Genomic DNA, 57671 nt, shown 5'->3' with positions numbered 1-57671 from the left:
GTTAGCTTAAAATAAAAAAAGACTTTCAAATTAATGAAAGTCTTTTTTATTTGAACCATTAAAATCAAAGACAAAAAAGCTGGTCTATTAAATTACCATTTTGATGCCAATACCGATTAATACTAGCCCACCAAAAATTTCAGCTTTACTCTCTAGCCACGTGCCTGATTGCTTGCCCATAAATACGCCTATAAAGCTAAAAATGCCTGTTACCACGGCAATTACTGCACAGGATACATAAGGATTGACTGGGATTAAATTTAAGGTAAATCCGGCTGCCATTGCATCAATACTGGTTGCAATCGCTAAAGTAGTCATGGTTTTATGGGTGATGACAACATTGGCATCATTGGCGATATCTAAAGCAATATTGTGCGGGGTGGAATCTTGTGATGCAGCATCTTCATCATCGCCAGATAAGGCTTCATACAGCATTTTTCCACCAAGCCCCACCAAAATAATGCACGCTATCCAAGGCGCCCAATTTGCGATAAATCCTAAGATTGAACGTCCACCGAGATAACCAATCAAAGGCATCAAACCTTGAAACACGCCAAAATATACGCCTGCCATGACCGCAATTTTGGTCGTATCTTGGCGGTGTTTGGCACCGAGTCCAATCGCTACAGCAAAGGCATCCATCGATAAGGCTATCGCTAGCAGTAATAAGGCAATCATGTGATATCTCTTCTAAAAATTCAAGCTGAAATAAAACCACCTTATTACAACATAAGGTGGTTTCCATTGTATTAAAACACGACCCTAAAATTGGGTTAAATATCCAAGTTGGTCACTGTTAACGCATTCTCCTCAATAAAGGCACGACGCGGTTCTACATCATCCCCCATCAGACACGAGAACAAATGATCAGCAGCAATCGCATCTTCAATGGTGACTTTTAGCATATGGCGATTTTCTGGATCCATCGTGGTTTCCCATAATTGATCAGCGTTCATCTCGCCCAACCCTTTGTAACGCTGAATCGCTAAACCACGGCGCGCATCACTCATAATAAATTGCCATAGATAACCCATGTCTTTGATCGGCAGTTTTTTATCGCCTTTAGCGACATAAGCGGTATCTGATAACATGTCTTTCCATTGGCTGGTTAAGCGATGCAAACGGCTATACTCACCTGAACCAATAAATGCGGTATCTAATAAGTACGCGTGTGGCAACTGATGGATAAAAATCGTCACGCGCGGTAGATAATAGGTTTTTTGATGATCGCCTTCTTGTTTGCTAAAGGACTCTAATTCAATTTGTGGGTCTAATCCGTCTGCCGTCACTGCTAGATTCTGCGCTAACGCTTCTACCCAATTTCGCATTTGCCCTTCATCTTCAATCATTGGCATGCTAAGTTTGCTGGTGATTGCCAACGCATCCAATACGGCGCTTGGATATTTAATTTGCAAACGGTTTTTGATGGTTTGAGTTTGGTTATAATCATTAAGCAAGGTTTCTAGCGCTTGCCCTGTTATCGCAGGCGTACCTTCACTCAAATGCAGCTGGGTATCATCAATGGTTGACGACAATAAATAGGCCTTTAACGCTTCATCATCTTTGAGGTACAATTCTTGACGACCTTTTTTCACTTTATACAGCGGTGGCTGCGCAATATAAATATGACCACGTTCTAATAGCTCCGGGGTTTGACGGAAAAAGAATGTCAGGAGCAAGGTGCGAATATGTGAACCATCCACGTCCGCATCGGTCATGATGATAATTTTGTGATAGCGTAATTTGTCAGGATTGTACTCATCAGGTCCGATGCCTGTACCCAATGCGGTAATCAAGGTGCCCACTTCCTGCGACGATAGCATCTTATCAAAACGCGCACGTTCTACGTTTAGAATTTTACCTTTCAGCGGTAAAATCGCCTGCATCTTACGGTTACGCCCTTGTTTGGCAGAACCGCCTGCGGAGTCCCCTTCCACAATGTACAGCTCTGACATCGCAGGGTCTTTTTCTTGGCAATCAGCAAGTTTGCCGGGCAGACCTGCGATATCCAGGGTGGTTTTACGGCGGGTCATTTCACGAGCTTTACGCGCAGCTTCTCGCGCACGAGCGGCATCGATGATTTTACCAGCAATCCCTTTGGCAGCATTGGGATTTTCAAGCAAGTAAGCGCTAAACTTATCGTGCATGGCTGATTCAACCGCTGGTTTGACTTCACTTGATACCAGTTTGTCTTTGGTTTGGCTTGAGAATTTTGGGTCAGGTACTTTGACAGAAATAATCGCGGTTAAACCTTCCCGCGCATCGTCACCTGTTACCGCAACTTTTTCTTTTTTCATCAAGTTTTCGCTATCCATATAGCTATTTAGGCAGCGCGTTAATGCCGAACGAAAACCAGAAAGATGGGTACCGCCATCTTTTTGCGGGATATTGTTGGTAAAGCATAATACTTTTTCGTTGTAGCTATCTGTCCATTGCAATGCTACTTCGACGCTGATACCGTCATTTTCTTCGCTGGTAAAATGAAACACCTCATTTAATCCAGTTTTGCCCGCATTGATGTAATGGACGAACTCAGATAGACCGCCAACGTGTTCAAACTCATGGCGTTTGTCATCGCGCTCATCCGTCAATACGATGCGTACACCCGAGTTTAAAAACGACAATTCGCGTAAGCGCTTGGCGAGAATTTCAAAATCAAAAATCGTGCCTGTAAAAATATCATCGCTTGGATAAAAGCGCACTTGTGTGCCTGTTTGCTGGGTGGCTTCAAGCTGCTCAATAGGCGCTACGGGCTCACCGTCGGCATAGGTTTGGCTATAGTGGTAACCATCACGCCAAATATCGAGCACCAGTTTTTTTGATAACGCATTAACCACTGACACACCGACACCGTGCAAACCACCTGAGACTTTATAGCTGTTGTCGTCAAATTTACCGCCCGCATGCAGGACTGTCATGATAACCTGCGCGGCCGACACCCCTTCTTCTGGGTGAATATCGACAGGTATACCGCGTCCATTGTCTTTGACGCTGACCGATTCATCTTCGTGGATGATGATGTCAATTTGATCACAGTGACCCGCCAAAGCTTCATCAATGGCGTTATCTACTACTTCAAACACCATATGATGCAAACCTGTGCCATCGTCGGTATCGCCAATGTACATACCAGGGCGTACACGCACGGCTTCTAAGCCACGAAGTACGCGGATACTGTCAGAACCATAAGCTTTATTTTGTTGATGACTTGATTGGGTAGTAGATTGTTGTGTCTGATCGGCTACATTCGCAGATGTATCAGTCATGATGACTCCATAAGTTTTGCATGGCAAAAACGTCAGAACATATTCGATTTTATGGTCAAAATCGTTGATTTTTTTCTTAGTTTTTTGGTGAAAAATAAAGGGTTTATTGTAGCAAATTTTAGGGGAAAAGTCACTGAATATCCCTGCTTATGACAGGCAAAATAGTGATTTAGCTGAGCTAGAAAAGAGAGGGTTTAAGTTACATCAGTTTGAAAAAATACTTAATCATCTAACCTTAGTCACCTAAAAATGTTACTTGTTTTTATAGGTCGTTTTTAATAGCTTGTACTTCAAGCGGTAATTGTCTAACACTTCCCTGTTCCACGTGAAACAGTTTTATATTATCCCGCCAAATCTTTTGAATACTCTCAACGATATCTTGGGTGAGACTGGTGATAAACAGCTGTGAATTAACTTGTTTTAAGCCAGTTAATAACAACATAAGCGCGTCACTATCCAATTCCGCTGTGATATCGTCCACTAATACCAAAGGTACTTTATCAACCTGATTGAGTAACGGCAACTGCGATAAGCGAAGCGCCATGACCAATAATTTTTTTTCACCCCGTGACAGCATATCGGTGGCAAGCAATGTCTGCTTGTGTTTATGCCCTGCTGCATCAGTATGCACTAAATCTAGCACAACATTGATATCAGCCCGATGGCATCCCATACGCGTATAGCCAAGCTCAATGTCAGACGCTAAACGATTGGCTAAAGTAATGGCTAACCCAGCTTCAGTATCAAACCCCGGTGTATAACGCAATCGTAATTTTTCGGCATATTGGGGTAAAAATTTTTGCACTTGCGCCAAAAAATGGGGCTGCCATTGTTCAATGATGCGGGTCCTGGCTTGGTGAATTTTTTCTGCATGTTGGCTTAGCTGGTAATCCCAAGCTGACAGTTCTTGCTGTTGCAGGCTAGTTAATAAGACGTTGCCAACATTTTGCTTTAATAAGCTGTTGCGCTGTTTTAATAGACGCTGATAAGACAGCCAATTGGGATGAAATGACTGTTCCACGTGAAACCCTAACCAATCTAACATTTCACGCCTTGCTTGACTACCATCCTCTAGCTGTGCAAGGCTCACAGGCTCAAGCAATAGGGTGGGTAGCAGCTGGGCAAGTGGGCTTTGGGTGACAAGTGACTGCCCATTGAGTCGCAATTGCGTGGTAGCGTCTTGGGATTTGGCAATAGCGACCGTTTGCTCATGATTGAGCCTAGCAAAAACCGTGGTATCGCTAAAACCATGCTCAATATAATGCCTCGGTTGATGATGGCGAAAACTTTTGCCGCGCGATAATAAATAGATGCTTTCTAATAGCGACGTTTTTCCGCTGCCATTTTGACCCAAGAACACATTACAACTGCTGGGTTGTAATTCAATCGTGTGAAGATTGCGAAAATGATGAATAGCTAATTCAATAATTTGCATGATTTATCTACGTCACTACTCATCACTGGATTTAAAAAAATATGCCCGCTGACTAAATACGCATTGGCATAACCACAAATTCGTGTTTGCTATCGTTGACTTGTTGTACCAATACCGAAGCATTGGCTTGGCTCATATTAAAGTCAATTTCGCCTTGCAGTACATTCAGCACATCTAGCAAATAAGCCACATTGAATGATATCTCTAATGGCTCGCCTTGATATTTAACCTCAAGCTGCTCACTGGCTTCATCTTGCTCAGCATTGCTAGCACGTACTATCAAATTGTTATCACCTGAAAAATCAAAAATCACGCCACGCGATTTCTCGTTACTCAAAATAGCCACGCGGCGAAGCACGTTCGCCAGCTGCTCTTGGCTGATACGGGCAATTTTGTTGGTTAATGATGGCATAACGCGGCGATAATCAGGGAACTTACCATCAATCAAACGGGCAGTAAAAGCCACCATGATGGCATTTTTTAGCTGACCTGTGCTATCGACTTCCCCAAAAGGGAGTAAAACTTGTAAAAATTCACGACCAACATTGAGGGTGATTTTATTATCTTGATTCGGTAGCATGCGTTTAAGCTCTGCTAATAAACGTTGTAATTCAAGTACCGCTTTTCTTGGTAAAATTGCAGCCAGTGCCACGCTATCATCACACGCTATCACCGTACGAGCCAATGCCAAGCGATGCCCATCGGTTGATACCGTCGCCAATTGCCGCTCTTTGACTTCAAACAGCATACCGGTAAGATAATAACGCACATCTTGCACCGCCATCGCAAAATGCGTTTTATCCAGCAAATCGACGAGGTCTTCACGGCCCAATTGAATAGGCGTAACTTGTTCTGGTTCACCCAACAGGGGAAAGTCTTGGGCAGGTAAAGTGCTGAGTTTAAAACGACTACTACCGCACACAATTAGACACTGATTGTCGTCACCTACACTGATAGATACGGGTAAACCGTCGGGCAATAATTTTACGATATCTTTGAATTTGTTGGCAGGAACGGTGATTTCACCTGGTTGTTTGCACGCCGATTCTGGCAAATTGAGGGTGGCTTTTAATTCAAGCTCTAAATCTGACGCTACCATCACCAATTGAGAGTCGGTTAACGCCAATTTCATATTACCCAAAATCACCATGTTATGGCGTTTGTCAGCGGCTTTTGAAATTAAATTAATCGCTTGTAGTAAAAAATCGCGAGAGATTACTAATTGCATGGCACCGCCTCAAATCAAAATGAATGGTTATAACAAATGGAAAAATTAAAACTTATTATACGGGGTAATTGAGTAAAAATCTTTTTAATCGAGCTAACAAAATACTAAATACTAAGTCTGTAACATTAATTTTAATGATCGATAATCCTTGTCAAACATCAGATCACTGCCACAAAGTTCTTGTACTTTCTCGCAGGCGTGCATGACCGTGGTATGGTCGCGACCGCCAAATGATTGACCAATTTCTGTAAAGCTGTTATTGGTTAGTTCACGGGCTAAACTCATAGCCACCTGACGCGGGCGAGCGATATGACGTAAACGCTTTTTACCCATCAGGTCTTTAACCGATATATCATAAAACTCAGCAACGACTTTGCGAATATTATCCATACTGACCGCTTGTACGCGAATGGCAATCAAATCTTTTAACGCCATTTGTACCAGTTCTAAATGGATAGGCTGATTGAGCAGACGGGAAATGGCTAAAACTTTGTTCAGCGCACCTTCTAACTCTCGCACATTGGCGATGATATGCTGAGCAATAAAAATAGCGCACTCTTTTGGCAAATTCACCTCTTGCGCTTTGGATTTTTTTTGCAAAATTTGAATACGGGTTTCTAGCTCTGGCGGCTCTAGCGCTACTGCTACCCCCCAAGCCAAACGTGACTTTAAACGTTCGTCAAAATCAGTCAGTGCGCTCGGGTGTTTATCAGATGCCAAAATCACTTGTTTATTTTTGCTCATAAAATCATTGAGCAATAGCAAAAACTGCTCGCTACTTTTTTGCTTGCCCGCAATCACATGAATATCATCAATAATCAATAAATCGGCTTTTTTTATTTTATCTTTAAACTCATCGATTTTTTGTTTTCTTAATGAATTCACCAGCTGGTTAACAAATTTATCGGACGTGAAGTAATAAAAACTTTTGCCTTGCTTTAAAATCTCGTGGGCAATTGCTTGCATCAAATGGGTTTTTCCCAAACCTGTCGCGCCATAAATAAACAGCGGATTATTTTTTGATTGACCCAAATTGTTGGCAGTCTCTCGGCAAATACTATAAGCGATTTGATTGGATTTTGCGGTTACAAATTGGTCAAACGTAAAATGCGGATCGATATACTGAAAAGAGCGTTGCTGCTCATTTTTTACCAGCGTCACTTTTTGCTCACCAAGGTCTTGTGTACCGACAGCATCAGTGATTGCGTTACCCTTATCAATTTGAATCTGCACATGAATTGGTAGGGTTGGCTCAAGCTGGTGTAAAATCGTTTGAATTTGACTTAAATGATTTTTTTCAACATAGCTGGCAAAGTATTGATTAGGTACATTGACGACCATCGTGTTGTCATGCATTGAGGCGGATAATGGGCGAATCCACATGGTAAAAATATTATCAGGTACTTGATATTTTAATTCGTCAACGCACTTAAGCCATAATGCATCCGCCATAACTTCACTTTCCTAATTCAAGCATCTTCAAAATTGGTGTAATGTATCATAAAACCGCTATTTTACAAATAAAATTATTGTGGATAATAATGTGGATATAATTGTTGATAAGTTAAAAATGGAAGTTAATAACAAACTATCAACTATTTATATACAGGTTTATCAACATTATAAATAATTGTTTTTTATTATCATTTTACTATATATCCACTGAAATAGATGTGCTTAATAATAATAAATAATACTTATTTAATATATAATAATAAAAAAATTTTTTGTGGATAACTTTTTACTAAGTTGTATTTGTTATACAAAAATTTTATTTTAGATAAGCAAAATAATTGGTTGTACCAGTAATTTTAAGAAAGAAATTAATCGGTAAGCTTAGTTATCCTTGACCTATTGGTTAAAATTAAGGATAATACGAGATTAACTGTTTTGAAATTTTGTATTTTAACCGCTATCGGTTAAATGTCACGTAAATTTAGCCAAGGTGAATCGCATGAAACGCACTTTCCAACCAAGCGTAATCAAACGTAAACGTACTCACGGTTTCCGTGCTCGTATGGCTACTAAAAATGGCCGTCAAGTTTTAGCTCGTCGTCGTGCTAAAGGCCGTCATCGTTTAACGGTGTAATGTCTATTTTGTTAACTTGATTTAATGTTGATATTAAAACAGGTTATAGTAAAAAGCGATATACTTCTTATATCGCTTTTTTTATTGTTGTACTAATCGTTATGCTAGAAGTCCGTTCGTAACTAAGGATTAGCATACTCCCCTACTCTATTATTTCAGCCTGTTTTTACCCTATCTATAAAATATTTATAGCTTTGGCTTTTATTTTAATGGTGCTTTGGTATTGATTTGGACTTATCCTCATGACGGCAGACAAACCTTTTAAATTTGATAAATCACAGCGGCTGCTAACGCCTAAAGATTTTAAAGCGATGTCGGGTCGCCATACCAAAACTGGTGAAAATCAGTCACAGCCTGTTGTGATGTTTAAAATTCATCAGCCTAACTTATTGTTCTTTGTCAAAGTGGTTTTAGCCGATACCCAAAGACAAGCTGCAGTAAATCGGTTGGGTCTTGCGATCACTAAAAAGAAAGTCAAACGTGCCCATGAGCGTAATCGTATTAAGCGATTAACGCGAGAGCATTTTCGGTTGCATCAGCACCAGCTAAATGGTCAAGTTGATATTTTGTTAACTATCAAGCAGTTTTCCGATGACATGCCAAATGAAGCAATTGCGCAGCAATTAGCGATGGGCTTTAACTTAATCAACGATAAGATTAGAAAGTTGAAACGGAGTTAATTTTTTGGGCAGTTCGTAATATCTTTACTCAAATGAAGGTGATAAAAAATCTGGTCTTAATCCATGGATAAATTATTAGCAAAATTTTTGCTGGGTATGATTATATTTTATCAGCGTTTGATTAGCCCATGGTTTGCACCTCGTTGCCGGTTTTATCCAACGTGCTCTAGCTATGGTTTAGAGGCGGTAAGATTGCATGGGGGGTACCGGGGTGGGATATTGACAGTCAAGCGTATCGCGCGCTGCCATCCTTGGGGTGGGCATGGGATTGATTTTGTCCCTAAGCCATTATATCGCTACCGCTATCATTATATTAACACACGCCCGTCTTACTTTTTTGTATATGCTTACCACTATCATTAATTGATGTAGATAATTAAATTATAAAAATTTGTCGCCAGTCTCAAATAGCGTAATCGAGTCAACTATTTATAGAATATCTTTTTTAACTTTTTTTTAGTAGAATGTCTTCTATTTTTTAATTGTTTTTACTTTATTAGCAACTAGTGATTTTAAGCAATATCATTAGATAGGATAGCTATATATGCAAAAAATTTTACGGACATTGATTATTATCGCAATGTTGATTACGGGTTATTTGCTGATTCTGGCATGGCGGGATGATTATACCAATGTAAATAAACCCGTGGCGATAACCCCAACAACCACAGCCGTGAGTAGCAATGATGTGCCAGTGGCGGGGGCTTCAGGTACGCCAACGGGTGATATTCCCGCGGCAACGGCAACCACGCCAACTGCTGCTCCCACTACCCAGAAAACGGGCGCACAGCTCATTAGCGTGATGACGGACAAATATGATCTTCGTATTAATCCAGTGGGTGGCGATGTGGTATACGCGGCGCTTCGAGAGCAGACCCAGACATTAAATAGCAACCAACCGTTTGTACTCCTTGAAGAAGATAGTAATCGCGTATATGTGGCTCAGTCAGGGTTAATTGGTGCCAATGGTATTGATAATAGCAATGGCCGTGCGACTTTTACCGCGCCTAGTAACCAATTTGTCATGCAACCTAATCAAGCCGAATTGGTCGTGCCTTTAACTTATCAAAAAGATGGTGTAACTATCATCAAATCCTATAAGTTTACCAAAGGTCAATATCCTATCAACGTTAGCTATAACATCACCAATAACGGCACGCAGCCTTGGCAAGGACAAATGTATGCGCAGTTAAAACGTGATAATAGCGAAGACCCAGGTAAAGGTGACAAAGGCGCAATTAGCCTATCGACTTACCTAGGGGGCGCATGGGGTACACCAGATCAGCCTTATAACAAACTCAAGTTTGGTAATTTCAATGAGGGTTTAAAAGCCAGCAGTGATAAAGGCTGGATTGGCATGGTACAGCACTATTTTGTCACCGCTTGGATGCCAAAGGATTACACAGCAAATTTTTATAGCCGTGAAGTTGGCAAAGATCACATCATCGGGTTTACCAGTAACCCTGTGTCAGTTGCTCCCAACAAGCAAGTGACGTTAACGTCTGCCTTGTATGCCGGTCCAAAAATTCAAACCAACTTAAAACCTTTGGCAGAGGGGTTAGATAAAACTGTTGATTACGGTATTTTATGGCCGATTTCAAAAGTGCTATTTTGGATTTTGGATAATGTACATAAAGTGTTGGGTAACTGGGGTTGGTCAATTATTGTACTTACTTTATTGGTCAAAATCGCGTTAATGCCAATCGCCAATAAAAGCTATCACTCGATGGCAAAAATGCGCGCAGTTGCCCCAAGGTTGCAAGCCTTAAAAGAAGAATATGGTGATGACCGTATGCGTATGTCACAAGAGATGATGCGCATCTACAAAGAAGAAAAAGTCAACCCAATGGCAGGTTGTTTACCAGTATTGCTGCAAATGCCGATTTTCTTGGCGTTGTATTGGGTACTGGTTGAATCAGTACAATTACGCCATGCCCCTTGGATTGGTTGGATTCGTGACTTATCATCCATGGATCCATTGTTTATCTTGCCACTGATTATGGGCGCTGCGATGTTTTTTCAGCAGATGCTAAACCCGCAGCCGCAAGATCCTATGCAGGCTCGTGTGATGAAATTTATGCCGATTATTTTCACCGTGTTTATGCTATTCTTCCCAGCGGGTCTAGTGCTGTATTGGACGGTCAACAATTTGTTTAGTATGGCGCAGCAATACTTTATCAATAAAAAAGTTGAGCGTGAGCAAGCAGCAAAAGCGGCAGCACGCAACGTGGTTTAAATCCATCGAACCGTAATTTGATACTTTAATCGCCCTTTAAACCGTTGTTTAAAGGGTTTTTTATTGGCAAAAAATAATCATGTTGTAATCAGTGAGTGGATGTTAAAATATCAGTATTAAGTCAATGCTGACTACCCGAAATGTTAGATTGTAAAAAATTATGTTAAATAACTCTCAGACCGCGCTTACTTCAACCATTGCCGCCATTGCAACACCAATGGGTCGTGGCGGGGTTGGTGTGATACGCTTATCAGGTCCAAACAGTTACCAAATTGCCTTGGCGTTGACAGGTCGTCAAGCTTTCAAACCGCGATTTGCCTATTTTTGCCGATTTTATGATAGTGATAATACGGTGATTGATGAGGGATTGGTGTTATATTTCCCTGCCCCCCATTCTTTTACAGGTGAAGATGTGATTGAGTTGCAAGGTCACGGTGGTATGATTTTGCAGCAGCAACTTTTGACCCGTGTATTTGAATTGGGTGCAAATCAAGCGGTAGCGGGTGAGTTTTCGGCGCGGGCTTTTGATAATGATAAGCTTGATTTGGTACAAGCAGAAGCGATTGCTGATGCCATTGATGCCACCAGTGTGGCTGCCGCAAAAAGTGCCATGCGCTCGTTGACTGGTGAGTTTTCACAAAAAATTAATGCGCTGCTTGAGCAGTTAATTCAGCTACGGCTGTATGTTGAAGCCGCTATTGATTTCCCCGATGAAGAAGGGGTTGATTTTTTGGCAGATGAGCATATCGCCAAGCAATTACGCCAAGTTTGTGAGCAATTAAACAATGTGTTAGCCACTGCCAAACAAGGGCAGCTGCTGCGAGATGGTGTCTCAGTTGTGATTGCAGGGCGACCCAATGCGGGAAAATCTAGCTTGCTCAATCGGCTTGCAGGGCAAGAGCGGGCCATTGTGACCGATATTGCCGGGACAACCCGTGATATCCTACAAGAAACCATTGTGTTAAATGGTCTAACGCTAAATTTGACCGATACCGCTGGGCTGCGCCAAACCGATGATATTGTCGAACAGGCAGGCATTGAGCGAGCACGACAAGCCATCACCCAAGCTGATTTACTGCTTATGGTGTATGATGCACACCGTGAGCATGAGCCGTTACGATTGGCGAGCGAATTATTTGGTAGCCTACCCAATGCCAATTCGATATTAATGATTGCCAACAAAATTGATTTATCCGACAATCATCAAAATTTGCCCAAGCAACTTTCATCACAAGAGCAGATTTATCACCCCGTCTATGTGTCTTGTAAATATGGTACAGGGCTTGAAGAATTGGTCAATCAAATCTGTGATAAAGTCGGTTTTCATCCCCCTGAAAATAGCTTAATTGCACGAACCCGCCATCTTGATGCGCTGCGCCGTACCCAAATGGCGCTACGAGAAGCCGATGAGCAATTGCATTTGTTTCATGCCGGTGAATTGGTGGCGGAAAGCCTACGCCAAGCGCAGATTAGCCTCAACGAAATCACTGGTGAATTTACCGCCGATGATTTATTGGGTAAGATTTTTGGCAGTTTTTGTATTGGCAAATAAATTAAAAGCTTTAAACTTAGCTAGGAAATCGCATGCACTGTCCATTTTGTAATGCTGAAGATACCAAAGTCATTGATTCAAGACTCGCGGCAGAAGGTGCGCAGGTACGTCGTCGTCGTCAGTGTACCGCGTGCCAAGAGCGATTTACTACCTTTGAAATCATTGAGGCAGTAATGCCCCGTATCATCAAATCCAATGGTCGTATCGAGCCGTATGATGGACAAAAACTGCGTCGCTCAGTGCAGCTACCGTTACAAAAACGTCCGATATCGACCGACAACATTGAAGCCATGATTAGCCGCATTGAAAAACAGCTCAGACAGCTCGGTGAGCGTGAGGTGCCAAGTAAAATTTTAGGTGAAATCGTCATGAAAGAGCTGAGCCAAATTGACGATGTTGCCTACGTTCGATTTGCTAGCGTGTATCGTGATTTTCAAGATATTGAAGCCTTCAAACACATGGTGTCAAACCTCACCACTGACGCCAATAAACAAGAAATCAATCAACGTATCGAAGATTTGACTCACCCACACAAGCTCAAACATCTACAATCCTAAGTTTTATTATGATGGCAACTTTATCACCTGCTGAGCGCTATCAGCACCAATACTACATGTCACGCGCCATTGAGCTGGCTAAAAAAGGACGTTTCACCACCCGTCCCAATCCTAATGTCGGCTGCGTCATTGTCAAAGATAATCAAATCATTGGCGAAGGTTTTCACTATCAAGCAGGACAACCCCACGCCGAAGTGTTTGCCCTTCGCCAAGCACATGAGCATTATGCCAAGCAATTGCAAGGCGCAACAGCGTATGTTACGCTTGAGCCTTGTAGCCATCATGGACGTACCCCGCCCTGTGCGGATGCGCTAATCAAAGCGGGTATTAGCCGTGTTGTGATTGCTGTTGTCGATCCTAATCCTAAAGTCGATGGTGGTGGTATTGCCAAACTGCATCAGGCAGGTATCGAAGTCATTACCGGTATTTGTGAGCAAGCGGCTTATCAATTAAATGAAGGCTTTTTTAAAGTCATGCGTGGCGGCTTGCCTTTTGTGCGCTTAAAGATAGCGACAAGTTTGGATGGACGCACCGCGATGGCAAATGGCGAGTCAAAATGGATAACCAGCGACCAATCACGCGAGGATGTACAGCGTTTACGAGCGCAGGCAGGGGCGATTATTACGGGGAGCGAAACCATCCTACAAGACCATCCTGCGCTAAATATCCGTAGTCAGCAATTAGGGGTAAATTTAGACGACATACCCCAGCCGCTATTGGTAGTGCTTGACCGTCGTCAACGCATCCAAATGACGGATGCATGGTACCAAAGTCAAATCAACAAGCGTCCCGTTTTGCTTATCCAAGACGCAACTATGAGCTTAACCCAACTACTCACTATTTTAAAAGATAATTACCAAATCAATGATGTGTTGGTTGAAGCGGGTGCGACGGTCGCTGCTAGTTTTTTACAACAAGGTTTGGTAGATGAATTAGTCGTGTATCAAGCGCCATGCATTTTGGGTAACAATGCTAAGCCCATGATTAACTTTACGGCACAGCATATGTACCAACAAATGGTCGCTTCACTGGTTTCACATGAAACAATGGGCAATGATATCAAACTAATCTATCGCTTTGATAAGTAAATCCACACAATCTGCTAGTTAAATCTTGCTAAAAAAATTGGTTAAACTGTTATATTGTTTGCTTTTTAAAACTTATCCACATTGTTAGCTAAATTTAATGAAAGCGTTAAAACCAGCATTTCTTTTGTGGATAAGTGTTTCACATGAAACAATGATTAGAGTCGGATTTTACTGTAATGCTAGACTATAAGCGGTGTTTCACATGAAACATCCGACAAAATACCCGTTACCTATCACAATTATGACCAGTGGATAAGTAGATAAATAAGGTCATAAGTAGTCTGTGAGGTTAAATTATCCACCAAAAGCTAGCTCTATCATTTTAATTTTTTGAACGCTTGATGCCCAATTTAAATTACAGCTGATTTTTGATTATAATTTAACTATTCTAAATAATATTTTATGTTTGTGATAGTTGTAAAAGTACATTAAAATGCATTGTTATGATAAAAAATTAGGATAAACAATGTTCACAGGTATTATTGAAGCCACTGGAAAAATCGTTGCGATTACGCCAACACAGGGTGATGTACGCTTAAAAGTTCAATCTGACTATTTGGACTTTGCTGATGTCAAATTGGGTGACTCGATTGCAAGTAACGGGATTTGTCTCACTGTTATAGAACAAGGTAAAGACTGGTACGCCGTTGATGTTTCACGTGAAACACTCAATAGAACAGCGATGCAACAATGGCAAGTTGGCGATGTATTAAACCTTGAAAAAGCCATGTTGCCTACTACACGATTTGGCGGACACATTGTCACCGGTCATGTTGATACCACGGGTACGGTTAAACTTATAAAAAATGATTCGCGCTCGATTTATATAGAGATTGAGATTCCAAGCGAGTTTACCAAATATGTCGCTACCAAGGGTTCTGTAACGATCGATGGTATTAGCCTGACCAGTAATTTGGTGGAAGGTAATGTGATTAGTTTAAATATCATCCCGCATACAGCGCACGTCACCAACATAGCCAGACATTGGAAAGTGGCAACAAAAGTTAACATCGAGGTGGATGTGGTAGCCAGATATTTAGAAAAACTTCTTGTGTCAACACCAGACACCATGTCAAATTCTAATCATGAAGGCATTACCTTAAATTTCCTACAACAAAATGGATTTAGCAAATAACACCGATATATCCCCTGCCAAACTTTTAGCTGAACAAAAATTGTCAAATTTGGGGGTTTAGGGACTAAACAGGGTGTGATTACTGTAACGGCTACAAAGGTCGCCCATTAAGGGATATTGGTGGCTAAATGATATTGGTAGTTAAAAATAACAAATAGCCAGTTGCTAATCGCAAAGCATAAATTTGTCAGCAATTGACGAAAAATTTTGAGTATGGTGAAAAATTGAACTTCTTTTTTCTCGAAAAAAGTGTAACAATAACTCAATCAAATCAATCTGTCATGATACATATTGAAACGTGAGGTTAAGGTTATAGGGAGTTTAAATGGACATGCTGCTATCAAATAATTTCTTCAACCGTGCTATTATGTTAACATTGTTAGCGACTTTATTAACCGCTTGTGGCGGCGGGGGAAGCGGTAACAGCGATAGCTCATTAACCCCATCATCAACCACTTCCCCAACCCCTATTCCTACCCCTACCACTAATAGCACAGTAGAATTGGCTGCGATAAAGTTATTGAATGAAAATCGCAGTCAGTGTGGCTTTGGTAGTCTAACAGCCAATCAGAATCTTAACCTTACAGCAATGAATCATGCTAGCTATATGGCATCGGTAACTGAAACAAATAAACAGCCATTTGCAAGTCATGAAGAGCGAGTTGAAACGGGTTTATTAGATACAGGGATTACCAACCCCTATTATTCAGGTATTGATTTAGCCACTAGACTAAATCCCTCTACCTTGGGTAAAAAAGCAGTTAGCACTCATTACGATTATCAAGCGCAAGGTGAGAATATTTCGTTATCAAACTTCTCCACTAAGGATAGTAGTTATACGATAGATGACACTGCCAAAGTCGAAGCCATGTTATATCATTTATTTGCTGCACCTTATCACCTGCGCAGTTTAGTTTATCCGCAATTTACTGAGGTAGGATTAAGCTATCAATTAGTCAAATGGACCGCCAATAATGAAATTAATCATACAAGTCTATTAGAAATCGTATCTGCGTTACCTTTCAGCCAAAAATATATAGAAAATACCAAGCTTTTGAATTTCCCTTGTGATGGGGTTACTACTGACTATGAACTCAGAGATGAAACCCCGAACCCATTTGGTACAACCCGAGATTTAAAAGACCATCCGACTGGACAACCTGTATATGTGTTAGCACCTTTTGATAAAACTATCGCTGAGGCGACAGCCGCAATAACGCAAAATGGTACGTCGATAGGCATGATACATACGCTCACAAGCCTCTCTGACCCCAATAAACTATTAAGTAAAAATGAAGTCATCTTCATCCCAGATTTACCGCTTAAACCCAATACTGGCTACCAAGTCAGTTACCAACTGGTTTATAATGATGGGCAAAAAACCACCAACCAATTTACTTTTAAAACTCGACCCTAATAACGTTTTACTTCAAACAAAAAAAGACCAAGTTAATTTGGTCTTTTTTTATTGTCTCAGACCATGTAATGATTGATGGCTTCGATGAGTTTTTGCTTATTGATAGGTTTGGTCAAAAAACTGTCCATGCCCGCTTCTAAACAGATATTTCTATCATCATCAGAATCGTTGGCGGTTAGGGCAACAATAGGCACACTATCTTTATTGAGACGAATAATACGTGTGGCTTCAATACCATCTAAGATTGGCATACGACAGTCCATCAACACAAGTCCGATTCGCTGACGATTTTCACTGAGTAACTTAACCGCTTGCTCGCCATCATCGGCTACAAGATAGCGATAACCCAAGGTTTCCAAATGTTTTTTGGCAATTTTTTGGTTAACGGGGTTGTCTTCTGCTATTAGTATCAATTTTTGACTAGAGTGATGCGCATCGGTTGGGCTATCAACACTCGTTTGCCCATTATCAAATAATTGAATTGGTGTATCCAATAAAACATTATAGTTATTAACGGGTGGTGGTGCGGATGCTACGGTAACGCTAGAATGAGAGAGATTAGGGTACTGCTGCAAAAATTGCTTAAATGCCAGTTGTACAGGGAGATGGGTGTTGGTTTTTTCTTTTTTGATTTTTAACGCATATAGATGATTCACCTCCGCAATCAAGTGGCTTAAAGACGCAGGTTTTTGCAAATACCCATCAAATTGTAATTGGTGTTCGGGTGGCAAAGTTTTGGGGGATTCAATACTTAAAATAATTTTAATCGCATCAGCATAAAAATGAATATTATCTAATAAGTGGTTATTGGCTTTAAGTGCTACATCATCAATCACAAACACCGGCATCAAGCCTTGCAAATCAAGGTTATTAATCGTATCGATAACGGCTTCATCAATAGCTGTGAAGATATGGTGCGGCAATTCCACATAATTTAGCACTTTATTCACTCGCTCAAAGATAGAAAATGGCGAGATAATAATCAGTGTTACCCTTAAATTACCAGTTTTATATTGGTAAGCAGACTGCAGACTAAACTTTGGAATCGGTAAAAATAGTTGGAATTCACTGCCTTCACCAAATTGACTTTCTAAATGAATAAACCCGCCCAATAAATGTGAAAAACTATTGGAAATAGCTAAACCAAGCCCCGTACCGCCAAATTGCCGACTAATGGAATCATTGGCTTGACCAAAGTAGGAAAATAACTTTTGTTGGTCTTTTTCTGTAATGCCTAAGCCGGTATCTTTTACTGATATTTTTAACCAATCTTTGCTGACAGCGGCATTTTGGCTAGTTTTAGCCTTGATTAATGGGTGATGGCTATCGATTTTATCAACCGTGATAGCCACGTAGCCCTCTCGGGTGAATTTCACCGCATTGGTCAATAAGTTTAAAATAATTTGGCGTAATTTACCTTCATCACAATCAATAAAACGGGGGGTAAGGGGATCCACAAAAATATACAGACTAATTTTTTGACGTCGGGCATTACCAAGCATCAGCTCAGTGGTTTGGCGTAGTAACTTCAAGAGATCAATAGACGTGACATTGGTTTGTAGCTTGCCTGCGTCTAATTTGGCAACATCTAGCATATCATTGAGCAGTTGAATCATGGTCTGGCTAGATTGTTGCAGGGTTGCGATGGTTTCTTGTTGCTCGCTATTAAACTGCGCTTTATCTTCAGCAAGTAAATCTATCATGCCGACTAGACCACTCAGTGGGGTACGCAATTCATGTCCCACTACTGCCCACATTTTATTAAAACTGGTTAATTTATCGGCAGTAAATTTATCTTCGACCCACGCTTTTTGCAGCTTATCGTGATAATCGGTGGTATCTTGTAAGCCACAGCTATAACCTTGTAATTGACCAAAACGGTTATAATACGGGGTAATGCGTAAATCAAAATACAGATTTCGCTGTAGATTGGTCACGGGTAAGGTCGCATAAGTCTGAATATTCTCGAGCGAATTTAGTAACTGCTGCGTGGTTTTATTGGCACCGGTGATAAAGTCGCTGAGAATATACATCGACCCCGGTTGAAACGGGGTATAAAACACTTGTGAAAATTTATGATTAAAGTACACAATCCGACCATTTCTGCTCATGATAAATAGCAAAATTGGTGAAGTATCAATCAAAATATTTTGTCGATAGGTTAACTCGCGAACCTTATCATAATATTGCCCCATCTTATAAGCATGACGATTAAACAGCTGAGATAAATAGCGTAATTCAGGGTGGTCACGAAACTCATGAAGCTTGGCAGGCTGATAACCTTGACTAATTTGCAATTGCAAATTTTGGGCATAATCGAGAAATTTATACCAAACCTCGTAAGTCTTTCGCAGCTGAATCATCACATATAAAAATAGGCAAAGCGCTAGTAGCAGCGGCAGCAAATAGATAGGGTTGGCAAAATTACTCCAAAGTGGGAAGTATTGTACTTTAACGTATAGGCGGTAACCCTCTGCCAGATTCTGCCAAACTTCAAAGCCACGATCATCATAAAATATTTTATTGCTTTGTTTGGCGGATAGCGTCCAATTGGGTAAGGCGTCAGAGAAATCGTTATGGTTGTTTTTGACGACGGTAGTATCACCCGTTGGCTCAAAGACAATCAACTGATAATTTTCAATCACTTCATGTTGGTCTAAATTAACCTGACTCCAATCGTGCTCACCGTGGGTAATTTTATGATTGAGTTTATCAACCAGTTCAACGAGGTAGCTTTTGCCAAGCTGCTGTTGCTGCTGCAACGCATAAAGCCAAAGCAGTCCATAACCTGCCACTATTAGTATCAGCTCGATAGCCACCAAGGTTATGATGAGTCGCCGAGCTGCTGGGCGATTGTAGAGAGAAAACTGGTTTGACACAGCGTGATATACCCAATAAAGAAAACGGTCAATGAAGGTAAAAGAAAAAAACCCATCATCACAATGCTAGATTTAAGTATTGTGCCAATTCATATTATAATAGCAGAAATTTATTGTATTTAAGACGAAATTTATCATGTCTCAAACCCCGCTTAGGGTTGTATTTGCTGGTACACCCGAATTTGCTAAAGTTGCCTTACAAGCACTCATCAGTCACCAAAAAGCCCTTAATATTGACATTGTGGCAGTCTATACACAACCTGACCGCAAATCTGGTCGTGGGCAAAAAATTAGCACATCCCCCGTGAAAGCACTTGCCTTAGCAAATAACATTGCGGTAGAACAACCTGAAAGCTTTAGCTTAAAATCAGCCAATGGGAGTGTTTCACGTGAAACACTTAAACACTATCGCCCCGATATTATGGTGGTGGCTGCGTACGGATTGATTTTACCACTTGGCGTACTACATACCCCAAAATTTGGCTGCATCAATATTCATGGCTCATTATTGCCACGCTGGCGTGGTGCAGCGCCCATTCAGCGTGCGATTTTAGCGGGTGACGATACTACAGGCATTACCATTATGCAAATGGCGCAGGGACTTGATACGGGCGATATGCTGTATAAAATAGAATGCCCGATCACTGACACAGATACCACCCAACTATTGCATGATAAATTAGCCAAATTAGGCGGTGAAGCCATTGTGACGGTGCTGTCTGATGTAGAAAACTATCAACAAAACGCGCAAAAACAAGACGACGCTTTGGCTAATTATGCCGAGAAAATCACCACGGCAGAGGGTGAGATTAACTGGCAAAATGATGCCATCAGTATTCAGCGTCAAATCCGTGCGTTAAATGCCTTTACCTATCTTGATGAACATAAAGACCCCAATCAGCGTATCAAAATAATAGAAGCAGCACCCATTAAACTTGACCAACAAACCCATGAACCTGCAGGTAAAATCGTCAGTGTGGGTCGTAATGCAATTTTGGTCGCCTGTGGCAAAAACGCGACCAACCACCAACATCAGAGTGTGCAACATCTGATTAATATCACCCAAATGCAGTGGCCAGGGGGTAAGCCGTTAACCGCTGAGCAAATTGCCAATGGAGATAAACTCAACGATGGTGATATTTTTCACTCATAACCAATTAGGCACATCATGACCCAATTACATTCTCAGCTTAACACTCGCGCCAAAGTTGTCGCCACCCTTGAGCGTATCCAACAAGGTGAGTCATTGGCTAGCTTGCTTGACCCACTACTCAACCAAGTGAGCGAAAAAGACAAAGGCTTTGCCCATGAATTATTGCTTGGCACGCTGCGTCAATGGTGGGCACTCGCTCGTATTGGTGAAAGCTTGATTGAGCATGAAGTCACTGACAAAGGCGTATGGGCAGCCCTCAATATCGGACTGTACCAACTGCTGTATATGGACACGCCAGATTACGCGGCAATTGGTGAAACGGTCGAAGCAGTCAAACAACTCGATAAAGGTTACGGTGCTGGACTTATCAATGCCATACTGCGAAAGGTGCAAAAAAACCCTGCCAAATTTGCCAAAAAAATTGAGAAAAACCACAGTCTACCAAATTGGCTTGCCAAACAGCTCAAACAGGATTGGGGTGAATACTATGCCGAGCTTGGGCAAGCGCTTCGCCAACCTGCGCCCATATTCTTACGCGTCAATCGCAAATTTTGTAGTGTAGAGGATTATGCCGATATATTAACCCAACAAGGCATCGGTTTTGACCTAGTGTCAATTGGCATTGAGAAAGTGCAAACCATTCAACTCACTGACGCTATAAGAATCACTGATTTGCCTAAATTTGCCGAAGGATGGGTCAGTGTGCAAGACAAACACGCCCAGTTATCAGCACATATTTTGGCAAGCCTCGCCTTGGATAAATCTTTGAGGTTACTAGATGCTTGCACTGCGCCGGGAGGTAAACTGGCGCATTTATTGGAGCTTGATCAGTCAAAAACGTTTCACGTGAAACATCAAAATATCGCGCATGTAATCGCTTTGGACAATGATGAAAAACGTTTACAACGGGTGAGCCAAAATTTTGAGCGTTTGCAGTTAAACCAAGAAAATGTACAATTGGTGTGTGAGGATGCTGCAACGTTTCAAGCACATACCCAATTTGATGTGATAGTGCTTGATGCACCTTGCACTGCAACGGGTGTGATTCGCCGCCATCCTGATATTGCATTGCTACGTACTGAAGAAGATGTGGGGCAGACTGCCGCGTTACAAGCGAATATTTTAGCCAACTGTTGGCATAATTTAGCTACTAACGGCTATCTACTCTATATCACTTGCTCGATGTTAAAAGCAGAGAATGAAGACCAATTACAAGCGTTTTTAGCCACACACAAAGCGGCGCAAATCGTGGATTTTAGCCTTAATTTATCCAACCAAATCAAACGGGACATCGGTTATCAATGCTTGCCGCTTCATCAAAACGATGGCGATGGTTTTTATTATGCCTTACTGCAAAAACGTGGCTAAAAAATTGGCATTCATCGCAATGCTAGGTTTATGCTAAACTGCATGAAATTGATTAAATGGATGGAAAGATGAACTATATCAGCACCCGTGGCAAAACAGCCCCTATGCAATTTAGTGATGTGTTACTGATGGGACTTGCCCCAGACGGCGGCTTAATGCTACCTGAAGAATACCCACAGATTGATGAAGCAACCCTCACCCAATGGCGCACTTTAAGCTACACTGAGCTTGCCTTTGAAATCATGCAATTATTTGCCACCGATATCCCAAAAGACGATTTAAAAACACTGATTGATAAAACTTACACCGTGCAGGCATTTGGCAATCCTGATATCACCCCTGTTCGTACACTCAAAGATGGCATCAAAATCATCGAGTTATCAAATGGTCCCACACTGGCATTTAAAGACATCGCCATGCAGTTTTTGGGCAATGCTTTTGAATATGTGTTAAAGAAAAAAAATGAGCGTCTGACCATCATCGGCGCCACATCAGGTGATACAGGCTCAGCTGCTGAATATGCGCTGCGCGGCAAAGACAATATCGAAGTGTTCATGATGTCACCCCATGGCAAAATGAGTGAGTTCCAGCGCGCACAAATGTATAGCCTCGATGACAAAAATATCCATAACATCGCCATCAAAGGTATGTTCGATGACTGCCAAGACATCGTAAAAGCCCTGCAGCAAGATGCTGAGTTTAAAGCCAAATACAGCCTTGGGACTGTCAACTCCATTAACTGGGGTCGTATCCTCGCGCAAATCGTCTACTATTTTAAAGGTTATTTTGCCAGCACTACCGACAATAGCGAAAAGGTGAGTTTCTGCGTGCCATCGGGTAACTTTGGTAATATCTGCGCGGGACATATTGCCCGTGAAATGGGATTACCCATCGACCGTTTAATCGTCGCCACCAACGAAAACGACGTTCTGCACGACTTTTTTACTACTGGTAAATATAGCCCCCGTACCGCTGACAAGACTTATGTGACATCAAGTCCATCGATGGATATTTCAAAAGCGTCAAATTTTGAGCGTTTTGTGTACCTGCTCGCTGAGAAAAATGGCGAAAAAATCCATACGCTTTGGCAGGATGTCAACGCAGGTAAAGGCTTTGATATGTCGGATTTGATGGCAAACATCAATGGCAAATATGGCTTTGCATCGGGTAAATCAACCCATGCCGACCGTATCGCCACAATCAAACAAGTGTATGCCGAAGACAATCAGCTCATTGACCCGCACACCGCTGATGGGATAAAAGTGGCTCGTGAAGTACGCAAAAAGGGTGAGGTCATTGTCTGCGCCGAAACCGCCTTGCCAGCCAAATTTGCCGAGACCATCACCGAAGCTGTCGGTCAACTTGACATTCCCCGCCCCAAGCATACCGATAATATCGAAAGCTTGGCGCAGTATGTGACTGTGCTTGATAATGATGCAAATTTGGTGCGTGCGCAAATTGAACAGTTTGTGGTAGCCAAATAATGGCTATCTAATAAATTGGCTAATAAGTTGGGTTAAACAAAAGCCTTTTAATTTGCTAGTTAAAAGGCTTTTTTGCATTAGTGTTCTCTTTTGCCTTATTGTTTATGGACAAATTTGCGCAGTATCGCTTTGACTTCATCCGTCTGCAGACGGTTACTAAAGTGAACATTTTCTTGTTGGATACGCGCTAGGATTTCTGTGGCATTACGCATCAAGTCTTTGGTTTGTCGTACCGATGACACCGATTTTTTGGCAAGTATTTCTGCTTTTTGGCGCGCCGTGCTTAGTACCTCATCACTATTAGCAAAAGCTTGGTTGGCTAAGCCCAATTCAACCGCCTGTTTACCTGTAATTTTTTCACCCATTACAAACACCTCAAAGGCACGCTGATAACCAATTTTTTGCGTCAGTAAAAGGGTCGAACCTGCTTCTGGCACCAACGATAAATCCACAAATGGGGCCAATAATTTAGCGTTTTCTACGATATACACCAAATCACAATGAAGTAGCAGCGTCAAGCCAATGCCAACGCCTGAGCCTGTCACCGCTGCCACGATGGGTTTGGGATAATCGCCCAAAAACTGCACAAAATCTAACGCATTAAGCTCAGCATCGTCGTTTTCAGCTTTGTTTAAAAAATCGACAAGATCATTACCTGCGGTAAAAAAATCCCCCGTTGACGTAAATAAAATCACTCGAATATTATCGTCACTTTTTGCCTGTTCCATCGCGGTTTGTACGGCTTGGTACATGGCATTGGTTAGGGCATTTTTTTTATCAGCACGATTAAATTGGATTTCTAAAACGCCATTTTGCGTTTGAAAATTGACAAGTTGTTCCATGAAAGCGTTTACCTTAGTATCTCATTAGTGTCTAATAGGGGTCTAGTAGGTATCTGGTGCTAAAAACCAAGTCAACAATATAGCATTATTCTAAGCGGAGATTCCAAACTTAGTAAGACAATGAGGGCAAAAAAATTAAACTGAAAAAAATTAAAGCCAAAATGCCAAGTGTTAGATACCATGCGTTCAGAAAATTTTAGCCAATAAAAAAGGCATTTAAATTAAATGCCTTTTTTAAATAGATATTCTAAATTGATTGCATAGTTAACTAATACAGTATTAACCAATACGGCGTTTACCAGTGGCTAACTCATAGACGAATAGCACAATAATAGCACCAATGACTGAGAAAATTAGACCAGTAAAGCCACCATTGGCATTCATACCTAGCATACCTGCTAAGAAACCGCCTACTAACGCACCAATGATACCCAATACAATAGTAAGAATCCAGCCCATTGCGTCCGCACCTGGCTTGATAGCACGGGCGATAACACCAACGATAAGACCCATGATAATCATATAAATAAAGCTCATTTTAACACTCCTAATTTTTTAACCTGTGTAATTTTTAACTTATTTTTTTACCTAATCGATTGGCAGGCGTTACAGCGCTAAATTGTTATATTTATGGTTTTAACTAATAACTGCCTCTCTGATGACTGGTATTTTATAGACAAGCTACCAGCAGTTAAAATGTTGGTTTGTTAATTATGTAAGTTCTCTTTGAAGTATTAAGAGGATTTTTTATTTAATGTAATGCTATGTCAGTAGAGACGATTAATTGTAAGTTCCGTTATCTGGATTCGATTTCTTGATAAAGCGCAGCATACTGCTGGGTGAGTTTATGTTTAGCGTCCAAATAAATCAGCGGCAAACTTTGATGGTGGGATTGTTTCATGATAATTGAAGGGCTAAGTTTGGTCTCATACATAGGATAGCCTTCATTGACCAACGTTTGTACCACTTCTTTGGGTAGATTGGCGCGTGGGTCAAACTGATTGACGATAATACCTTCAATTAACAAGTCACTATTATGGTCTTGGCGCGTCTCTAAGATATTTTGCACCAAGGTTTGCAGCGCGCGTTTGGAGAAAATATCACAATCAAACGGGACAATGACACGATCAGCTGCGATCAATGCCGACAAAGTAAAAAAGTTAAACGCCGGTGGTGTATCAATGTACACCCGATCAAACTGCTGACTTAAAAGGTTTAAGCCGTCTTTTAATTTATAAATTTTATGTTTGCTTTCAAGGGGCTGCAAAATATCGGCAAGCATGGGGCTGGCTGGAATCAGTGATAAATTATCAAATCGGGTGGTGTGAATGCAATGCTCCAACCCTTGATTGCGACTACCCGCCATACCGCCAAACGGAAATGCAAACATCATCGGCATGGGGCTAGACGTCGCTTGCAGGGTTTGCGAAAAGAAATTTTCAATATTGGGTTCTGTGATATGCGCGGGATGAATGTCTGTGGCATCATCGCCGATGATATATTGGGTTGCGTTGCACTGGGGATCAAGGTCGATGAGTAAGGTACGCAAACCTTGATGGGCACTCATCGCGGCAAGGTTGACAGCAATGCTGGATTTACCAACACCGCCTTTTTGATTAAAAATGACTCGGGTAAGCATTGTGTAACCTAATATTTGTACAAGTAATCATGAGTATGCTAAAAAATCACGATTTTTGCTAGCAAATTTACAAGGTTAAAACAGTTAGCCTTGCTGCAGTGCCTTCACCAGTCGACCATGAATGCCTTCAAAGCCGCCATTTGACATTACAATCACCGCATCGTCATCGCCAATGTGCGCTGCAATATGCTTAATAATCGCATCGGTCGATGTCATCACTTGTTGGTTGGCAGCATTGCCAATCGCATCGGCAACTGACCAATCTAGATTGGCAGGTTGATACCAAATGACTTGGTCGGCGATACTCGCTGATGGCGCAAGCAAACCTTGGTGGGTACCGAGTTTCATGGTATTTGAACGCGGTTCAATCACTGCCCAAATTTTACGCTTTGGGTTATCCGCAAAACGTTTTTTGGCACCATCGAGCGTGGTTTCAATGGCGGTTGGGTGGTGGGCAAAGTCGTCATAAACTTCTATATGTTTGCCGTGGTTATCGATTGTGCCGACCAGCTCCATACGGCGTTTGATGCCAGCAAAATTGGATAAGGCTTCACAGGCTTGTGCAACCGATACGCCAATATTGTAGGCTGCCGCAATTGCCACTAAGCCATTATTGACGCTATGTAGCCCGCTCATCTGCCAATGGACTTGTCCTTTGTGACCATCAAACATGACTTCATATTGGCTTCCGTCTTGTTTCACTAGCTTGGCTTGCCAATCGGCGTGGGGATTAGTGCTAGCAAGCGCTGTCCGCCAAATCGGTGTCCAACAGCCTTTTTTAAGGGTTTCTTCCAAGCTTTCGGTATCTGCTGGCATGATGATTTTGCCATTTGACGGTATCATGCGTACCATGTGATGGAACTGGGTTTGGATGGCGGCAAGGTTAGGGAAGATATCGGCGTGGTCGTATTCAAGGTTGTTTAAAATTGCGGTGGTTGGGCGATAGTGAACAAACTTAGAGCGTTTATCAAAAAAAGCACTGTCATACTCATCCGCTTCGATGACAAAGTAACCTTCATGATCCGCAGTTGTATCACTACCCAAATAACTACTGTGGGCAAACGCTTTTTTTAGGCGTTCATCTGGGGTATCAACCAGTGGCACGCCACCAATCAAAAAGCCGGCATCAATGCCTGCATAGTGTAAAATCCACGCCAGCATGGTGGTAGTGGTGGTTTTGCCATGCGTGCCTGCGACGGCTAATACATGACGGTATTGCAATACCTGCTCTGCCAAAAACTGCGGTCCTGAGGTATAAGGAATACGCTCATTGAGCATATATTCAACCGCTTCGATACCGCGCTTCATGGCATTGCCGACAATCACCAAATCAGGTGCAGGTTGTAAATGACTAGCGGCATACCCTTGTATAATCTCAACACCCGCATTTTCAAGCTGGGTGGACATTGGTGGATAGACATTGGCGTCCGAGCCTGTCACGGTATGTCCAAGGTCACGCGCAAGCAGCGCCAACGAACCCATGAAGGTACCACAAATACCAAGAATATGAATGTGCATAAGTTTGCCTTAGGTCAAATACGCATTAGCGGCTAACCAAAGCCGCTAAACCTTGCTAAAAATTAACAATTTTAAAGGACAAATCAGGCTTTGTCAGCTATTAAATCCAGTTGCAGGTTAACTTGCTCACAAACACCCATGTCTAGTTTTCGGCAACCCACCGTGCCAAAACCGTGCCAAAGAGGTACAGAGAAATAGTTTTACAAATTACTATGACAGTGCTAAGTTACTATAAATTCACCAAAATAGTGTTTTTGCACTATTTTTATGAAGTTAAAGCATTGAGGAGTGGTATGAAAAGCAGTGAGTTATTAAGCATTTTAAAGCAGTGTCATAGCAATGAGCCAGAGTTTATCCAAGCGGTCGAAGAATTCTGGGAAGATATCGCAGCGGTTTATGACCAATCTACTGTTTATCAACACCTTAATCTATTTGACCGCTTAACCAACCCTGACCGTGTTATTCAATTTCGTATCAACTGGGAAGATGACCAAGGCAATGTTCAAGTCAACCGCGGTTGGCGTGTGCAATTTAACAATGCATTAGGTCCTTACAAAGGCGGTATCCGTTTTCATTCCAGTGTGAATCTTTCGGTACTAAAATTTTTAGGGTTTGAACAAGTCTTTAAAAACGCATTGACCGGTCTACCCATGGGTGGGGGTAAAGGCGGTTCAGATTTTGACCCAAAAGATAAATCAGACGCCGAAATCCGTCGATTTTGCTATGCCTTTATGCGCGAATTAGCGCCCTATATTGGTGCAGATATAGATGTACCTGCGGGTGATATCGGTGTCGGTGGCCGCGAAATTAATTATATGTTCGCCATGTATAAGACGCTTAATCGTGAGTTTACCGGGGTATTAACCGGTAAGACGGTGGGACAAGGTGGTAGCTTGATTCGTACCGAGGCAACGGGGTTTGGTCTTGTGTATTTTTTACAAAACATGCTAGAAGCCCATCATGACGGCTTGATGGCTAAGACTGCTCTAATCTCAGGTGCGGGCAATGTATCGTTACATGCGGCACAAAAATGTATTGAGCTTGGCGCGCAGGTACTGACATTATCAGACTCAAAAGGCACCTTACATCTCAAGCATGGCTTTAGCTTAGAGCAAATTGAAGCGCTCAAAACTTATAAAGCGCAAGACAAACGTTTAAAAGACTTCGTCAGCACCAGTGATGACGCAGAATGGATCGACGGTAGCCGCCCATGGCATATCAAAGCCGATATTGCCCTACCTTGCGCCACCCAAAACGAAATCAATGGGCAAGATGCGCAAAATCTGGTCAATCATGGCGTGAAATACGTGGCAGAGGGTGCCAACATGCCCAGTGATGCCGATGCCATCGCCATCTTCCAAAGTAATGGCGTCATCTATGCGCCGGGAAAAGCCTCGAATGCCGGTGGCGTTGCGTTATCAGGTCTTGAGATGTCACAAAACTCGGTACGTCAATACGCAACCTCTGCAGTGCTTGATGAGCAATTAAAAACCATCATGAAAAATATCCATGATGATTGTTTTAACCATGGCAAACAAGCGGATGGGAGGATTGATTATAAAAAAGGCGCCAATCTAGCAGGTTTTAACAAGATTGCTAAAGCCATGGTGAATTACGGCATTTTATAATGTTAGAAGTAATCTTAAAAAACCCCTCATTAACTTTAATCAATAAAAAGCGCCGTCATTGTGATGGCGTTTTTTATTGAAGCCATAGCAATCAGTCAGTACAAGCCTGAAAAAATTTAAAGCTGGTGCTAGGCAGCCAATTCACATTGAGTTTTTTGTTTTGTAATTGCACAAAGCCCACATGTCCCCCATGCTGGCTATACAGTAAGCGCACACAAGGTGACACATCGTCTTGGGTGGCAAGAATGCCCAAAAATGGGTCGTCTTTGGCAGTGATAATCAGCGTGGGTTTAGTGATGTTTTTGAGTACAGGTAGGGCAGAGGCTTGGATGTAATAATTCGCCCCCGTACCAAAACCATGGCGCGGCGCGGTATATAACTCATCAAACTCATCAATCATCTTGATATTTTTTAATGCGTTAACTAATGCTGGCTCGTCCACCTTTTTGAAGGCTTTTTGCAATAAAGGATTGAGCAAATAAGGCGTATACACCCGTTTGGCGACAAAACGATGCATGGCTTTTGCCGAGGTCGTCAAATCGACGGGCGCAGAAATCACCACCGCTGCTTCACAGGCAGCTGCATCGCCTTGCTCACCCATATAACGCGCCAGCATATTGGCGCCGAGCGACACCCCGCTGGCTACAATTCGGCTATAACCGTACTGAGTTTTTAGCAGCTTAAACATATGCACCGCTTCGGCAGTATCACCCGCGTTATAGTCCAATTCTGAGGTATTATCCACCCCACCGCAGCCGCGAAAATGGACGATAACCGCATCATACCCCAATCGGTGCGCTTGGTGGGCAAAGGCAATGGCATAATGGCTATCACTGCTGCCTTCAAGCCCATGAAACATCACCGCCAATGGCTTATTAAGGTTTGGCTGATTATCGGTATTGGCAAAGACAAAGTCATAAGCCACTTGGGTGGTGCCGGTACGGTCAGGGTGAAGGTGACGCTGATAATTGGGTTTTGGCAGTTTGATAAACTTGGGTAAAATGGTTTGAACGTGGGGGTTGGCTAAGAAAAACGGGGTGCGAAAGGGGAGCAAAGCAAGTTGGTGTATGGTCGTCATAAGTTACCTAGAAATTTTTATTTGCTTTATTTTACTGCTTTTGCCCTAGCAATAAAGTGGAAAATGTTAGCTATTTTGATTTTTTTGCATGGGCAAAAATTTTAGACCATCTTTCTCAAGAATATTATCAGCTCGTATAAAACCAAATCTTTCGTAAATTGGCACTGCGTAGAGAGAGGCCCTAACAATAATATTTTTTTGACTATCAAGTTGTAATTTATGATAAGCATATTGCCATAACTGTCTGCCAATCCCTTGCCCATGATAGCATTCGTGAACGAACAGATGATAAAGATGATTTGGTTGCTTTATTACAATAAACCCAATGATTCTATTATTAACTTCAGCAACGAAATGGACGTATTCTGGACTATTTATTCTTGCCAAAAATTGTTTTTCTGTAAAGCTATCTACAAGCCAGTTGGGTAATTGGTTAGTTTTATCTGCTAAATAGTAGTGAGATAATGATAGAACGAGTTGTGATAATATTTGAGTATCTGAAATCTTAGCCTTTCTAATTTTTACATTATCCTTATTCATTTTTAATGGCTCCATAAAACCCGATTTTTTCATTTAAATCTGTGATAGATTGCTTAGCTATTTCCACTGTTAATACTACATCTGTGCCATAATCCACTGCCAAAATCGTGGCATTAAGCTCATTCAACACATGACGGACAAAGGACTCATTGGCAAAATCGGTTTCAATCAGTATCACGCTTAACGGCACAAACGCGTGCAAATTCATGTTATCAACCACTGCTTGCGCGGTGCTGCTATAGGCACGTGTCAGCCCACCTGCACCAAGTTTGATACCGCCAAAGTAACGCACCACAATGACCACACAGTTACCAATGCCCTTGTGTTGTAACACGTTTAAAATCGGCTTGCCTGCCGTACCACTGGGCTCATCATCGTCATCAAAGCCTGCCGAGGTGGTGTTGTGTGGGTCGCCAATGATATAGCCATAGCAGACATGGCGTGCATCGGGATACTGGTTGCATAAATGTTCCACGTGAAACATTAATTGCTCGCGGCTATCAATGGCAAACCCAAAGCCCAAAAATTGGCTTTTTTTAATCTCAAGTGTGGCAGTACATGGGTCGCTAAGCGTGTAATAGGACATGGTTAATCTATGTTACAATAAACAAAACAAGCACTAGGATAACAAAAAAATGCGTTTAGACAAATTTTTAAGCAAAGCCACCGAGCTATCGCGTAAAGACTGCAAAAAAATCTTGCACGCAGGCGAAGTCACTGTCAATGGCGAGGTGGTCAAAGATTCAAGCCTACACATCGATGAAGTGGGTGACGATATCGAATGGGCGGGTGAGCCATTATCGGTCGCGATGGGCAATCGCTACTTACTGTTATATAAGCCAGAAGGCTTTGAATGCACCCTAAAGCCAAAAGAATGGCCGATTGTTACAGACTTGATTGATGTACCACAGCTAGGTAGTTTGCGGATTGCAGGGCGACTCGATGTCGACACCACAGGTGCGCTACTACTCAGTGATGATGGTGGCTTTTTGCACCGCGTCACCAGCCCCAAACATCATGTGGCAAAGGTGTATGAGTTGACACTTGCCGACCCAATGACTGAAGCACAACAGGCATTTGCGATTAAAGAATTGGCAAAAGGCATCATGCTTGAAGACGAGTATGATAAAACCAAACCCGCTGAGTTAAGTTTTTCTGATGCTACCCATGCCAAGCTGGTACTCACGGAAGGCAAATACCACCAAGTCAAACGCATGATGGGCTATTTTGGCAATAAAGTCATTGAGCTACACCGTGCCCGCATCGGTAACATTACCTTAGCAGGATTAGAAAAAGGTGAAAGCCGGTTTTTGACCGCTGAAGAAATTGATCAGTTTTAAGCATTTAACGGCAGCGTCACACCCACAATTTTCCAATGAATAAGCCCTTGGCGCTGCAAGCGGAGCGTTAAGGGGTAGCCACGCAGCTGTCCGCTGACTTCAAAACAGTTAACACCACAATAGTGTGTGGTCGGTCGGGTTTGTGACGTTGCTGTGGGAGCATTGGGATTAGGCGATTGCAGTTGTTGTTTGATTTTTTGGTTAAGCTCAGCTGAATTGCGCGCCAAAATCAAGTCTTTGATATCAATCTTATCCATCGCTACTGCCACCAAGCCTCCTAGCAGTTTGACATTTGTTTTGAGCGGCTCGCTGGTCGCTTGTCCTGTCAGCGCATACTGTACGCCCTCTGGCGTGACGGTATTATCCACGGCTTGATTAACCATTTTATTCACTAGGTCATTAGGGTTTAATTCGATATTGAGCATCTGCAAAATAGGGGATTTTGCCACATGATTGGCTTTTTCTATTAATACAGGGCTTAGCTGTGATTTGACACTTTGCTGCAGTTGCGTAAATTCAATTGCTGCACTGATGGTGTCTGCTTGTTGTGCATCATAGGCTTTTTTTAGTTGGTACACTGCCCAATAAGGGGAGGCAAATACCCATGCGACGACAATCAGTGCCAGGATGATTAGCAAAGATAATACTTTTTTCATAAATGACTATTAGAGTTAGAGTTTGCTAATTAGTTTAAAACAACGGGCTAGGCTATTGCGTATTTTTCTTGCAAAAAAAGGAAAATATTTTTGCGCTGATAGCCGATTATTTGCTTGATTATTTAACAAAAATCGCCACTATATTGCATATTTTTAAATTTTAGTCTTTCAAAGGTTTGGCAGCTGTTAAACGTTGCTACTGGTCGAACCCACTCTTCCGTACTGTCAACACTATGCTGCCAAAGGAGTTACTATGTCAAAACGCGATTTTTATGAAGTATTAGGGGTAGATAAAACCGCTAATGAACAAGAAATCAAAATAGCCTACCGCAAACTTGCGATGAAATATCATCCAGACCGTAATCCTGATGACCCTGCCGCCGAAGAAAAATTCAAAGAAGCCTCGATGGCGTACGAAGTGCTAAGTGATGACGACAAACGCTCAGCGTATGACCGTATGGGGCATGCCGCGTTTGAGAATGGCATGGGCGGTGGCGGCTTTGGCGGTGGAAACTTCCAAGATATTTTTGGCGATATTTTTGGCGGCATGGGCGGCGGTCGTCGTGGTGGCAGCACGGGCGGCTTCCAAGACATTTTTGGCGACATTTTTGGGGGTCGCACAGGGGGTGGACGTAGCAGACGCGGCTCAGATTTACGCTATATGCTCGATTTGACACTTGAAGAAGCGGTGCAAGGGACAAAAAAAGAAATTACCTTTACCGCACCTGCCCCTTGTGAAACTTGTGATGGTAAGGGCGCCAAAGACAGCAGCGATATCGTGACCTGTGCAACTTGTGGTGGTGCGGGTGTGGTACGTATGCAGCAAGGCTTTTTTGCTGTGCAACAAACCTGCCCCAACTGTGGCGGCTCAGGTAAACAAATCAAAAATCCTTGCAATGACTGTCATGGCTCGGGTGTTAAAGAAAAATCACGCACCCTTGAAGTTACCATTCCTGCCGGTATCGACAATGGCGATCGGGTACGTTTAACGGGGGAAGGTGAAGCGATTACCGGCGGTGAAAGCGGTGACTTGTATGTTGAAATCCGTGTGGCACAGCACCCTATTTTTACTCGTGAAGGCGCTGACTTATATATGGATGTGCCAATCAGCTTTGCGGATGCAGCCTTAGGCCGTGAGGTGGAAGTACCAACGCTTGAAGGACGTATCAATTTACGCATTCCCGAAGGCACCCAAAGCCACAAAGTATTCCGTATCAAAGGCAAAGGCGTTACCCCCGTGCGCACGACGATGAAAGGTGACTTGTTGTGCCGTGTGGTGGTGGAGACACCGACCAACCTTAACAACGAACAAAAAAAGCTACTTCGTCAGCTACAATCATCCATGGGTGATCATCAGCAATCACCCCAGAAAAAATCCTTCTTTGATAAACTCAAAGAAGATGTCAAAGACTTGTTTGACTAAATTTTATTGGCCTGATAGAAGTTTCACGTGAAACATTAAGCCCTTGTAATGATTGCAAGGGTTTTTTTGGCATAAAGCAGTGTTGAGTTACGCTAGGATTCAGCGAGACAAGCTGTTATGATTTGAATTTAGAAATTTATGCAAGAAAATCAGGCTAGAAAATCAAATTAGAAAGTTACACTAGGTAATTGGGCTAGATAAAGGATAAGCAAATGGTAAAAATTGGGGTCATAGGCGCAGGTGGGCGCATGGGACGTATGCTGATTCAAGCGGTGGCACAAAACCCACAAACTACCCTTGCAGGCGCGATAGAGCGTCAAGGCTCAAGCTTGTTGGGCGTGGATGCGGGCGAGCTAGTTAATCTTGACAAAACTAATGTCGCTTTGGTCGATGACTTGGCAGGGGTCATTCATGATATTGATGTGCTCATAGATTTTAGCTTGCCTGAGTCGACTGCCAAAAACTTACAACTTTGTGCTGACAAAGGCGTCAATATGGTCATTGGGACAACAGGCCTAAATGATGAACAAAACGCTATCTTAAAACAGGCAAGTGAAAAAATCGCCATCGTGTATGCGGGCAACTACTCAACTGGGGTGAATTTAACCCTTAAACTGCTTGAAATGGCTGCCAAAGCATTTGGTGACAGCGCCGACGTCGAAGTCATCGAAGCCCACCATAAACACAAAATTGATGCGCCATCGGGCACCGCTTATATGATGGCTGAAGCGGTTGCCAAAGGACGCGGTCAAAACCTAAAAGACGTGGCGATTTATGGTCGCGAAGGTCAAACGGGCGCACGCAAAGCAGGCGAGATTGGTATCCATGCCATTCGCGGTGGCGAGATTGTCGGCGACCATACCGTGATGTTTATCGCCGATGGCGAGATAGTTGAAATCACCCATAAAGCCCGTGAGCGCATGACCTTTGCCGCAGGGGCGGTGCGTGCTGCGGTGTGGGTCAATGAGCAGCAAACAGGACAGTTTGATATGCAAGATGTGCTTGGGTTAAAGGAGTAATTTATTATCCTTAAGGATAATTGATATTTTCAAGTTATGAATTAAATTTAAGGATAATAAATGAAACTTATTATCCTTAGTTAATTTTAATTAGAAGAGATTTGTCTAAATTTTTAGTATTAACAACTTTTATTTGGTGTCTCACCATACCTTTTAGTTTTCTGCTAATTATTTCTAATTCGTAAGGATCTTGGCTGTTTTTCAATACTATCAAAAAAGAGTAACTTAAATCATTGCTAAAATTAATTTTTCTACAATATCTTTCGATAATCGCTATGGAACCAAACCACTTATTCTTAAATTCGGATATTACTTCACTCCATATTTTTGTATGAACAAAATCTTTTGCTTTGTCCTTATTTTTTAATATCATTTGAACATAGGTTAAATCTTCATTATCGAAGTCTTTAGTAGCTTTCATACAATCTTTATAGTCGGATGATAAATCACTTAATTCTATAATTTGCGCATTATTATTTATTTCATCTAATAAAAAATAATCAGCTTGCTTAAAATCGCTAGGAGAGAATCCAACTAAAGAGCATAGACCTTCATTTACTGTAATATTAGACCCAATCTTTTTCCCACTATCAATTTTATATGCTTGATATATTGATGATTCAGGTTGTACTTCATTCTTACCTAAAGCATGGCAAATTGGCTCTTTAACGATTTCAAGGTCAATCACAACGCATAACCTCTAAATAATAAGTCTTCATATGGTTCTAATAATTTCATACGAGCTTGTTCAATGCTGCTCAAATCAGACTCTTCCATGTTCAATAAAGACCCATTATCTTGGAAATATGATATTGATAAAAAATTATTTTCTAATTTTCTTTCCTTGGTAATGATATCAAATGCTTTTAACATATCAGCACTGTGAGTTGTAGTAATAACATATACACCATTTTCTGCAAGGCTAATTAAAACATCTGCTAAGATTACTTGCCATTCAGGATGCAAATTAGACTCAGGTTCATCTATAAATACAAATGAACCCTTAGTGATGATACCTTTTTCAAGCAAGGCATGAATCATGCCTAAATTAGTCATACCAAAAGAAATTAAATTTTTTGTGATTGTTCTTGATGAATTATTATCAATAAAGCTAACTTTCCCATCATTAAATTTGAATTTACCTTTCAAAGTATCTTCAAGCTTTTTAATTAAATCTGGAAAATGCTTTTCAGTTGGTTCAGTATATTCATTATTCAGAAGAGTATCGAGTTCATAAAAATACTCAGGAACACCACTTAGGACTCTATTACTAAAAGGATAAGTAATTCTTTGCCCTCTTTTTCTATCAATTAATGCCTCTCTCACACGCCAATAAGCTGGAGACTCAAAGAAAACAACTTGACTTAATGAAAATACATCTTTCATTAATTTACTTTTGAAATTCAGTTCTAATTCAGTTTTATCATCAAAAAGTGTATAAGTTAAAAAATTGCTGATTTGAACTTTTGCAAAAGATTTATCAAAGGAAATTAATTCCGAGGAATTTGAAATTTGGAAGTTTAAGTTCAAGTCTTTATCAATACTCTCTTTGATAAAATCAGTGTAGGCATTCTCACTTCCCAAAATCATTTCATTAATACGTTCAGCTCTGAATTTCAAAGTATCTAAAATCTTTGAAACTGTTTCTGAAGATTTTCGTGCTGACTCATTTAATCTTTTTTCGATAATACTAATTTTATTCTGAAAATCTTTGATTTTTTTACTAAGTTCTTTTGATGAGCTAAAAAAACCCTCCAATTCAAAGTCAGATAATTCAAAAATATTATCTTGAAGGGAATTTGATATAATTCTCAAATCATTAATTTCATTAGTGTCCCTTTTACCTTTGTAAGGAATTTCACTTTCTAAAAAATCTAGAAGGCTATCTAACATTCTTAAATCTTTTAGTACAGTTGGTTTAAAAAGATTTTGATTGAGAATATTAATAATAGAATACAGTGTTTTAGTAAAAAAGCTTTTACCACTTGCATTACTACCAGTGATAATGGTGAGAGGCTTTACAAAGATTGTAGAATCACTAATCTTGCCTAAGTTCTGTACCTTAACCTCGAAGTCCATATTAAACCTTAATAATTTTTTTGTAAATTTTATGCGATAATATCAGCTTGACATTATCGCATAAAAGTATTAAGACTTAAACTTCTTTATACAACTGCTTGCCTTCTTCAATAAATTTTTGCTTCATCTGCTCCATACCTAGGCGGACTTCATCGGCAGACGCTTCACCGACTTGCCCGACCAATTCAGTATCCACCTGCTTGATAGCGTGGCTGGCATCCGATAACTCGCCTGTATCAGGGGTAATGTCTTGCCCAAGCTGTGGTTTATTAAACTCAAGCCCTGCTGCATAATCCCGCACGTTTTGGGTGATTTTCATTGAGCAGAATTTTGGACCACACATCGAGCAAAAATGCGCTGATTTATGTGCCTCTTTTGGCAAGGTTTCATCATGAAATTCACGTGCCGTGTCTGGGTCTAGGCTGAGATTAAACTGGTCATCCCAGCGAAACTCAAAACGCGCTTTTGACAAGGCGTTATCCCGCGCTTGGGCACCTGGATGTCCTTTTGCCAAATCTGCCGCGTGCGCTGCGATTTTGTAAGTGATGATACCGTCTTTGACATCCTTTTTGTTCGGCAGACCTAAATGCTCTTTTGGCGTCACATAACACAGCATGGCCGTACCATACCAACCAATCATCGCCGCACCAATGGCAGATGTGATATGGTCATAGCCTGGCGCGATATCCGTCGTCAAAGGTCCAAGGGTGTAAAAAGGCGCTTCCTTACAGACTTCAAGCTGTAAGTCCATGTTTTCTTTGATACGGTTCATGGCAACGTGCCCTGGACCTTCAATCATGACCTGTACGTCATGCTGCCATGCCACTTGGGTCAGCTCGCCCAAGGTTTTGAGCTCACCAAACTGCGCATCATCGTTGGCGTCTTGTAGGCAACCGGGGCGTAAACCATCACCCAGACTAAAAGCCACATCGTAGGCTTTCATAATCTCGCAAATTTCTTCAAAGTGGGTATAAAGAAAATTCTCTTTGTGATGGGCAAGACACCACTGCGCCATAATTGAGCCGCCGCGGCTGACAATGCCTGTCAAACGATTGGCGGTCACAGGTACGTAGCGCAGCAGTACGCCCGCGTGAATGGTGAAGTAATCAACACCTTGCTCGGCTTGTTCAATCAAGGTGTCTTTAAAGATGTCCCATGTCAAATCTTCGGCAACGCCATCCACTTTTTCTAGGGCTTGATAAATCGGTACGGTACCGATGGGCACGGGGGAGTTACGGATAATCCATTCACGGGTTTCATGGATATGCTTACCGGTAGATAAGTCCATGATGGTGTCCGCGCCCCAACGGGTAGCCCAGGTCATTTTGGCAACTTCTTCATCAATGCTGGAGCCCAGGGCTGAATTACCTATATTGGCATTGATTTTGACCAAAAAATTGCGCCCAATAATCATCGGTTCTGATTCGGGGTGGTTGATGTTATTGGGAATAATCGCCCGTCCTGCGGCGACTTCGGCACGCACAAATTCTGGGGTGATAATTTTGGGGGTATTGGCACCAAAGTTGTTACCAGCGTGCTGACGCAAATCTGTCAGGTCATGCTGTTTTTGGGTTTCACGGATGGCGATGTATTCCATCTCTGGGGTGATGATGCCTTGTTTGGCGTAGTGCATTTGGGTGACGTTTTTGCCATTGATCGCCCGTCTTGGCTTGTCGATATGCCCAAAGCGCAGGTTAGCCGTGGCGATGTCATTGGCACGTTCATTGCCGTATTGGCTTGAGAGTTTGGCAAGCTGCTCAGTGTCGCCGCGCGCTTCTATCCAAGCTTGACGCAGTTTTGGTAAGCCTTTAGTCAAGTCAATTTCGACATTGGGGTCGGTATACACCCCTGAGGTGTCATACACATAAAACGGTGGGTTTTTTTCGCCTTCTGCCTTGCCAAAACCGCCCACCGGGGTATCGGTCAGGGTGATTTCCCGCATCGGTACTTGGATGTCGGGGCGTGAGCCTTGGATATAGACTTTGCGAGATGCCGGTAAGGCGCGCGTCAAATCACGCGCTTCTTCTTCAAAGCGGTCGTCGGTAGGGTCACGGTGGGCAGGGGTTTTGTGGGTAACGTTGGTAAGTTGGTTCATAGCGAGTCCATGTTATGTTATGAAATTATGGTTTGCTGGACTCGGGCGAAGATAGGTGAGTGTGACTGTTTCTAAAAAAACTGATTCTAGAAAAAACTGGTTCTAGTAAAAGACTGATTCTAGAAAAACACTGGTCTAACTAACCTAATAGACGACTTCCCTACGACGGTATTAACCGTGTCAGGTTCGGCGGGTATGTCTCAGCCGTTGGTATGTCATCCAACTGCACCCCGAGTCAATACCTCCATATTAACAAAAACTCACAGGTTTACCTAATAGATTTTTAGCCATTTTGTGACGATGATTTACTCAACTAAATTACTGATTTTTTTGACAACTATCGGTATGATAGAGGCTCCTTGGTTGTTGAAAATGTTGTAATTATTGATATGGAATGTATCGGTTTGTGGAATCGTAAAGCGACTGGCGCCCGATGGCGGTTAGGGGCGATAGCAGTGTCATTGATAGGGTCGATGTCCCTCAGTCCAGCCGCGATGGCAAAGGATTTGTGGGAATTGTATAGTGCAGCCCAGCGCACCAATGGCAATTGGGCAGGGCAACAATATGACTATTTGGCAACGCAAAAAAATGTGCAGCTAGCGTTTGGCGATATGCTGCCGCAAGTGGGACTACAAGGCAGTGTCAAACATAACCAGTTTTATCCCAAAGATGATAACATCCCAGACACGGGCAATAGCGTAAGCCAAATTGGTATCGGACTGCGCCAAGCCTTGTTTCGTGCTGATAAATGGGCAAACTATGAAAAAGCCGTGCTCGCCAGTCAAGCCAATGACATCCAGCTATTACAGCAGCACCAACAACTCATCGAGCAAATCAGCAAAGCCTATCTCAATGTATTGCGCGCTGAAGCGATGACAGATAGCCTCAATGCCGAGTTCGCCGCACTCAAAGCACAAAATGACATGATGCAAGCGAGACTCGCGCAAGGGGTAGCGGCGCGGGTAGATACCGAAGAAAGCCGTGCAAGGCTTGAAAGCGTCAGCGCCTCTATCGCCAACAATGACGTGGCAATCGTAAATGCCAAACAGCAGTTATCACTGCTCACCGGTCAACCAATCAATCAGCTAGACGCTATCAAATTACCACCTGATTTGAATCTTGTGGCAAGTCAAAGTATCGAAAACTGGATGCAGCAGTCACAAAATAATAATCTCGATATTCAGTTAGCACAAACCCAAGTGGCGATTGCTAACAAACAAGTCGATTATCTCAAAGCCAATATCTACCCCCGTGTCGATTTGGTAGGCAATGTGGGTTGGCAAGATTATACCCATAATAACCAAAGCGCTATTGATGGCACCAATTATAGCTTTGGAGTAGAAGTGGATTTTCCGTTTTATACCGGTGGGCGGACACGTGCAGGCGTTGAGCAAGGCAATCTACAAGCGCAAGCGGCAAAAAGTCGCCTCGCCTATGTGTACCAAGCCGCGATGACTCAGACTAGCCAAGCCTATCTAAATTTGGTCGCACAGCGTGCCACAATTAAAGCCCAGCAAACTGCCGTGGAAGCCAATCGCCGCGTCGCCCAAGCGTCAAAAACAGGCTATGATTTGGGGGTGCGCTCGATGGTAGATACACTACTGGCAGAGCGTCAATATCACGCTGCCAAACGCGATTTGATTAATGCGTATTTTGATTATTTAAATGCCTACATTGACCTACAAAAAGCTGCGGGCAATCTGACCGATGAGACGGTCAAAGTGCTAGATAATCAGCTGATATAATGCTCTTTTTTGGCAAAATTTTGAGCTGAAAAACCCCGCCAATCGGCAGGGTTAATTTGCGTAGCAAGCTGACGCAAATGACTATTTAACTTTCGTCCATTCTTTACGAACCGCAGCTTTAGTAGCGGCAGGTAGGGGAACGTAGTCGAGTGCGGTTGCTTGTGCATCGCCATTAGTAAATGCCCAGTCAAAGAATTTAAGCACTTCTTTGGCTTTTGCACCGCCCGTACGAGGTACGAGGATGAACGTCGCTGCAGAGATTGGCCATGCGTTGGCTGCTGGCATGTTAGTGATGGTCACTGCAAAACCAGGGTATTGTGCCCAGTTAATGTTTGACGCTGCGGCAAACGTTGAATCGTCTGGTAGTACAAATTTACCGGCGCGGTTTTGAAGTTGGGTATACGCTAAACGGTTTTGTTTTGCGTAAGCATATTCAACATAACCGATGGAGTTGGCAACACGTTGTACATTACTTGATACGCCTTCGTTACCTTTACCACCCACGCTTGCTGCAGCATTGGGCCATTTAACGGTTTTGTCTGCGCCTACTTTTGCTTTCCAATCGCTTGATACTTGGCTTAGGTAGTTGGTAAATACGAAAGTGGTACCTGAACCGTCTGAGCGATTAACAGTTGTAATCTTAGCGGCAGGTAGGGCAACGCCTGGGTTTAATGCTTGGATACGTGCATCGTTCCAAGTAGTGATTTTGCCCATATAGATGTCAGCAAGGACGGTGCCCGATAGTTTTAATTGACCGGGTTTGACGCCAGCGATGTTTACCACAGGTACGATACCGCCAATGACTGCGGGGAATTGGATTAAGCCGCTGGCATTTAGCTCTGCTGGGCTCATGGGCGCATCAGTGGCACCAAAATCAACCGTTTTTGCTTGGATTTGTTTGATACCGCCTGAAGAGCCGATACCTTGGTAGTTTACTTGATTACCCGTTGCTTTTTGGTAGTCGCTTGCCCATTTTGAGTAAACAGGTTGTGGGAAGGTTGCACCAGCGCCTGTGATGTTGACAGCATTGGCTTGTACGCCTACAGCAGCGAATGCCACACTGACGATTAAATGTGATAGTTTCATAATGATTCCTTGATGGACAAATGAGATGATTGTCAGGGAAGATGGTAACTTAGCTTGGGAGTCGCCAACCAATATGTCGCGTTTTAAATCACCCAAAGCTGAAAAATTGTTGCCATGTTAATGTAACAAAATGTCAAATCTATTACGGTTATGTTAAAGTTTGATGACATTGAAATGTTTGTTAGGTTTTTTGCTCGGTTTATATGATGCAATATCAGCGAATAGGCGCGCTATTTTTCATCATTTTGTCGTAATTTTTAGTTATAGTTAGCTTTTCTTTAACGTCTTTTTTAATCACAATTTTGCACAGTCCATGAGTCACAATCCATGAGTTAGGAAGGGAAATATGAATTTAATTGGTGAGCATTTATCAAAAAGTTATGACCAAGATTTACAAAACTTGGTCAATTTATTTTTAAAAATGGGTGGCATGGCAGAAGCCAATCTCACCAAAGCAATTGAATCTTTGGTAAAAAGTGATGTGGCGCTTGCCGAAGATGTCATTGATGGTGACAAAGAAATCAACTTTACTGAGCAGCAGCTTGATGATTCGGTGGTCAAAGTATTGGCACGTCGTCAACCTGCTGCTACCGACTTACGCCTAATCATGGCAGTGAGCAAATGCAGTGCTGACATTGAGCGTATTGGTGATGAAGCCAAAAAAATCGCCAAGATGGCGCGCCGTGCCACCCGTGAAGGTCAATCACCGATTGGGTATCATGAAGCGCATCAAATGGGTAATTTTGTGCAGATGATGCTAAAAAATGCGCTAGAAGCCTTTGCCAAGTTTGATGCAACAGGTGCTTACCAAGTGATAGAGCAGGATAGTGAAATTGATGCAATGTACAAATCTGCGTCACGCGCGATGATGACATACATCATGGAAGATGGTCGCTATGTAGCAAAAGTCATTGATATTTTATGGGTGCTACGTTCGATAGAGCGTATTGGTGCGCATGCGCGTAATATCTCTGAGCAATTGATTTTTTGTATTACCGGTGAAGATGTGCGTTATCAAAAACTGGGCGCCAAAAAGGACAGCGCGCTGAATCCCGAAGCTAGCAATGAAATCGCTGATGCCTCACTAGATTATCAACCGAGTAATGGCGAAAACTAACGTTTTTAGTCAAACCTGCTCTTAGCCGGAATTGGTTGTCAGGGTTAGGTTATTTTAATGGACGGTTGCATGGTATTTTTAGGTGATTCTGCTACACTGTAGCCTATCAACTTTGGTGACAAATGATAGGAAACACCATGTCTAGCGAATCACTTAACACCCCAACCCCCACATCTGCTTTGGAAAATATCACCCAAAAATCATTACTTATTTTTGACTTGGACGGTACGTTGATTGATAGCGTGCCAGATTTGGCAGACGCCGTCAATGCGATGCTAACCACGCTTGGCAAAGCCAACTTTAGCGAAGATGTCATCCGCAACTGGGTCGGCAATGGTGGCAAAGTACTGGTGCAACGTGCCTTATCAGGCTCACAAACCATTGACCCCAATCTCACTGAAAACGATACCAATCAGGCGCTTGCCCTCTTTTTTGACTACTACCATCAAAACACCTGTGTCAGAACCCAGCCCTACGCAGGGGTGAGCGAAGGGTTGCGTGAGCTTAAAGAGCAAGGCTATACCCTCGCAATTGCCACCAATAAACCCATTGATTTTGTTCCGGCGATTGTCGAAAAATTGGGTTGGCAAGCTCTTTTTGCTTATATTTTGGGTGGCGATAGCTTGCCTGCCAAAAAACCTGACCCGATGCCACTATTTCACGTCTGTGACAAACTGGGCTTTAGCATCGCTCAAAGCTATATGATTGGTGATTCCAAAAACGATATTTTGGCAGGGCAAAACGCGGGCATGGATACCTTAGGATTATCATACGGCTATAACTATGGGCAAGATATTCGTGACTATCATCCGACCCATACCTTTGATGACTTTGCCACGCTGACCGAGTTTTTGAGTCATGCACGAATTTAACTATCATCTCAACTTTGACACGCTGAATTTTCGCGAGCATCCAGCGTTGTATCGGGTGGGGCGCGGTGAGCAAGGGGTATTATTGGTAGAGCCGTATAAATCCGAGATTTTGCCGCATTGGCGATTTGCTACGCCGGAACTTGCGCGCGCGAGCAGTGATACCATCTATGCGATGTTTTTGGACTACCTTGCTCAAGGGGATTTTGTCGGTGCTGATATGGCGCGTAAATTTATCCAAATGGGTTATACGCGCTCGCGTCGTTATGCCAATCACAAAGGGGGCAAAAAATATGACGGCGCTGTCCCTGACGCTAAAAAAGGACAAAGTGGCGCGCATGGGCGTGAGCAGTTGCCACAGCAATCACAGCAGCTTGAATCCGCACAAATCAAAACCCAATCTGCGCAAATTTTTAAGCAAAAATGGGATGAATGCCGCGCCAATGCGGATTATAAAGCGCTGAAAAAACAGTTTGAAGCCAAATACGTCAACGATACCCAATACGATAACCTACCGCCCACATTTTTTCGCGAGCATCCGTTTTTATAGGCTGGTTGTATGGTGAGTTAGCACGAAACTTAGGCATTCGTTAATTGACTACGATAACTTAATGCCTCTGTCAGATGCGGTGTCTGAATATTGTCACTGCCTGCCAAATCCGCAATCGTGCGGGCGACGCGAAGGACGCGATGATAGCCGCGAGCGGACAGATTCAGCCGACTTTGTGCCATTGCCAAAATACGACTTTCTGCATCGCCAAGCGGCGCAAATTGGTCAAGTTCACTGGGGGAGAGTTCATTATTGGCTTTGCCCTGTCTGGCTTGCTGGCGCTGATAGGCTTGTATCACCCGCTCACGCACTGCCGCAGAAGACTCACCCCTCTGTGCTGACTGCAAATCACTGGCAGGCAGGGCAGGCACGATAATATGCAAATCAATACGGTCCAGCAAAGGTCCTGATAGCTTTTCTTGATAGCGTTTGATTTGCTCGGGTCGGCACTGGCAGCGACCTGATTTATCCCCATAGTAGCCACAGGGGCAGGGATTCATCGCTGCTACCAGCTGAAAATTGGCGGGAAAGCGTACTTGAGAGTTGGCACGGCTGATGACAATTTCTTTGTTCTCGATAGGCTGTCTGAGTACCTCAAGCACCTTGCGATCAAACTCTGGAATCTCATCCAAAAATAACACCCCCCGATTGGCGAGCGTGATTTCACCGGGTTTGGGCGACGAGCCACCCCCCACGAGCGCCACCGCTGAGGTAGTATGATGGACTTGGCGAAAAGGGCGTGTGCCATAGTCATAATCACTGTTGGCAATCGAGTAAATACTAGCAACTTCGAGCGCTTCATGGTCGTTGAGCGGTGGCAAAATGGTGGGTAGGCGAGATGCCATCAAGGTTTTGCCTGTCCCAGGTGAGCCACAAAATAGTAGCGAATGCCCGCCTGCTGCCGCAATCTCTAGCGCACGTCTGGCTTGGTGTTGTCCTTTGACATCGGCTAAATCTAGCTGATAATTGGCTGATTGGTAAGATGCCTTATGCTCGGCTTGGCTGAGTTGTTGCTCATTCATCAAGTGTTGGCACACAGCTTTGAGGGTATCGGCTTGCAACACCTTCACGCCATCGACTTTGACCGCTTCATCGGCATTGTCTTTGGGAACAATCAAGGTGCGCTGGTCTGCTTTGAGCGCGCGTGATACTGCCAACGCCCCAGCAATGGCTCGTAAATCGCCATTGAGCGCCAATTCGCCAATAAACTCGTACTGCGCAAGCACGGTTTCATCAATTTGACCACTCGCTGCCAAGATGCCTATAGCAATGGGTAAATCAAGCCGTGCGCCATCTTTGGGTAAATCGGCGGGCGCAAGGTTGATAGTTAATCTGCGATTGGGAAATTGAAAACCCGAGTTGATAATGGCAGAGCGCACCCTATCTTTACTCTCCCGTACCGCTGCCTCGGGTAAGCCGACCATGGTGACTGCGGGCAATCCTTGCGATAAATGTACTTCAACCATCACGCTTGGCGCGTTTAAACCCACCACCGAGCGTGTATATACTTGAGCAAACGACATTTTTAATATCCTTTTCCAACCAATTGGCGGCTACCTTGACACAAGACAGGCCGTTTTTTTATGGCAGCAACTAGACAATTTTTGATAAAAAACGGCTAAATCATAGCATAATTCATCTGCTTTCTCATCATCGGCTATCTAGGATGACTATGTTATAATCACAACCAATATTCCGAGAATTTTACGCTACACGCTATACGAGACTATTATGACAGACCAAACTCGCCCTTTATCTGACAGCGAACTGCCCACCTTTGATCGTCCTGTCGAAATCATCGAAAATCCGTATGCCAATGCCAATCGTAGCTACACGACCCAAACCCATTTGTTTAATGAAGCTATCATCAATAAATACAACCGCTCAGGTCCCCGTTATACCTCGTACCCAACCGCGCTAGAATTTACCCCGATTACTGACGGCATGGAAGCCCGCGTTTTGGCAGAAAAAGACCCAGGGGTGCCAGTGTCTTTGTATTTTCATATCCCGTTTTGCCGCCACCTCTGCTATTACTGCGGCTGCAATAAAATCATCACCAAGAAAAACAGTGATTCAGGCGACTATTTAGCGTATCTTTTTGCCGAAATTCGGCATAAACGCAGCTTGATGCAAGGGGACCCTATCGTCGAACAAGTACATTTTGGCGGCGGCACACCGACCTTTTTGACCGATGATGAGCTGGTCAAATTGTGGAACTTTTTGCAAACCCAATTTACTTTTAGCGATAAACCTACCGCTGATTATTCGATTGAAATTGACCCGCGAGAATTGCGCCCGACCACGCTTGAGATATTGCGTGGACTTGGGTTTAATCGGGTGAGTTTTGGTGTGCAGGATTTGCAAGAAAAAGTGCAAATTGCCGTCAATCGCGTGCAGTCAGAAGAAATGATTCGAGGCGTGATGACGGAAGCTCGCCGCCTTGGGTTTCATTCTATCAATATTGACTTGATTTATGGGTTGCCGCACCAAACGGTGGATAGCATGCGCAATACGGTTGAGCGCATCATCGCTATCTCGCCAGACCGTCTGTCTGTTTTTAACTATGCGCATTTGCCAGAGCGATTTAAAGGTCAGCGTCAAATCAATGAAGCCGATTTGCCAAGCCCTGCCGACAAATTGACCATGCTCGGTAATACCATCCACGCACTGACTGACGCAGGCTATCAATATATCGGCATTGACCACTTTGCCAAGCCTGATGATGAGCTGGCGATTGCGCAACGTGAGGGCAAATTGCACCGCAATTTTCAAGGGTATACCACGCATGGCAATTGTGATTTATTGGGTTTTGGGGTGTCGTCGATTAGCCAAATCGGTCTGCATATTTTGCAAAATCCAACGGATTTAAGCGATTATCAAAATCTCATCAATGCGGGAAAATTGCCTGCGGTGAAGGTGATTTCTGCGCGCTTGCCTGACTTGCTGCGCCGTTATGTGATTATGAATCTGCTATGCCATGATTATATTGATTTTAAAGATGTGAATGCGCGCTTTAGTATTGACCCGATGACCTATTTTATTGATGAAATCCGCCAACTGGGGGAGATGCAAGCGGATAAACTCGTTGATATGGATGCCAAAGGGATTCGGGTGCTACCAAAAGGGCGACTTTTGGGACGTAATGTGGCAATGGTTTTTGATACTTATTTGGCGAGTAAAGAAGGCAATCGCTTTAGTAAGGTGATTTAAAAGGATTTTAAAATGTTTTCAAAGTTAAAAATGGTTGGTTTAACGATGGTTTTTGGCTTGTTTGGTTGTCAGCAAAATACATCGACACAAAGAGCTGATAACGCTTTAGTTGTGAAATCACAAGCTACACCTCAAGACAAAATTTCTATTTCAAGACTAGCCATTAGTCATTCAGCAAAAAAAGAACCAGCGAAGGAAGTATTACCTAACAATAAGGATAGTAACACTATTACGGTAGCAACTTGCCCCGTTGCCGCCCTTCATGGGAAACTAAGGGTAAAGGGGAAATGCTTGGTAGTTGGGACAGGTGGAAATACCGACATTCAACCTATTTTCTCTGAGGATAGTGCAAGTTGGAATGAAGCGACTAAAACCCTAACTTATCTTGGTAAAGATTATAAAGAAGGTGATGAGATTCATTTGGGTGGCGGTGGATTACTCAATGAAGCTGAATTTAAAAACTCACCTAACGTCAGCATTCCAGACTGTCCAAACACCAATCTATTTGCCGTTTGCCCGTAATTATAAGGACTAAAAATGCACAAAATCCCCACCGACCTGTTAGAAAAATCAAAACATTGGCGAGATGACATCCAATTTACCCAAGATGTACTCGGCAAGCCGTTCCACTTTACCAGCACTTGGGGAATTTTCTCGCCCGAAAAACTCGACGAGGGTAGCCTTATGCTGCTTGACTATATCGAGTTCAAAGACGAAGACCACTCAATCGACCTAGGCTGTGGCTATGGCGTACTGGGGATGACTGCCGCCCGTGAATGCCCAAACGGACAGCACTTGCTCATCGACAAAGACTTTGTGGCGGTAGAATATGCCAAACTTAACTGCCAAAAAAACCATTTAAATAATGCCCAAGTTCAGCTATCCAATGGCTTTCGGGATGTTGAAAAAGACAAAAAATTTAGCCTAGTGATGAGTAACTTACCTGCCAAAGCCAGTAAAGAACAGCATTATCTGTATTTGCTCGATGCCTACAATGCGATGGAAAGTGGCGCACGGTTCTATGTGGTAACCATCAACGGCTTGCGGGACTTTATGAAACGCTCATTTACCGAAGTGTTTGGTAATTCGGATAAAATCAAGCAAGGTAAAACTTATACCATTACCTTAGCAGTCAAAGACTAACGCCCTTCCGCTAAATTCTGACCGTTTGGTTTTTTGATTTACTATAGGCTCGTAACCGAATGTACAGGGTTTTGGTGACAGTGGCGACCACCGCATTTTGGTCGTCAACCACCTGTACCTCATAGTTGCGGAACACCGCTTTACCATCCTTTGCCAAGGCTTTTATGGTATCGATTTCGGTGTCATCCAGGTGAAAATCTGCAAACACATCGCTTTTGCCCGCTTTAACAAAATCAATGCTCGCCGACTTATCCCATACCACGTACGCATTGCCCAACGCTTGCATCAACAAAATCATCAAAAATGGGTCAGTCATCGAATACAAACTGCCCCCAAACTGGGTGCCAACGATGTTTTGATTGAGTTTGTTTAAGAGTAAACGTACGCGAATATGGTGGTTGGCGAAATCAAGGCTGTCAACACGAATACCCGCCCCAAAATATGGCGGATAAAAGTTAAAAAACTGCTTTAACAGCTTCGGGTTATGAAACGGATTAAGGTAGTCTTTGGCTTGAGATTGAAAGGTTTGGCTTAGCTTAGATAGCTTGGATAACCTAGATAGCTTAGATAAATTGGATAGCTTAGATAACATGGCAGACTCGTTTTAACATGAAAAAAGATATGGTACAACACGTCATTGGCAAAGCAACAATGCTATTGTATGATGGATACAACTGATAGCAAAGCGTGACAAAATAATGGCAAAAGGTAAAGCAAAAAATAACGAAGATGCAGCATTCTGGGAGGCGATTTTGGCGGAAAAAGCGCCATCGCCACCGTGTGAATTGTGTGGACGTGATGAAGTTGAATTAACCCAACATCATCTGATTCCCAAATCCCGCCACGACAAAGCCCGTACCAAACGCGAATTTAGCCGTGATGAAATGAAAAACGACATCGCCATGCTGTGTCCTGCTTGTCATGCACAAGTGCATGAAGTGTTTAGCAACCAAGAATTATCCAGCTACTACCATACGGTTGAGCGGCTAAAAGAACATACCGAGATGCAAAAATTTATCAATTGGGTCAAAAAACGCCCGGCTGGACAAACTATTCGTGTCAAAAGTGGGGGTTCGGATTAGTAGTTTAAGATTGAAATTACTTAAAAGTCAAAACAGTGATATATGAGTATAAATCAAATGCCTTTAAGTTATGAAGAAACTAGACTAGAGATTTTGGATAGTTTATACATACATTTGATTCAAAATGCGAATAATGACCAAATTTCAAGAAGCTCTCTTGATTATCTAATATATGATTTTGAATCTAATTATTCGAAAGCACAAAGATTACTTATTAATTTTTGTATTTTCGTTCTAGCCGAAAATTTATTTCAGGATGCTTATGTATCGAAATTATTGAAATCTGATATCACACAGAGTATCCCATTTAACTTAAGACATCTAATGAATCAATTAGAAGGCGAAGATAGAGAGTGTTTTATAACAGACTTTTGTTTAATGGGTTTTGCAATTGACTAATAGTGAGTTGAACTATAGTAGAAAGGGTTACTTAAAATGTTATTCTTATAAGTACAGTGAATTCTACATTCAGCTACTATTTTATAATATAGATTGAAAATCAATGAAAACAACTAAATATAGTAGCAAAACCATATAAAAGTAAACTAAATCAAATGCCCAAAGAAAGAAAAAGCAGCGTGAATCCAGCCATCGACCCTGCAACCATTGAAATTGCTGCAGCGACTGCCGACCGCAAAGCGCGATTGGATCACTTGATTAAGCGCCTGCCCAACTTGCCAGGCGTGTACAAAATGCTGGGCAAAAATGGCGACATCATCTATGTGGGCAAAGCCAAATCGCTCAAAAGCCGCGTCAACAGCTACTTTGCCAAAACCATCGACCACCCCAAAACGCGGGCGCTGGTGCAACGTATCGACAACATCGAAACCATCATAACCCGCTCTGAGACCGAAGCGCTGCTGCTTGAGCAAAACCTCATCAAGCTGCATCGACCGCCCTACAATGTGCTACTGCGTGATGATAAATCCTATCTGTACGTGTTTATCTCAGCGGATAAACCTTATCCAAGACTTGCCTATGGGCGCGGCAAAGGGCAACACCAAAAAGGCAGATTTTTTGGACCTTTTCCTTCGGCACATGCCGCCAAACAGACCTTATTAATGATGCAAAAAATGTTCATGGTACGCCAATGCACCAATGCATTTTTTGCCCAGCGTCAGCGACCTTGCCTAGAGTACCAAATCAAACGCTGTAAAGCGCCGTGTGTCGGGCTGGTATCGCCCGAAGAGTATGCCGATGACGTCAACAACACCATTCGATTTTTAAAAGGGGAAGGCACGGATTTGCAAGTCAAATTGGTGGGTAAAATGGAGCAGGCGGCTGAAGACATGAACTTTGAGCAAGCCGCCTTGTATCGCGACCAACTCTCGATGCTACGCGAAGTACAAGCCAAACAAGCGGTATATACGGTCAAAGGTGAAGCCGATATCATCGCCATCGCCAGTCAAGCGGGCATTACCTGTGTGCATGTCATGAATGTGCGTAATGGGCAGGTTTTGGGTGGCAACAATTATTTTCCTGATGTGGATAGTGAAAACGACATAGCGGATAACTTGTCTGAGTTTGTCAGCTCGTTTTATTTTCAAGTCAGTGATGATTTGCCCGAAGAGCTGATTATAAGCCATGAGTTGCCCGACCAAACCGCGATGACAGAAGCCTTAACTGAAACCTTTGGCAAAAAGGTGACGATAAAAACCAAAGTTCGTGAGCAGCGGAGCGAATGGCTCACCCTTGCCCAAATGAATGCCAACAACGCCCTGCAAACCAAATTGGGCGATTATTTGGAAGTTAAATCTCGCTTTAACGCGCTCAATGCGGTATTAAAAGAGGCGCTGCAAGGCAAATCGCTCGATCGTATCGAATGTTTTGATATCTCCCATACCATGGGTGAAGCCACCATCGCAAGCTGTGTGGTCGCTGACCAAGGCGGGCTACGCAAACGCGACTATCGCCAATATGCCATTCATGGCATCACGGGCGGTGACGACTATGCCGCCATGAAGCAAGTATTAAACCGCCGCTATAGCAAACAGCCGCTGCCAGATTTATTGCTGATTGATGGCGGTAAGGGGCAGCTTAATATGGCAAAAGATGTACTGAGCGAGCTGGGGATTTTAACCCAAACCTTGCTCGTCGGGGTGGCAAAAGGCGAAGGTCGCAAGGCTGGGCTTGAGGTACTGCATTTTATTGACCGTGAGCCACTCGATTTGCCGGCTGATAGCAAAGCACTGCATTTGATTATGCATATCCGTGATGAAGCGCACCGCTTTGCCATTACCGCACACCGCAAAAAACGCGATAAACGCCGCTCAAGCTCGGTGCTAGAAGCCATCCCTGGGCTTGGCGAAAAACGCCGCCGAGAGTTGCTCAATCATTTTGGCGGCTTGCAGCAGCTGCTTGGCGCATCACAAGATGAAATTGGGCAAGTAAATGGCATTGGTAAGGTAATGGCCAATACCATTTATAAAGTGTTGCATGGCTGATATTAAATTTTTAGCCGTTTTGGCTGAAATGGGTAGTTAACAATGATAATGACATGGCATTGTAACAATGGCAGAAATTTTTTTTAAATCAAGCGCAGCGGCGGATAGCGATATCTGCATGCACTGTGGCGCATGTTGCGCTAACTATCGGGTGTCTTTTTATTGGGCAGAAGGCGAGACACTCGGTATCCCCGAGGATATGACGGTCAAAGTCAATGATTTTTATAGCTGTATGAAAGGTACCGAAACAAAGCCGGTCAGATGTATTGCATTAGCGGGCGAAGTTGGTAACTCGGTGGCTTGCCAAATCTATGATAAACGTTCAAGCACCTGCCAATCGGTACAAGTCGGTGACGAGCAATGTATCAAAGCCCGTCATCATTATGAGTTATCTAACGATATCTTTAGTCAAGTGCCTGTTTAATGGCTTTGTGATAAACGAACAGTCAGCTGTTTTTCCACTTCGGTTTTGAGCCATTGATTCAAATCCTCATTCATCAGCGTCATTGATTCGAGCAAATAGTTGTCGATATAGCCTTGCAGCTGTTTGACGATATCTTGTTTGATTTGTTCAATAGCGGGCGTGGTGGCGATAGATGGGTTGTCAATATCAACAAGTGGGTCAGTAACGCGCGTTTCATGGGTCATCAAGGCCGCTGTTGGGTCATCAGCTAACGGCTCAGCAATTTTATCAGTGTTATCAGCGGTATCAGTGTGATCAATGGCATAGACCATCTCACTGCGATGGCGCTCAATCGTGACATCGCTAGTTGCGGTATCCTTGGACTGCGCTTGTTCATCTAGCTGGTGATTTGCACCCTCAATTGAGCCAGTTGATAGTTGCGTCGCTAGTTTTGCAGGGTTTGCCTGTTTTGCTAGATGCGCTTGTTTGGCAATGGCGCGTTCTTGCTCCAGTAGCGCAATGGCTGCGTCATCTTGCGCTTGGCGTTCTTGCTCGTTTTCTTGTGTTAACTGTGCTTGTTCAAGGCGCTGTTGTTCAAGATGTTCTGCTTCATGCCTTTCTTGTTTTAAGCGCTCAGCTTCCAGTCGTTGTTGCTCAAGGCGCTCTTTTTCCAAGCGCTCGGTTTCTAGGCGTTTGTTTTCTAAGCGTTCTTGTTCCAGTCTGTGTTGTTCCAATCTTTCTTGTTCTAGGCGTTGCTCTTCAAGCTCTCGCTCACGTAGTTGCGCTTGTAATTTTTCTTGGTGGTCACGCTCGATAGCCAGTAATTCTTCGACTTTATCATGCAGATTAGGCACGCTAAACTCATATTCATCAAGGTCGGTATCGGGATAAAGTAAGGTAACGATATCATCGAGTTCTTGAATAATGGCGTGTTTGACAGGGGTAGGGGTGGCGAGCCAGCGCTTTGAAAATTGGTGGGAGAAGGCAAATCCTGACATGAATGGTGTCCAGCGTTAAGGATGAAATAGGATAGCTTCATTTAACGAAAAAACGGCTACAATTTCAATAGCCGTTTTCAAAATTCACACCGTTAAAGGATTAATGCTATCATCGCAGTGATTGCTATTTATCGTGACTGCCATTTGGCAAACAACAGCGAGCCGTTGGTACCACCAAACCCAAAGCTGTTAGAAATCGCATGGGTTAAGTGGTCGACTTTACGGGCTGTATGCGCTACATAGTCAAGCTTGCACTCAGGGTCTTGATGATCCAAATTGATGGTCGGTGGCAATATTTGTTGTTGCAGCGCCTTAACGGTGAAAATCGCTTCGATACCGCCTGCAGCGCCCAGTAGATGACCGGTCATCGATTTGGTGGAACTTACTACCATGTTCTCACCAAAGATACTCGCAATCGCACGACTCTCTGCCACATCACCCGCTGGGGTACTGGTGCCATGGGTATTGATGTAGCCAACGTCACTGGGTGCAATGCCAGCATCATTCAAGGCGTGGCGCATCGCCATAGCGGCACCTTCACCATTTTCCGGTGGCGCAGTGATATGACTGGCATCATCACTCATGCCAAAGCCGACAAACTCTGCCAGAATCGTCGCACCGCGCGCTTTGGCGTGGGCAAGGCTTTCCATCACCAGCACGCCTGCACCATCACCCAGCACAAAACCATCACGGTCTTTGTCAAATGGACGACTGGCTTTGGTCGGTGCATCGTTGCGCGTTGATAACGCTTGCATTGCCGAGAAACCACCAATACCCAGCTGGCTTGAGGCTTTTTCACAGCCGCCCGCCAAAATCACATCGGCATCGCCATACGCAATCAACCTTGCCGCCAAGCCAATCGCATGAGTCGCTGTGGTACAAGCGGTAGAAGTGGCAAGATTTAACCCTTTAATCCCATGACGAATCGCCACTTGTCCAGCTGCCATATTCACAATGGCTGAGGGCACAAAAAACGGCGAGATTTTACGCGGACCTTCGCTATGAAGTTTTACCGCTGTGTCTTCAATGGTGGTGATACCGCCAATCCCTGAGCCGATAATCACCCCGATACGGTCGGGGTCAACCTGCTGTACAGGCGCGGCTTGTAACTCACTGATAAAGCCTGCTTGCTTCAAGGCTTGTGCTGCTGCGGCAACGCCATATTGCACAAAGGTGTCATACCGACGCGCGTCTTTGGCATTCATGTACAAGCCGATATCAAACCCATCCACTGTGCCGGCGATTTGCGCGCGGTAGTCAGTGGCGTCAAAATGGCTAATCGCTTTGATACCGCTTTCGCCATTAATGAGCCGTTGCCAAGTACTCTCTACATCGAGTCCTAGCGAGGTAATGGCTCCCATGCCTGTGATAACAATACGCTCATGGTCAGGGCGTTCGTCGTAGCGGGGCTTTTTTGGGCTAATTTTTGTGGTCATTTCATGCTCGAATTTTTGAATAATATTTTTTGAATAACATTTTATGAAAGTTTAGCAAAAATAGTGTACAAGTGTAAACACAATAACTTTAATGTCTTTAGGTTGATTGTATATATCTTTAGCCCATTGAACAACATTAGCCCTCATCCAAAGATGACCGAAGTCGAGGGTAAGTGCTGTAAGATAAAGTGTATAAGATAAGCGCTATACGCCAGTGCTATAAGTTTAGTGCTATCAATGTCATTGTCGATGTAAAAAACACGCGCTGTGTTAAAAGCACACCTGCCCCAATACCACTTTTTTATTTGCCCCGGTGACACTGGGCAAGTTACTCGGTACGTTCAAAATCGTCTGCTGAGCCAGCCACGCAAACGCTACGGCTTCGACCCACAACGGCGACAACCCAATTTTGTCGGTAGTTTGTATGCTCCAAGTGGCTAAATTATCTTGTAAACGGCTCATTAAATAGGCATTTAACGCCCCACCACCACAGACAAACAACTCGCCTTGCGAAGCATGAGTGACAGACACAATGGCATCGCTGACGGATTTAGCGGTAAGCGCCACCAACGTCGCTTGTACATCGGCAGGTGAATACGCCAAATTGGGGAATTGCTGCTCCAATTGTTCTAGCATAGCATCAAGCCAAGCCAAATTAAACTCCTCTCGCCCGGTGCTTTTTGGGAATGGCTTGGCGAAAAATGGGTGGGTTAAAAGCAAATTTAATAATGGCTCAATCACTTGCCCCGATTTTCCCCAATCGCCATTGTGATCATAGCTTTGCTCGGTATGACGCTGACACCAAGCATCAATGAGCAAATTTGCCACCCCTGTATCAAATCCAATCACTTCATCACTGCCATCAAGTACCGTGATATTGGCGATACCGCCTAAATTTAAAATCACTTTTGGCATAACTCTATCGGCATGATAAGGCGGTGTAGCAAACATGGCTTGGTGAAACGCAGGCACGAGTGGTGCGCCTTGCCCACCCACTGCCATATCACGGCGCCGAAAATCGCTCACCACCGCAATAGCAGTGCGCTCAGCAAGTACATTCGGGTCAAGCAGTTGCAAGCTAAATGACCACTGTGGGCGATGACGCACAGTTTGCCCATGACAACCAATCGCGGTTACTTCATCAGGGGTGACCTGCGCTTTCTCGAGCAATTGATTGACCAAATTTGCGGCAAACTCAGCATAAAACACGCTCGCCCAACCAAATACATCAAGTTCACTCTCGAACGCCAAATTATCATCAGCGATGAGTTGTGCCACCCCGTTTGGTTGAGTGAGCGCTAACAACACGGCGCGTAAATCAGCGGGAAATGGCTCGCTTACCGTCGCCAAAATCTCGACAGGCTCATCATTGTCTTCATCAATCTCATAAAACTGGCACAGCACCGCATCGAGTCCGTCAAGGCTGGTGCCACCCATCATGCCAATCACATACGGCGAGTCGGCAAGCGGGTTTTCTTTGGTTGTCATCATATCATCCATGATGTCGGTAAAATGGCTAAAAAATCCTTCATCAAAAGGCAGGTTGGCAGGTAGTCCAGTCGGCAACGTTTGGCTCATAATTATTCTCGTTCGGGCTGTCAAAGTAGAGAGTGCCTTGATTATAGCATACTAAAAGCCTGCCTTATTTTATCTGCAAATTTGCTATAATGGCTAAACTTCACTTTTTTTTAGCCGTTTTAACCCGCGCTTTTTTCGAGGTAAGCATGACCGATTCTACTCATAGATTTTTAGCAGCAGAAGAACAACTCAAACTCATCCAACGTGGTACGCACGAAATTATTTCGCAAGACGATTTAATTAAAAAACTCAAAGAAAACCGCCCACTGCGAGTCAAAGCAGGGTTTGACCCGACCGCACCCGATTTGCACTTGGGTCATACGGTTTTAATCAATAAACTCAAGCATTTTCAGGATTTGGGACACCAGGTGTTGTTTTTGATTGGGGATTACACCGCTCGCATTGGCGACCCAACGGGTAAAAATGCCACTCGTCCGCCGTTGTCTGAAGAAAAAATCCTGGAGAATGCCCAAACTTATAAAGAGCAAGTATTTAAAATCCTTGACCCCGCCAAAACCCAAGTGATGTTTAACTCCGAGTGGTTTAGCAAAATGTCGGCAGGCGACATGATTGGTTTGGCAAGCCA

Annotated in this window: 51 protein-coding genes and 1 riboswitch (1 of these 52 only partly in view); of the genes, 28 read left to right on the top strand and 23 right to left on the bottom strand. The window is 43.2% G+C overall.

Going from position 1 to position 57671, the window contains the following annotated elements; translation table 11 throughout:
• Positions 1 to 87: 87 nt before the first annotated feature.
• The 5 genes from RT084_RS05460 to dnaA all read right to left on the bottom strand — a co-directional run bounded on the left by RT084_RS05460 (position 88) and on the right by dnaA (position 7381).
• A complete protein-coding gene (locus RT084_RS05460; RefSeq protein WP_159373931.1) occupies positions 88 to 678 on the bottom strand; it encodes a manganese efflux pump MntP in 591 nt (196 codons plus the stop codon).
• Positions 679 to 773: 95 nt separating this feature from the next.
• Positions 774 to 3266 (bottom strand): DNA topoisomerase (ATP-hydrolyzing) subunit B, encoded by a 2493-nt coding sequence (gene gyrB, locus RT084_RS05455; protein WP_309595025.1) that lies wholly within the window; start codon positions 3264 to 3266, stop codon positions 774 to 776.
• Positions 3267 to 3528: 262 nt separating this feature from the next.
• Positions 3529 to 4701 carry a DNA replication/repair protein RecF gene (gene recF / locus RT084_RS05450; RefSeq protein WP_313097939.1) on the bottom strand — a complete coding sequence of 391 codons (1173 nt, stop codon included), beginning with the start codon at positions 4699 to 4701 and terminating at the stop codon, positions 3529 to 3531.
• A gap of 52 nt (positions 4702 to 4753) precedes the next feature.
• Positions 4754 to 5929: a DNA polymerase III subunit beta gene (gene dnaN, locus RT084_RS05445; protein WP_313097937.1), complete on the bottom strand. Its 1176-nt coding sequence runs from the start codon at positions 5927 to 5929 to the stop codon at positions 4754 to 4756.
• Between the two features lie 111 nt (positions 5930 to 6040).
• Positions 6041 to 7381: a chromosomal replication initiator protein DnaA gene (gene dnaA / locus RT084_RS05440; protein ID WP_313097935.1), complete on the bottom strand. Its 1341-nt coding sequence runs from the start codon at positions 7379 to 7381 to the stop codon at positions 6041 to 6043.
• Between the two features lie 502 nt (positions 7382 to 7883).
• Between dnaA and rpmH the strand changes: the two genes are divergently transcribed.
• From rpmH to RT084_RS05395, 9 genes are all read left to right on the top strand, one after another.
• The gene (gene rpmH, locus RT084_RS05435; RefSeq protein ID WP_050326012.1) at positions 7884 to 8018 is read left to right on the top strand and encodes a 50S ribosomal protein L34; all 135 of its coding nucleotides are present in this window, start codon (positions 7884 to 7886) and stop codon (positions 8016 to 8018) included.
• A 242-nt stretch (positions 8019 to 8260) separates the two neighbouring features.
• Positions 8261 to 8698: a ribonuclease P protein component gene (gene rnpA / locus RT084_RS05430; RefSeq protein ID WP_095356243.1), complete on the top strand. Its 438-nt coding sequence runs from the start codon at positions 8261 to 8263 to the stop codon at positions 8696 to 8698.
• Positions 8699 to 8761: 63 nt separating this feature from the next.
• Positions 8762 to 9061 carry a membrane protein insertion efficiency factor YidD gene (gene yidD, locus RT084_RS05425; RefSeq protein WP_219331745.1) on the top strand — a complete coding sequence of 100 codons (300 nt, stop codon included), beginning with the start codon at positions 8762 to 8764 and terminating at the stop codon, positions 9059 to 9061.
• A 181-nt stretch (positions 9062 to 9242) separates the two neighbouring features.
• Positions 9243 to 10934 (top strand): membrane protein insertase YidC, encoded by a 1692-nt coding sequence (yidC, locus tag RT084_RS05420; RefSeq protein ID WP_313097932.1) that lies wholly within the window; start codon positions 9243 to 9245, stop codon positions 10932 to 10934.
• Positions 10935 to 11094: 160 nt separating this feature from the next.
• Complete coding sequence (gene mnmE / locus RT084_RS05415; RefSeq protein WP_313097929.1) at positions 11095 to 12486, top strand: tRNA uridine-5-carboxymethylaminomethyl(34) synthesis GTPase MnmE; 1392 nt, start codon at positions 11095 to 11097, stop codon at positions 12484 to 12486.
• Positions 12487 to 12518: 32 nt separating this feature from the next.
• Complete coding sequence (gene nrdR, locus RT084_RS05410; RefSeq protein ID WP_036601355.1) at positions 12519 to 13043, top strand: transcriptional regulator NrdR; 525 nt, start codon at positions 12519 to 12521, stop codon at positions 13041 to 13043.
• Between the two features lie 11 nt (positions 13044 to 13054).
• The gene (gene ribD / locus RT084_RS05405; protein ID WP_313097960.1) at positions 13055 to 14131 is read left to right on the top strand and encodes a bifunctional diaminohydroxyphosphoribosylaminopyrimidine deaminase/5-amino-6-(5-phosphoribosylamino)uracil reductase RibD; all 1077 of its coding nucleotides are present in this window, start codon (positions 13055 to 13057) and stop codon (positions 14129 to 14131) included.
• A 466-nt stretch (positions 14132 to 14597) separates the two neighbouring features.
• Complete coding sequence (locus RT084_RS05400; protein WP_313097927.1) at positions 14598 to 15266, top strand: riboflavin synthase; 669 nt, start codon at positions 14598 to 14600, stop codon at positions 15264 to 15266.
• Between the two features lie 331 nt (positions 15267 to 15597).
• A complete protein-coding gene (locus RT084_RS05395) occupies positions 15598 to 16683 on the top strand; it encodes a CAP domain-containing protein (RefSeq protein WP_313097925.1) in 1086 nt (361 codons plus the stop codon).
• 56 nt (positions 16684 to 16739) lie between these two features.
• Here the strand turns inward: RT084_RS05395 and RT084_RS05390 are convergent, their stop codons facing one another.
• Positions 16740 to 19562 (bottom strand): hybrid sensor histidine kinase/response regulator, encoded by a 2823-nt coding sequence (locus RT084_RS05390; RefSeq protein WP_313097923.1) that lies wholly within the window; start codon positions 19560 to 19562, stop codon positions 16740 to 16742.
• 136 nt (positions 19563 to 19698) lie between these two features.
• Here RT084_RS05390 and fmt point away from each other — a divergent pair, with 136 nt between their 5' ends.
• The 3 genes from fmt (at position 19699) to thrC (ending at position 23567) form a co-directional block, all read left to right on the top strand.
• Positions 19699 to 20715 carry a methionyl-tRNA formyltransferase gene (fmt, locus tag RT084_RS05385; protein ID WP_313097921.1) on the top strand — a complete coding sequence of 339 codons (1017 nt, stop codon included), beginning with the start codon at positions 19699 to 19701 and terminating at the stop codon, positions 20713 to 20715.
• A 15-nt stretch (positions 20716 to 20730) separates the two neighbouring features.
• Positions 20731 to 22083, top strand: a complete 1353-nt coding sequence (gene rsmB / locus RT084_RS05380) for a 16S rRNA (cytosine(967)-C(5))-methyltransferase RsmB (protein WP_313097918.1) — start codon at positions 20731 to 20733, stop codon at positions 22081 to 22083.
• 68 nt (positions 22084 to 22151) lie between these two features.
• Positions 22152 to 23567, top strand: coding sequence for a threonine synthase (gene thrC / locus RT084_RS05375; protein ID WP_159375617.1), 1416 nt, complete (start codon positions 22152 to 22154; stop codon positions 23565 to 23567).
• A 95-nt stretch (positions 23568 to 23662) separates the two neighbouring features.
• Here thrC and RT084_RS05370 read toward each other — a convergent pair whose 3' ends face one another.
• From RT084_RS05370 to mpl, 4 genes are all read right to left on the bottom strand, one after another.
• Positions 23663 to 24409 carry an enoyl-CoA hydratase-related protein gene (locus RT084_RS05370; protein WP_312384992.1) on the bottom strand — a complete coding sequence of 249 codons (747 nt, stop codon included), beginning with the start codon at positions 24407 to 24409 and terminating at the stop codon, positions 23663 to 23665.
• Positions 24410 to 24688: 279 nt separating this feature from the next.
• The gene (locus RT084_RS05365) at positions 24689 to 24946 is read right to left on the bottom strand and encodes a GlsB/YeaQ/YmgE family stress response membrane protein (RefSeq protein WP_036601338.1); all 258 of its coding nucleotides are present in this window, start codon (positions 24944 to 24946) and stop codon (positions 24689 to 24691) included.
• A 259-nt stretch (positions 24947 to 25205) separates the two neighbouring features.
• Complete coding sequence (locus RT084_RS05360) at positions 25206 to 26048, bottom strand: ParA family protein (RefSeq protein ID WP_312384991.1); 843 nt, start codon at positions 26046 to 26048, stop codon at positions 25206 to 25208.
• A gap of 84 nt (positions 26049 to 26132) precedes the next feature.
• Positions 26133 to 27566: a UDP-N-acetylmuramate:L-alanyl-gamma-D-glutamyl-meso-diaminopimelate ligase gene (gene mpl / locus RT084_RS05355; protein WP_312384990.1), complete on the bottom strand. Its 1434-nt coding sequence runs from the start codon at positions 27564 to 27566 to the stop codon at positions 26133 to 26135.
• 293 nt (positions 27567 to 27859) lie between these two features.
• Here mpl and gdhA point away from each other — a divergent pair, with 293 nt between their 5' ends.
• Entirely contained in the window at positions 27860 to 29194 is a 1335-nt protein-coding gene (gene gdhA, locus RT084_RS05350) for an NADP-specific glutamate dehydrogenase (protein ID WP_312384989.1), read from the top strand.
• 91 nt (positions 29195 to 29285) lie between these two features.
• Here gdhA and RT084_RS05345 read toward each other — a convergent pair whose 3' ends face one another.
• From RT084_RS05345 to RT084_RS05335, 3 genes are all read right to left on the bottom strand, one after another.
• Positions 29286 to 30272, bottom strand: coding sequence for a YheT family hydrolase (locus RT084_RS05345; protein WP_312384987.1), 987 nt, complete (start codon positions 30270 to 30272; stop codon positions 29286 to 29288).
• 66 nt (positions 30273 to 30338) lie between these two features.
• Positions 30339 to 30812: a GNAT family N-acetyltransferase gene (locus tag RT084_RS05340; protein ID WP_312384986.1), complete on the bottom strand. Its 474-nt coding sequence runs from the start codon at positions 30810 to 30812 to the stop codon at positions 30339 to 30341.
• Complete coding sequence (locus RT084_RS05335) at positions 30805 to 31398, bottom strand: IMPACT family protein (RefSeq protein ID WP_312384985.1); 594 nt, start codon at positions 31396 to 31398, stop codon at positions 30805 to 30807. Before RT084_RS05335 ends, RT084_RS05340 begins: the two co-directional genes overlap by 8 nt.
• Positions 31399 to 31447: 49 nt before the next feature.
• On the opposite strand from RT084_RS05335, the gene RT084_RS05330 reads away from it, so the two are divergent.
• Positions 31448 to 32152, top strand: a complete 705-nt coding sequence (locus tag RT084_RS05330) for a pseudouridine synthase (protein ID WP_159676859.1) — start codon at positions 31448 to 31450, stop codon at positions 32150 to 32152.
• On the opposite strand, the gene RT084_RS05325 is transcribed toward RT084_RS05330, so the two are convergent.
• Positions 32149 to 32808: a DUF2939 domain-containing protein gene (locus tag RT084_RS05325; protein WP_312384983.1), complete on the bottom strand. Its 660-nt coding sequence runs from the start codon at positions 32806 to 32808 to the stop codon at positions 32149 to 32151. The two genes, RT084_RS05330 and RT084_RS05325, sit on opposite strands and share 4 nt — an antisense overlap.
• Before the next feature lie 253 nt (positions 32809 to 33061).
• Between RT084_RS05325 and dnaJ the strand changes: the two genes are divergently transcribed.
• Together dnaJ and dapB are read left to right on the top strand one after the other, a co-directional pair.
• Positions 33062 to 34231, top strand: a complete 1170-nt coding sequence (gene dnaJ / locus RT084_RS05320; RefSeq protein WP_312384982.1) for a molecular chaperone DnaJ — start codon at positions 33062 to 33064, stop codon at positions 34229 to 34231.
• A 212-nt stretch (positions 34232 to 34443) separates the two neighbouring features.
• Positions 34444 to 35250, top strand: a complete 807-nt coding sequence (dapB, locus tag RT084_RS05315) for a 4-hydroxy-tetrahydrodipicolinate reductase (RefSeq protein WP_312384979.1) — start codon at positions 34444 to 34446, stop codon at positions 35248 to 35250.
• A 76-nt stretch (positions 35251 to 35326) separates the two neighbouring features.
• Here dapB and RT084_RS05310 read toward each other — a convergent pair whose 3' ends face one another.
• The 3 genes from RT084_RS05310 to thiC all read right to left on the bottom strand — a co-directional run bounded on the left by RT084_RS05310 (position 35327) and on the right by thiC (position 39424).
• Positions 35327 to 35938, bottom strand: a complete 612-nt coding sequence (locus RT084_RS05310; RefSeq protein ID WP_095356265.1) for a hypothetical protein — start codon at positions 35936 to 35938, stop codon at positions 35327 to 35329.
• Positions 35935 to 37329 (bottom strand): AAA family ATPase, encoded by a 1395-nt coding sequence (locus tag RT084_RS05305; protein WP_036590294.1) that lies wholly within the window; start codon positions 37327 to 37329, stop codon positions 35935 to 35937. Before RT084_RS05305 ends, RT084_RS05310 begins: the two co-directional genes overlap by 4 nt.
• Before the next feature lie 76 nt (positions 37330 to 37405).
• Positions 37406 to 39424: a phosphomethylpyrimidine synthase ThiC gene (gene thiC, locus RT084_RS05300; RefSeq protein WP_312384971.1), complete on the bottom strand. Its 2019-nt coding sequence runs from the start codon at positions 39422 to 39424 to the stop codon at positions 37406 to 37408.
• Between the two features lie 140 nt (positions 39425 to 39564).
• Positions 39565 to 39667: riboswitch (TPP riboswitch) on the bottom strand.
• Positions 39668 to 39783: 116 nt separating this feature from the next.
• Between thiC and RT084_RS05295 the strand changes: the two genes are divergently transcribed.
• Positions 39784 to 41169, top strand: a complete 1386-nt coding sequence (locus RT084_RS05295; RefSeq protein ID WP_312384968.1) for a TolC family protein — start codon at positions 39784 to 39786, stop codon at positions 41167 to 41169.
• An 81-nt stretch (positions 41170 to 41250) separates the two neighbouring features.
• Here RT084_RS05295 and pstS read toward each other — a convergent pair whose 3' ends face one another.
• The gene (pstS, locus tag RT084_RS05290; RefSeq protein WP_312384965.1) at positions 41251 to 42255 is read right to left on the bottom strand and encodes a phosphate ABC transporter substrate-binding protein PstS; all 1005 of its coding nucleotides are present in this window, start codon (positions 42253 to 42255) and stop codon (positions 41251 to 41253) included.
• A 346-nt stretch (positions 42256 to 42601) separates the two neighbouring features.
• On the opposite strand from pstS, the gene phoU reads away from it, so the two are divergent.
• The 3 genes from phoU to RT084_RS05275 all read left to right on the top strand — a co-directional run bounded on the left by phoU (position 42602) and on the right by RT084_RS05275 (position 44791).
• Positions 42602 to 43372 carry a phosphate signaling complex protein PhoU gene (gene phoU, locus RT084_RS05285; protein WP_076775614.1) on the top strand — a complete coding sequence of 257 codons (771 nt, stop codon included), beginning with the start codon at positions 42602 to 42604 and terminating at the stop codon, positions 43370 to 43372.
• Between the two features lie 137 nt (positions 43373 to 43509).
• Complete coding sequence (locus tag RT084_RS05280; RefSeq protein WP_312384963.1) at positions 43510 to 44244, top strand: phosphoglycolate phosphatase; 735 nt, start codon at positions 43510 to 43512, stop codon at positions 44242 to 44244.
• Positions 44231 to 44791, top strand: coding sequence for a DUF4385 domain-containing protein (locus RT084_RS05275; RefSeq protein WP_312384961.1), 561 nt, complete (start codon positions 44231 to 44233; stop codon positions 44789 to 44791). Before RT084_RS05280 ends, RT084_RS05275 begins: the two co-directional genes overlap by 14 nt.
• 29 nt (positions 44792 to 44820) lie before the next feature.
• Here RT084_RS05275 and RT084_RS05270 read toward each other — a convergent pair whose 3' ends face one another.
• Positions 44821 to 46314 (bottom strand): YifB family Mg chelatase-like AAA ATPase, encoded by a 1494-nt coding sequence (locus RT084_RS05270; protein WP_312384959.1) that lies wholly within the window; start codon positions 46312 to 46314, stop codon positions 44821 to 44823.
• 208 nt (positions 46315 to 46522) lie between these two features.
• Between RT084_RS05270 and hemN the strand changes: the two genes are divergently transcribed.
• The 3 genes from hemN to RT084_RS05255 are packed head-to-tail and all read left to right on the top strand — an operon-like array spanning position 46523 to position 49144.
• Positions 46523 to 48001, top strand: a complete 1479-nt coding sequence (gene hemN, locus RT084_RS05265) for an oxygen-independent coproporphyrinogen III oxidase (RefSeq protein ID WP_313097899.1) — start codon at positions 46523 to 46525, stop codon at positions 47999 to 48001.
• A 12-nt stretch (positions 48002 to 48013) separates the two neighbouring features.
• Complete coding sequence (locus tag RT084_RS05260) at positions 48014 to 48523, top strand: hypothetical protein (RefSeq protein ID WP_312116031.1); 510 nt, start codon at positions 48014 to 48016, stop codon at positions 48521 to 48523.
• A 15-nt stretch (positions 48524 to 48538) separates the two neighbouring features.
• Complete coding sequence (locus tag RT084_RS05255) at positions 48539 to 49144, top strand: class I SAM-dependent methyltransferase (RefSeq protein ID WP_312116029.1); 606 nt, start codon at positions 48539 to 48541, stop codon at positions 49142 to 49144.
• A gap of 10 nt (positions 49145 to 49154) precedes the next feature.
• Here the strand turns inward: RT084_RS05255 and RT084_RS05250 are convergent, their stop codons facing one another.
• Positions 49155 to 49736 (bottom strand): DUF4442 domain-containing protein, encoded by a 582-nt coding sequence (locus RT084_RS05250; RefSeq protein ID WP_312384957.1) that lies wholly within the window; start codon positions 49734 to 49736, stop codon positions 49155 to 49157.
• 106 nt (positions 49737 to 49842) lie between these two features.
• On the opposite strand from RT084_RS05250, the gene RT084_RS05245 reads away from it, so the two are divergent.
• From RT084_RS05245 to RT084_RS05230, 4 genes are all read left to right on the top strand, one after another.
• The gene (locus RT084_RS05245) at positions 49843 to 50226 is read left to right on the top strand and encodes an HNH endonuclease (RefSeq protein ID WP_145988447.1); all 384 of its coding nucleotides are present in this window, start codon (positions 49843 to 49845) and stop codon (positions 50224 to 50226) included.
• A gap of 42 nt (positions 50227 to 50268) precedes the next feature.
• On the top strand, positions 50269 to 50625 hold the full coding sequence (locus tag RT084_RS05240; RefSeq protein ID WP_040403802.1) for a hypothetical protein: 357 nt from the start codon (positions 50269 to 50271) through the stop codon (positions 50623 to 50625).
• 206 nt (positions 50626 to 50831) lie between these two features.
• Positions 50832 to 52670, top strand: coding sequence for an excinuclease ABC subunit UvrC (gene uvrC, locus RT084_RS05235; protein ID WP_172460513.1), 1839 nt, complete (start codon positions 50832 to 50834; stop codon positions 52668 to 52670).
• Positions 52671 to 52737: 67 nt separating this feature from the next.
• Entirely contained in the window at positions 52738 to 53094 is a 357-nt protein-coding gene (locus tag RT084_RS05230; RefSeq protein WP_312384955.1) for a YkgJ family cysteine cluster protein, read from the top strand.
• On the opposite strand, the gene RT084_RS05225 is transcribed toward RT084_RS05230, so the two are convergent.
• The 3 genes from RT084_RS05225 to RT084_RS05215 form a co-directional block, all read right to left on the bottom strand.
• Positions 53091 to 54071, bottom strand: coding sequence for a hypothetical protein (locus tag RT084_RS05225; RefSeq protein ID WP_312384953.1), 981 nt, complete (start codon positions 54069 to 54071; stop codon positions 53091 to 53093). The two genes, RT084_RS05230 and RT084_RS05225, sit on opposite strands and share 4 nt — an antisense overlap.
• A gap of 128 nt (positions 54072 to 54199) precedes the next feature.
• Positions 54200 to 55507, bottom strand: coding sequence for a beta-ketoacyl-ACP synthase II (gene fabF, locus RT084_RS05220; RefSeq protein ID WP_313097891.1), 1308 nt, complete (start codon positions 55505 to 55507; stop codon positions 54200 to 54202).
• Between the two features lie 270 nt (positions 55508 to 55777).
• Positions 55778 to 57007, bottom strand: coding sequence for an anhydro-N-acetylmuramic acid kinase (locus RT084_RS05215; protein ID WP_313097958.1), 1230 nt, complete (start codon positions 57005 to 57007; stop codon positions 55778 to 55780).
• 224 nt (positions 57008 to 57231) lie between these two features.
• Here RT084_RS05215 and tyrS point away from each other — a divergent pair, with 224 nt between their 5' ends.
• Positions 57232 to 57671: the 5' portion of a tyrosine--tRNA ligase gene (tyrS, locus tag RT084_RS05210; RefSeq protein ID WP_313097887.1), read on the top strand. It continues 781 nt past the right edge of the window; 440 of the gene's 1221 nt are visible here — the first part of the coding sequence; its start codon is at positions 57232 to 57234; its stop codon lies off the right edge, out of view.

Origin of the sequence: Moraxella sp. CTOTU48717 (genome assembly GCF_032057165.1) — a bacterium.
In the GTDB taxonomy this organism is placed as follows: Bacteria; Pseudomonadota; Gammaproteobacteria; order Pseudomonadales; family Moraxellaceae; genus Faucicola; species Faucicola tetraodonis.
Note: the sequence above shows the minus strand (reverse complement) of the source record. Positions and strands in the feature narration are given on the sequence as shown.

What these genes read in the sequence shown, in the direction of transcription:
- RT084_RS05460 (WP_159373931.1), bottom strand. Translation starts at nt 678, where the DNA reads ATGATTGCCTTATTACTGCTAGCGATAGCCTTATCGATGGATGCCTTT.
- gyrB (WP_309595025.1), bottom strand. Translation starts at nt 3,266, where the DNA reads ATGACTGATACATCTGCGAATGTAGCCGATCAGACACAACAATCTACT.
- recF (WP_313097939.1), bottom strand. Translation starts at nt 4,701, where the DNA reads ATGCAAATTATTGAATTAGCTATTCATCATTTTCGCAATCTTCACACG.
- dnaN (WP_313097937.1), bottom strand. Translation starts at nt 5,929, where the DNA reads ATGCAATTAGTAATCTCTCGCGATTTTTTACTACAAGCGATTAATTTA.
- dnaA (WP_313097935.1), bottom strand. Translation starts at nt 7,381, where the DNA reads ATGGCGGATGCATTATGGCTTAAGTGCGTTGACGAATTAAAATATCAA.
- rpmH (WP_050326012.1), top strand. Translation starts at nt 7,884, where the DNA reads ATGAAACGCACTTTCCAACCAAGCGTAATCAAACGTAAACGTACTCAC.
- rnpA (WP_095356243.1), top strand. Translation starts at nt 8,261, where the DNA reads ATGACGGCAGACAAACCTTTTAAATTTGATAAATCACAGCGGCTGCTA.
- yidD (WP_219331745.1), top strand. Translation starts at nt 8,762, where the DNA reads ATGGATAAATTATTAGCAAAATTTTTGCTGGGTATGATTATATTTTAT.
- yidC (WP_313097932.1), top strand. Translation starts at nt 9,243, where the DNA reads ATGCAAAAAATTTTACGGACATTGATTATTATCGCAATGTTGATTACG.
- mnmE (WP_313097929.1), top strand. Translation starts at nt 11,095, where the DNA reads ATGTTAAATAACTCTCAGACCGCGCTTACTTCAACCATTGCCGCCATT.
- nrdR (WP_036601355.1), top strand. Translation starts at nt 12,519, where the DNA reads ATGCACTGTCCATTTTGTAATGCTGAAGATACCAAAGTCATTGATTCA.
- ribD (WP_313097960.1), top strand. Translation starts at nt 13,055, where the DNA reads ATGGCAACTTTATCACCTGCTGAGCGCTATCAGCACCAATACTACATG.
- RT084_RS05400 (WP_313097927.1), top strand. Translation starts at nt 14,598, where the DNA reads ATGTTCACAGGTATTATTGAAGCCACTGGAAAAATCGTTGCGATTACG.
- RT084_RS05395 (WP_313097925.1), top strand. Translation starts at nt 15,598, where the DNA reads ATGCTGCTATCAAATAATTTCTTCAACCGTGCTATTATGTTAACATTG.
- fmt (WP_313097921.1), top strand. Translation starts at nt 19,699, where the DNA reads ATGTCTCAAACCCCGCTTAGGGTTGTATTTGCTGGTACACCCGAATTT.
- rsmB (WP_313097918.1), top strand. Translation starts at nt 20,731, where the DNA reads ATGACCCAATTACATTCTCAGCTTAACACTCGCGCCAAAGTTGTCGCC.
- thrC (WP_159375617.1), top strand. Translation starts at nt 22,152, where the DNA reads ATGAACTATATCAGCACCCGTGGCAAAACAGCCCCTATGCAATTTAGT.
- RT084_RS05370 (WP_312384992.1), bottom strand. Translation starts at nt 24,409, where the DNA reads ATGGAACAACTTGTCAATTTTCAAACGCAAAATGGCGTTTTAGAAATC.
- RT084_RS05365 (WP_036601338.1), bottom strand. Translation starts at nt 24,946, where the DNA reads ATGAGCTTTATTTATATGATTATCATGGGTCTTATCGTTGGTGTTATC.
- RT084_RS05360 (WP_312384991.1), bottom strand. Translation starts at nt 26,048, where the DNA reads ATGCTTACCCGAGTCATTTTTAATCAAAAAGGCGGTGTTGGTAAATCC.
- mpl (WP_312384990.1), bottom strand. Translation starts at nt 27,566, where the DNA reads ATGCACATTCATATTCTTGGTATTTGTGGTACCTTCATGGGTTCGTTG.
- gdhA (WP_312384989.1), top strand. Translation starts at nt 27,860, where the DNA reads ATGAAAAGCAGTGAGTTATTAAGCATTTTAAAGCAGTGTCATAGCAAT.
- RT084_RS05345 (WP_312384987.1), bottom strand. Translation starts at nt 30,272, where the DNA reads ATGACGACCATACACCAACTTGCTTTGCTCCCCTTTCGCACCCCGTTT.
- RT084_RS05340 (WP_312384986.1), bottom strand. Translation starts at nt 30,812, where the DNA reads ATGAATAAGGATAATGTAAAAATTAGAAAGGCTAAGATTTCAGATACT.
- RT084_RS05335 (WP_312384985.1), bottom strand. Translation starts at nt 31,398, where the DNA reads ATGTCCTATTACACGCTTAGCGACCCATGTACTGCCACACTTGAGATT.
- RT084_RS05330 (WP_159676859.1), top strand. Translation starts at nt 31,448, where the DNA reads ATGCGTTTAGACAAATTTTTAAGCAAAGCCACCGAGCTATCGCGTAAA.
- RT084_RS05325 (WP_312384983.1), bottom strand. Translation starts at nt 32,808, where the DNA reads ATGAAAAAAGTATTATCTTTGCTAATCATCCTGGCACTGATTGTCGTC.
- dnaJ (WP_312384982.1), top strand. Translation starts at nt 33,062, where the DNA reads ATGTCAAAACGCGATTTTTATGAAGTATTAGGGGTAGATAAAACCGCT.
- dapB (WP_312384979.1), top strand. Translation starts at nt 34,444, where the DNA reads ATGGTAAAAATTGGGGTCATAGGCGCAGGTGGGCGCATGGGACGTATG.
- RT084_RS05305 (WP_036590294.1), bottom strand. Translation starts at nt 37,329, where the DNA reads ATGGACTTCGAGGTTAAGGTACAGAACTTAGGCAAGATTAGTGATTCT.
- thiC (WP_312384971.1), bottom strand. Translation starts at nt 39,424, where the DNA reads ATGAACCAACTTACCAACGTTACCCACAAAACCCCTGCCCACCGTGAC.
- pstS (WP_312384965.1), bottom strand. Translation starts at nt 42,255, where the DNA reads ATGAAACTATCACATTTAATCGTCAGTGTGGCATTCGCTGCTGTAGGC.
- phoU (WP_076775614.1), top strand. Translation starts at nt 42,602, where the DNA reads ATGAATTTAATTGGTGAGCATTTATCAAAAAGTTATGACCAAGATTTA.
- RT084_RS05280 (WP_312384963.1), top strand. Translation starts at nt 43,510, where the DNA reads ATGTCTAGCGAATCACTTAACACCCCAACCCCCACATCTGCTTTGGAA.
- RT084_RS05275 (WP_312384961.1), top strand. Translation starts at nt 44,231, where the DNA reads ATGCACGAATTTAACTATCATCTCAACTTTGACACGCTGAATTTTCGC.
- RT084_RS05270 (WP_312384959.1), bottom strand. Translation starts at nt 46,314, where the DNA reads ATGTCGTTTGCTCAAGTATATACACGCTCGGTGGTGGGTTTAAACGCG.
- hemN (WP_313097899.1), top strand. Translation starts at nt 46,523, where the DNA reads ATGACAGACCAAACTCGCCCTTTATCTGACAGCGAACTGCCCACCTTT.
- RT084_RS05260 (WP_312116031.1), top strand. Translation starts at nt 48,014, where the DNA reads ATGTTTTCAAAGTTAAAAATGGTTGGTTTAACGATGGTTTTTGGCTTG.
- RT084_RS05255 (WP_312116029.1), top strand. Translation starts at nt 48,539, where the DNA reads ATGCACAAAATCCCCACCGACCTGTTAGAAAAATCAAAACATTGGCGA.
- RT084_RS05250 (WP_312384957.1), bottom strand. Translation starts at nt 49,736, where the DNA reads ATGTTATCTAAGCTATCCAATTTATCTAAGCTATCTAGGTTATCCAAG.
- RT084_RS05245 (WP_145988447.1), top strand. Translation starts at nt 49,843, where the DNA reads ATGGCAAAAGGTAAAGCAAAAAATAACGAAGATGCAGCATTCTGGGAG.
- RT084_RS05240 (WP_040403802.1), top strand. Translation starts at nt 50,269, where the DNA reads ATGAGTATAAATCAAATGCCTTTAAGTTATGAAGAAACTAGACTAGAG.
- RT084_RS05230 (WP_312384955.1), top strand. Translation starts at nt 52,738, where the DNA reads ATGGCAGAAATTTTTTTTAAATCAAGCGCAGCGGCGGATAGCGATATC.
- RT084_RS05225 (WP_312384953.1), bottom strand. Translation starts at nt 54,071, where the DNA reads ATGTCAGGATTTGCCTTCTCCCACCAATTTTCAAAGCGCTGGCTCGCC.
- fabF (WP_313097891.1), bottom strand. Translation starts at nt 55,507, where the DNA reads ATGACCACAAAAATTAGCCCAAAAAAGCCCCGCTACGACGAACGCCCT.
- RT084_RS05215 (WP_313097958.1), bottom strand. Translation starts at nt 57,007, where the DNA reads ATGGATGATATGATGACAACCAAAGAAAACCCGCTTGCCGACTCGCCG.